Here is a 40,779-nt window from a genome sequence, read left to right on the forward strand (position 1 = left end):
GAAATCCACTAATAAATACCTCCTTCAGTCTCCTCTAACAAGGAGCGATTATTGTTATAAGTGAGCATTAAAAAGCAAGGGTAAAGCACTTCATCTCTACAGCACAGGTCTTAAGCGAGAACCTGTGGACCGGGTGTTCAGAGAGGGCTGCTTTCCGAACAGAGCTGGAAGGCAATATCGCTTCCATAGATTTTGTTCTATCAAGATTTAAATCTCTATGTGTTTAAGTATATCCTGAAAGGCACAGATTTTTGCGCTTTTTAATGTGGATTTGAAACACAATGTCAAATTCAAATTATAAGTTTTTCTTAATATTTATTTGGCAATCCCCGGCTCTGGTTAATGTAATGTTTACAATGCCGGTTTTTCAGTAGCCCTGGAAATTCTGCATGATATTGGGACACCAACCAATCCTCCCCAATGTCGCGGTTATTCTGCTGGACGAACGGAGGGTATGATTCAAACAAAAAGAACTCGTCACTAGGTGATTAAAAAAGCGAAACAGCTAGAATCTGCTTCACTGATTACGGTTTAATCAGGCTCATCATTGAGAAAAAATTCGCGAGTGCCAATCGCGAATCATTTTGCTGCTTGTCCAAAGTCCAACAGGATTAGGATCTCCGAGTTTAGTTTGAGTTTGAGGTCAAATTAATAGTGACTGCCCGATTTGCGGTATTGAATTGCCGTCATGCCTTGGTTTTCTAAAACTTCTCCCCGATCAACCGTGGCATACAATAAAATATGATCGCTGCTGCCTTGAGCGAGTGTTTCAGCAAAGGCTAAACGATTTTGAACGGTACATTCTAAATACGCCAAACCCTCTTCAATGATTAGGCAGCCATTACTTGCGCTTTGGGTGGTGACGGAGTCAAAGGAATGACTGATTTGCTCTGAAAAAAGTCTTCTGATAGTTCGCCCTTCCTTGAGAATATTTAACACGAATTGATCCCCCGGTTGAGCGATTAAGTGATGACTTTGTTCTTGAGAAATGGCAAGCATGATACCAGGAGGATTAAAGGTTGCTTGCGATACCCAAGAAATTAAAACACCGCGATGCTGATTATCCTGGCAAGTGGTGAGAACACATAACGACCCGACAATTCTTCCCACAGCTTGTTCAGTGCGATCAATTTTGGTTTCGGTAATCCCTTGGCGAGGAGTCCGCAGTTTTTTTGTCTTTTTCAGGGTTTGGGTAAATGTTTTTCCGGCAAGTTTCCCCTGTTCTAACATGGCAGCAGTGGGACTAAAGCGAACGCGGATTGGTTCAAAGCCAAAGCTGTAATGGGCATCCCGCAGTTTATTTTCTAAGATATCAATGGCTTCTCCACTCCAGCCGTAAGAACCAAACACCCCTGCTAATTTAGTTTTTGTCGCATTGGCGAGAATAATCCCTAACGCGGTTTGAATTTGGGTGGGGGGATGACCGCCTAAAGTTGGAGAACCGATAATAAAGCCATCACAGGTTTGAATCGCTTCGGTAATTTCTTCAGAAGAGGCAAATTCACAATTGATTGATTCTACTGCAACTTGTGACTGAATCAAACCATCCGCGATCGCGTTGGCAATCGCTGCTGTGCTACCATACGCTGAAGCATAGAGTAGGGCAACTTTCAGTTCTTGCTGGCTTTGTTCTTGGCACCACTGCTGATAGTCATAGCGAAACCGACTGAGACTATATTTAATTAAAGGACCGTGGGCGGGAGCATAAATTTTGCTGGGAAGGGGCGTAAACTTAGCGATCGCGGTTTCTAATTGTTTGCTTTGGGCGGCATGAAGACAATCAAAATAGAAACGACGGTCTTGATCCAATTGTTTCCAATTCTCATCAAAAATCGCTTCGCCACAACAATGCGCCCCAAAAAATTTGTCAGTATAAAGGATTTGGGTTTGCGGATCGTAAGTGCATAATCCATCCACCCAACGCGGTGTGGGAACACTCAGAAATTTTAACTGATGTCCTTGTCCTAAATCTAAAGTATCTTGATCTTTAATGATTTGAATTTGAGTGGTTTCTAAGGTATCTTTGAGGGCATTGAGCGCCGGTTTAGAACAAACAATTTTCGCTTGTGGGGCTTTTTCAACTAATGCTTTTAAGGTTGCCAAGCGATTGGGATTGACGTGCTGTAAGATAATGTAATCTAACTGTCGCCAATCCAAATTCTGTTCTAAGGTTGCTAAATAAATTTCGGTAAACGATTGTCCAGGGGGATCAATAAGAGCAATTTTTTCGGCTTGAATGAGATAAGAATTGGAGGTAGTTCCTTTTTGCCGAGAATACTCTACTTCAAATTTTAATTGTTCCCAAGCGCGCGATCGCAGCACTTTTGTCTTCGTTCCAATGTCTGCAACTTGCACATCTCTCGGCTTGACAGGGGTAGCAGTTTGTACCATGATTAATGACTCCTAAATTCTACTATTTGCAGTGTTCTCTTACCAATGACCAATAACTAATGACTAATGACTAATGACTAATGACTAATGACCAATGACTAATGACCATTTTCATTTGTCACATTGACAGATCTTTGTTTGTGTCGTTCCGATATTTTTTGTTCTGGATCAACCCCTTCAAACGTGGGAGGTAGCCAAACTCGAACCACTAACAAAACGGATAAAACTAATAAGAAAGAACAAGTAGCTAAAACCTGACTCCAAGGAATATCGAGAATTCCTTTAACAATGATTTCTCTTAAAACTGAGACAATGGAAACTTCGACAGCAACGCCAATGGAAACGCGTCGTTCCTGCAAGTAAATAATTAGAAGGCGAAACAGTTCGACTAAGATGAGGACAAATAAAATATCAGAGGTAACTCTTGGAAAGTTTAAAGGCGGTAGCAAGGAGACAAACATCTCCCGCAACTGAATTGCCATAAAGCTAAATAAGCCAATACACAGAGAGATAATAATCAAGTCTTGGACAAATTCTAAAACTTGAATGACGCCACTGTTATTAAGCGATTTATGCCAGGGAATTTGGGAAGAGTTAATCATTTTTTGCATTGGCTTTCGTTGTTCGTAGTTTGTTATTGGGGATTGACGTTTGAACGTTTGGCTTAATAATAATTACCCACTTTGCGATGATGGACTGCCGTTAATCCCTCGAATTTTGAGACTCTTCCCCCTTCGACTTTGCTATAAATAATCCAGTGATCACTGCATTCTAAACGTCTGGTGACTTGACATTCTATATACGCTAAAGACTCAGCAATAATCGGGGAACCATTATTTGCCGGAACGGTTTTAATCCCTTCAAAGCGATCCGCGCCAGGGGGAAATCGTTTCAGAAAATGTTTAATTAAATGTTGATAATTCCCTTCTTCTAGAACGTTCAAGACAAAGCGATCGCTGCTTTGTAAAAAAGATTCAATGGCGCGATCTTTTGCCACCGCAATGGCGACGCCCAACGGATTCAAACTGGCTTGCATCACCCATGAGGCAATCATCGCACTGTTAATTTCCCCTTTTTGAGCAGTAATAATATATAAACCGTTACTGATGCGACCAAGGGCTTTCTGTAAACTATTGTCAATCGCTTTAATTTCTTTCACGTTTCGATCGCGCGTTAGCCATTGTCCTAAATCCGTTCCTGCTTCCTCGCAAACTTGATGGAGGGCACGATCCGGTGCGGCTTTCACTAAAATTGGGGCAAAGGCTTCGGTGAGTCCAATTTCTTGAAACTGATTCCGTAACGGATAAATCGGTTCATCTTCACCCCCACCGGCTTCAAAAAGACCAATGGTCTGTTTGCCGTGGACTGCTGCTAAAACAGTGTTTAGGATTTGATGGGCTTCTGGATCTGATTGCGCGGGCATCCCCAGCACTAAGCCCCTAGCCTGTTCCACTAACTCTCGCACTTCTTGCGGTTCGGTATCGTTCCAATTCACCAGTTCTACCGCAACGCCGGTTTTGGTAATTCCCTGCGCGATCGCGCGCGCGAGATCATCACTATACCCATATTCAGAATAAAACAGAGCGACTAACGTATCCGTTTTCGTTTGCGCTTTACTCCAGTCGTGATAGCGATTGACTAATTCTGAACGATGGTATTGTAATAGGGGGCCATGTCCCGTGGCAATTTGACCGACATCCAGTTTGCCCATCCGTTTGATCGCTGCTAACACTGAACGGGCATTGGGCTTCATCAAGCAATCGTAATAATATTGAAAGTCCGCCTCAATCAGTTCCAAGTTCTCGTCATACGTTGGTTCGTCGCAATAGTGCATCCCAAACGCATCGCAGGTGTAAAGAACTTGGGTTTTGGAATCATAGGTGAAAATAGTATCGGGCCAATGTAAGTTCGGTGCAGAGACAAATTCCAACTCGTGTCCGTTTCCGAGATCAACGCGATCGCCGTTTTTCACAATTTGCGATTGAAATGGCTGATGCACCATATTTTCCAGAAACTGAATTGCCACCTTCGCCCCAATAACAGTGACCTGGGGAGCCATTGCTAAAATATCTTGGACTAAACCGCTATGATCGGGTTCGGTATGACTAATAATTAGATAATCCAGTTCTGCGGGATCAATTAAATTACGGATTAAATCCAAATAAAGTTGGCGAAACTTGACATGAGAGGTGTCAACTAAAGCCAGTTTTTCCCCTCGAATAATAAAAGAATTGTAAGTGGTTCCATTTTCTAAGGGAAATTCAATATCAAAGCGTTCACGATCCCAATCTAGACAACGAATTGCAGTCGTTTCTGCGGCAATTTCCGTAGTTTGTAACGTCAGTCTCTGAGTCGATGCAGAAGATTGCTGAGAATTAATAAGTCCAACCATAGATCACTCCTTGTTCAAGTCTTAAACGCTGTATTGATCCAGTTGTTATTTAGCAATAGCAACTGACATCTTGTCCGCATTCATCCGCTAAGTAGCACAAAGCGCGAAATCTTAACCCGATTAACTCTTCGTAGAGGGGATTAAGTTTACACAGGGGGGGAATATGACCAATTTTGCGTCCAAACAGATAAATATCCTGTTCAAAAGGACATTGCATTGGGATTAATCGACAGATGAAATGCGCTGTTGATTCCTGGCGAATTTGTAGCCGATTCAACTGTTGGCGCAGGGGAAAAAGCCAATCTCTGGCGGGGTGGGTTGCTTGTTGCTGATTGAGTAGAAAATAAACCATAGTTAACGTTTTCAGAAAATCTATAACTACAGTTTATCTATAGAGATTTTAATATGGCAATCTATTTCAATATCAAAATTATTGATGATTAATAACTTTTGCTTAACTCTTGAAGACCTTTAAAATAAAAAATCCCATCCTCACTAAAGTTCCGGACCTTGAGGCGTGGGATTAACATTCAGGGAACGCTTTTTTTAAACTGACGTGAGCGAGAACTCCCCCATCTAGAGATGGGGGATGAAAGCGAACTTACAACGAAGTCCAATTTAGTATTATGATAATATTGGTTGCGACCCACCCGAACGTATGGACTATCAGACAGCCTAACTTCAAAGTAAAGCAAGCATTAGCTTTCGGCGCAGAAACATCGTCAGATCGGGAAAAGAAGCATGACCGCTGGTCTGTAGGTTACACCCTACTGTAAAAGAAGCTCCAAGTAATGCTTGTCGAAAAGAAATATACTCCTTGGGAAGCAGGGAGTCTGCCTGTGGACGCGGTGTAAGACCAATACCAGCTTGGCACGGTGGAGGCGACGGCGGATGAAGCGGGAAATCCCGAAGACGAATAAAACCGTCCTTGACTCAAGAAGTTGGAAGCCCCAACTTCAGCGAAGCAAGTTGGGCTACTTCACTCGTTAATGTCTCGCATCGGCTAAAACCGCATAAAAGGGGTCGCTTCCTCCCATCCCCAACATTTGGAAAATAGCAGGAACAGACGGTTGCTTTTGAATCACTTCCGGTTCGCTAAAGCCACCCGCCACTTTGAAATATCGCTTCACTAACTCCACTCGCATCGCTTCACTACTATCGCGCCAAGCAGAAATCGCTTTTTGATAAAACATCCGATTGGAAAAACTAATGATCGCGATCCCACCGGGTTTTAAGACGCGATGAATCTCTTGAAAAATTTCTTCAGGATATTGGAGATACTGCACCGAAACGGCATTTAAAACGGCATCAAATTCTTGATCGGGGAAGGGAAAGGTGCGATTTTCATTCAAATTTTGGACAAAGTAATGATCTAGGCGGGGGTTACGGGCGAGTTCTTCCTCGTTCATCCCATGTCCTTCCACATGAGCAAATTTTATGTCATCGGGAAGATGAGACACCCAACTACTCATCATGTCAAGAATGCGAGTATTGGGCTGGAGTCGTTCCCGATAGAGTTGACTTAATTGATCAATAAACGGTTCATCCACATGAGTCACTAAGCGTGGGATGGCATAGAAGTCATTATCACTATTAGGATCAAGTTTTTGGCGTTGTTCAGGTTGCAGTAACATGAGCAAGGGCTTAACATTCCTTTACACTTGTATTGTATCCAGTTTCAGAAGCGGTTAATCCACTAAACCCAAAACACTCGCCAGTAAGGCTTTTTGCGCATGCATCCGATTTTCTGCTTGTTGCCAAACGCGCGATCGCGCTGACTCTAAAACATCTTCTGTAATTTCTTCTCCTCGATGAGCCGGTAAACAATGTAAGATAATTGCTTCGGGAGAGGCTAAATTGACCAATTCTTCATTCACTTGAAACGGTTGAAACACCGGTAACCGTTCCGCTGCTAAATCTTCTTGTCCCATACTTGCCCAAACATCAGTGTAGATGACTTCGACACCTTCCACTGCGGCTTTCGCATCATCGGTGAGGGTAATTTCCGTTCCAGGTTGGGCAAGGCGTTTCGCTTGTTCCACAATTGCAGGATCGGGTTGATAAGTTACTGGGGTGGCAATGCGAATATTCACCCCAGCTAACGCACAGCCTAACAACAGGGAATGCGCTACATTATTCCCATCTCCGAGATAGCTCAACGTTAATCCCTCTAGCTTCTGAAACTGTTCTTGCATCGTCAGTAAATCCGCTAAAATTTGGCAGGGATGGGACAAATCACTTAAGGCATTAATCACTGGGATATCGGCGTACTCCGCAAACTGTTCGATATCTTGTTGGGCAAAGGTCCGAATCGCGATCGCGTCTAAATAACCCGCTAAAACCCTGGCGGTATCTTGAATCGGTTCCCCTCGTCCCACTTGCATCGCTTGCGGGTTCAAATCAATCACCTGACCGCCCAAATGATACATCGCCACACTAAAAGAAACTCGCGTCCGTGTCGAAGCCTTATAAAATAACAGCCCTAAAACTTGATTGGCAGCAGAACGCGGACAATATCCAGTTTTCAACTTGTGGGCTAAGTTTAAAAGTGTTTCTAATTCGTGAGCGGTTAGGTCGGCAAGGCTAAGTAAATTTCGTCCCTTCATTCTGACTTTAAGTTGTTGTTAAATGGATGTTGTCTCTTCTACCCTTGCCAAGGGGGAGAGCGGTAAAGGTTTGAACCTCATCCCGTCAAATCAAAGATTATGACGGGAGATTCCCATTTAGACTCTTATCTAGGCTATTGCCCCCGACAGACCGCCATGACTGGGCTGTTTCACCACGGGCGCACCGACCGCAGTTAATGCTTCGACAAGCTCAGCAACACCACGTTTCATTACCACTTCAGCAGCAGCGACATCACGATCTTGCTCATATCCGCATTCAGAACAGATGTGGAGACGTTGGCTCAAATCTTTCTTGCCTGTGTTGACTCCGCAGTTGGGACAAACTTGGGAAGTGTAATCTTTGTTTACCTTGGCGAAATATGTATCTGTTTTGGCGCAGATCTGCTCCAGAATCGTGAAGAACTGACCCAATCCCATATCGAGAGACTGCTTACCAAACATCCCTCTGCTCCAAGCAGTGAAGTTGATCTCTTCGACAAATATCATTCCTGAGCTAGTACAGAGTTGATGAGCAAGTTTGAAGTGGTAATCTTTACGCTTGTTGGCTACCTTTTCGTGAAGTCGTGCAATCCTCTTCTGTAGCTTAAGGTATTTGTTAGAACCTCGTTTCTTGTTCCGTCGTCTTCTTTGCAGTAATTCAATCTGGCGTAGAACGTGATCAAGGAACTTGGGTCGCTTTACCCTTAAGCCGTCCGAGGTTGCTATCATGCTTTTTATTCCCACGTCGATCCCGATGGCGTGACCATGAGGTTGGGGCGTTGGAAGATCTACATCAAGTTCAAGAGCTAAGTTGACGTAGTAGCCAGACCCTTTCTTCACAATTTGAACTTGTTTAATCTTGAACCCGTCTGGAATATTCCTAGATTTAACGAACCTTACCTCTTTAAGCAAAGGCATCTTAATCTTGTTGCCTTGAACTTCAATCTTGTTGCTAATCAGGTTAAAAGACTTCATCCGCTTCTTAAAACGCGGAAACCCTTTCCCTTTAGCTCTCATGTCATTAAAAGCACGGTCAAGTTTCCTTAACGTCTGTTGCATTGCTTGAGCATTTCCAGATTTCAGAAACGGGTTCGTCTTCTTAGCTTGAGTTAGATTAGCCGATTGAGTGTGATAGGTGGGATATTCAAACGGTGGTACGATATACTCAGACTGGATTGAACACGCATTAATCTGACAACTACGGCTGTTAGACCAGAGCTTGCGCTCGGCTAACGCATGATTCCAGACCGACTTACAGACACAGAGGTTAAGTTCAATCTTCTCGATCTGTTCTTTGGTTGGAATGATTTTGTAGTTGTACCTCAGATTCAGCATTCTACCTAGTTTGAGTAATTAGCCTCATTGTCGCACAGAATTTTACAAACTGCAAAGGCTACTTGTAAATGTCCTGATTCATGAGGGGCTGGGTGCGGAATGCGATTCCGTCCTCACCTTCGCTCCGGCTTGAACGCCCCATCTACCCATCAAATCAAAGATTATGATGGGAGTCTTCTTCAGGACGCTAGATAATTATAGACTTCAATTTCAAACTTCAGCATCCAATCAATTGAGTGATTCTACTCACGATACAGAGTTTCGATGCCAAAATTTGCTAATCTGTGGGAATAGCTTTGGGAACGGGTAGTTAGCGTATGAGTGTAGATATTCAAATTGGTCAAGGAAAAACCGCGCGTCGCGCCTATGGAATTGATGAAATTGCACTAGTTCCGGGACGACGCACACTAGATCCCAGTTTACCGGACACGACCTGGCAACTGGGCAATCTAACACGAGAAATTCCCATCATCGCCAGTGCAATGGATGGCGTGGTGGATGTGAAAATGGCAGTTTTGCTTTCAGAATTGGGAGCCTTGGGCGTATTAAATCTGGAGGGGATTCAAACCCGCTACGAAGACCCAAAGCCGATTTTGGACCGCATTGCTTCTGTTGGGAAAACCGAATTTGTGGGCTTAATGCAAGAATTGTATGCTGCCCCCATTCAACCGGAATTAATTAAAAAGCGCATCAGTGAAATTAAATCTCAAGGTGGCATTGCTGCAGTCAGTGCAACGCCGGCAGGTGCTGCTAAATATGGCGATGCGGTTGCTGAAATTGGAGCCGATGTCTTTTTTGTCCAAGCGACGGTGGTCTCAACGGCGCATTTATCGCCGGATGCCGTGATTCCCCTCGATTTAGCCCAATTCTGCGAAAGAATGCCAATGCCAGTAATTCTGGGCAACTGTGTGACAGAAGCCGTGGCTTACGACTTAATGAAAGCCGGAGCTTCTGGCGTCCTGGTTGGAATTGGTCCCGGTGCTGCTTGCACCTCTCGGGGTGTGTTGGGTGTGGGTGTCCCGCAAGCGACGGCAGTAGCAGATTGTGCCGCAGCCAGAGAGCAATATTACCAAGAAACGGGACGCTACGTGCCGATTATTGCCGATGGCGGTCTGGTGACCGGTGGTGATATTTGTAAATGTATTGCTTGTGGTGCTGATGCTGTGATGATTGGTTCGCCTTTTGCTCGTGCGGCAGAAGCCCCTGGACAAGGCTTTCACTGGGGCATGGCAACCCCCAGTCCAGTTTTACCCCGTGGCACACGTATTAGCGTGGGAACAACCGGCAGTGTGAAAGAAATTTTAACTGGACCCGCTCGTCTCGATGATGGGACTCATAACCTGTTAGGCGCATTAAAAACCAGTATGGGAACCTTAGGAGCGAAAAACCTCAAAGAGATGCAACAAGTAGAAGTGGTCATTGCGCCTTCTCTTTTAACCGAAGGCAAGGTTTACCAGAAGGCGCAACAGTTAGGAATGGGTAAATAATTCTGTAACGGTAACACTCCTAATCAAAAACCGAATCCCCCAAAGCTTAACACTGAGGGGGATTTTTCTAATGGAACGACTTGGTCGAATCCTAAGATTCGGAACTGCGTGGTATTTCTCCACTTTGGCTACTCATGGAGACACTACGACCACCGCTCAAGACATCAGCTTCTTTCACAAATCCACTGTAAGCTTCCATGGAGTGTTCCCCAATATCTAAGCCCTGCATTTCTTCTTCCAGACCAACGCGAACGCCCAGAGTTGCTCTCAAAATCCCCCAAACAATGGCGCTAAAGAGCACGGTAAAGCCACCAATGGTTAAAATACCAATAATTTGAGCAACAAAGTTGGCCCCGCCAAAAAGGGCAACGGCTATGGTTCCCCAAATCCCACAGACTAGGTGAACTGAAGTGGCACCGACTGGATCATCAATGTGAATCGCATCAAAGAAGGCGACAGAGAAAACAACAATAATTCCTGCAATTCCCCCGGTGAGGACGGCCCAGGGATAGGGAATCGCATCGCAACCTGCCGTAATTCCGACTAAGCCTGCTAGGATCCCATTGACAATCATGGACAAATCAGGATTCCCGTCTTTAAACCAAGAGGTAAAGGTAGCCGTAATTCCGCCTGCTGCTGCCGCCAGAGTGGTGGTCATTGCAATATAGGTAACATTGGGCGTTGCTGCCAACTCAGAACCGGGATTAAAGCCGTACCAACCGATCCAGAGAATTAAACAGCCTAAGGTCGCTAAACTCATGTTATGACCCGGAATTGCACTAGTCCCCCCATCTTCGCGATATTTACCAGTCCGAGGACCAACGAAAGCTGCTCCCATCAGCGCTGCCCAGCCACCAACAGAGTGAACGACCGTTGAACCGGCAAAATCATGGAAGCCAGCCCCACCGAGAAAGGGAATTTCTGCGAGTAAACCGCCTCCCCAAACCCAGTGTCCGGTAATGGGATAGGAGATCGCTGTTAAGAGCAAGGCAAAGATCAAGAAATCCACAAACTTAATCCGTTCTGCCACTGCCCCAGAAACAATGGTTGCAGCAGTTGCGGCAAAGGCAACTTGGAATAAGAAAGACACTGAAATCGGTAAACCTTCAGGGAAGGGGCTTAACCCGTAAGTCGCGGGGTCACTACTGGAAAGGAAAAACCCTGTAAAGCCCATAAAGCTGGTTCCTGTGCCATACATGAAGGCAAAGCCAAGGGCCCAGTATCCAATTACTGCAATTCCAAAGACGATTAAGTTCTTGGACAGAATGTTGACGGCATTTTTCTGACGACAGAAGCCAGTTTCTAACATGCCAAAACCAGCATTCATAAAAATAACCAGTACGGCACAGAAAAATACAAAAACGGTATCAAGGATGCCTTTGATGACGGCAGGATCGCTCATGTCAACGGTTTCGAGATCAAAGGCGTGCTGAGCTTGAGCGGCACTTTGGGTGACGATCACAATCAAGGCAGCTAAAGGAATACAAGCCAGCCAATAGGGAGAAAAAGAACGAGTAATAAATCGTATGGGTTGTAATAAAGGTGAGTTCCAAAGGGAATACTGATGAGTAATATTTTCTTTCTTTTTTCGTTTCGTTTGAGACATCATTACTGAATTATGTTCCTGATTGAGCAATTAGCAAATCTAGACTTATGCAACAAGGGTTTGAAAAAAGGAGCCAAGTAGGCACTTAACTGTATTTATTCAATTTAATCATCGGAATCGCTCAAATTCTGTATTTTTTGCGTCATCTTTTCTGTATCAAGAAATACATTTCGTCAAACCAAGATAGCAAGAGCATTTCATGGTACAGTATGTTTTCTATTAGTTTTTATATTTACTTTAAACATATTAAATTATTGATTTAAATCAAGTATCATCGAATTTAACCTCGTAAAATTACTGATTTTTTGTAAATTTTTATAAAAGCTTCTGTTGCGTTTTGCTAAGCGAAATCACTAAGCAGTGTGTCAACAACGGCAGCCTGGGCTAACAAGGCAAGGCTAAATTGCTTTAATGTCATCGATTTCAAAATATTGGTAGAACTTATCAGTCACTTCTAGCCAATAAGACCGTCCTTCACGGCGTTTTTGCACTAAGCCCAATTCCACCAATTCTTGCACTTGTTGGTAGGCGGTACTACCTCGCAATTCAATTAAGTCCGTCTGTAAAATCGGGTTTTTGAGCGCGATCGCGGCGAGGGTTCTTAAGGCACCTACGCCTAATTCAGCGGGGACTAAATGATGCAGCAGTTTCTGGTGGTTGGATCGCAATTGTAAGCTATAGCCATTGGGCATTTCTACCACTTCTAAGGCGCTATCGCGATGGGCATAATCCGACATTAATTCTAAGATGGCATCTTCAATTTCAGCGCGATTGCGATGGGCATACTCACTAATGTCTTTAATCGAAAGGGGTTGTCCTTTTAGGTATAAAATGGCTTCAATTTGTGTTGCTAAACGAGGCTCGTTCATTCAATTTTTCAAACTTTATCACTTATAATTGTTGCAAGGGTTTCCAACCGGGTTGCCACAAATCTCGATCTTGTAATTGTTGCGCATTAATCCAAAATCTCACATTCCCATCACAAGAAGCAACCATTTCCGCAAATACCCATTTCCCTTGATTTTTACGGTTCACCACTTCAAAATGTCGCCACCCCCAAGTTTGTTGTTGGGCAGTCCATTTAGAGCCAACTAGGTAGGGAAAATTCTGTTTCTTTGCCATACTTGATCTTGATTAGGTCTAACGTTTTCGATAGATATCTTTTCGATGACCAACTTTAATAATTTCGATGACTAAAACTTTAGAGAAATTTTTAGCTCTTTTTTTGCAGATTGTTTCCATTCAATCTGCTAGGAAGCCATCCTGTTTTAATTCCTTGACCAACGGTCAAAGATTACGCCTTCCTAAACGGAAGGCGTAATCTTTGACTAAATCATCATGAGAAATAGTTGCTTCTTCTTTTCTTTCTGCAATGGTGGCTAAATCTTCTATATCTTCCAGCAATTCTTCAAACTCAGCAATCGGAAGAATAATCGACTTTTTTTCTCCTGTTTGATCAGTAATATATTCTGGATGAAGATCGTTTAAGTTAATCATTTTGGCTTTTGATATTATTTTTTTTAGTCAGACGATCATATAGCAATTCTTATTCTCATGAAGTACATCCTTTATTCCCTGTTCCCTGTTCCCTATTCCCTAAACCGATAATTTTGTACCTCACCCGCTTAGGAAGTGCTATAGATAGAAATAGTAAAAGTATAAGGTGAGAAATGCCCACCTTACACTTGAAGGATTGCTTCTATTTTTGAGCTAACAATTGCGCTACCTGTTTCGCAAAGTAGGTCAGAATTAAATCAGCACCTGCCCGTTTCATGCTGGTCAGGGTTTCCATGACAATTTTTTCCTCATCAATCCAGCCTTTTTCCGCAGCAGCTTTAATCATGGCATATTCTCCGCTGACGTTATAAGCAGCCACAGGCAGATTCGTATTTTGACGAACTAAATGAATAATATCGAGGTAGGCGAGGGCAGGTTTAACCATCACCATATCTGCCCCTTCTTGCACATCGAGTTCTACTTCTGTGATGGCTTCGCGGGCATTTGCCGCATCCATTTGATAGGTTTTCTTATCGCCAAATTTCGGGGCAGAATCCAGGGCATCCCGGAAAGGACCATAATAGGCAGAGGCGTATTTGGCCGAGTAAGCCAGAATGCCCACATTCGTATAACCCGCGTTATCTAAGCCTTGGCGAATGGCACCGACCCGACCATCCATCATATCGGAGGGGGCAACCATATCTGCACCCGCAGCCGCTTGAGAAACAGCCATTTTCACGAGCACTTCTACGGTTTCATCATTAAGAATTTCTCCGGTTTCACTGACAATGCCATCATGTCCTTGATCCGAGAAAGGATCGAGGGCAACATCGGTAATGACAATCATTTCCGGAACCGTTTCTTTAATCGCACGGATGGTTCGTTGGATTAATCCATTGGGATTATAGCTTTCGGTACCCGTGGCATCTTTTTTAGATTCCGGTAGCGCAGGAAAGAGCGCGATCGCGCAAATCCCTAATTTTGACGCTTCTTTGACTTCAGCCAGTAATAAATCCAGGGTGTAGCGATAGCTGCCGGGCATAGAAGGCACTTCGACGCGGCTATTTTCCCCTTCCATGACAAACAGCGGATAAATTAAATCTTCCACATACAAATGGGCTTCCTGCACCATTTTCCGTAAGGCAGCGTTACGGCGTAAGCGACGGGGGCGACGAGGAAGCGAAAGCGATTGGTTCGTTTTGATATCGGGTGTTAAAGAAGAGGTCATAGTCTATTGTCTTAAATCATCTTGTTAGCCTATTGTTGCACTCATCCTGAGCAAATGGATTGGATTATTACAGAGACGAAATGACAGCAGATGTGTTGGTTTGTTCTAAAACCCGATTCAGCTTGCCACTTTGATAACCTTCTAAATCTAAGGTGACAAAAAGAAAGCCTAATTCCTGAAACTTTTGGGTTAATTGCGGCAAGTCCATTTGCATGACAAAGTCTTGAATTTGGTCAGGAGGCAGTTCAATTCGGGCAGTATCGCCAGCGGATCGCACGCGAATCTGATTCCAACCTTGTTGACGTAAATAAACCTCTGCTCTTCCCACTCGTTGCAGTTTGGCGACTGTAATTTCTTCACCATAGGGAAAGCGAGAACTTAAACAGGGTTGTGAGGGCTTATCCCACCACGGTAGCCCTAGCTCTTGCGTTAATCGTCTTACGTCTGCTTTCGTAATGCCAACTTCCGCCAGCGGCGATCGCGCCCCCCGTTCTTTGGCTGCTTGAATACCGGGGCGATAGTCTTGTAAATCGTCGGCATTGACCCCATCCACTACATAAGGATATCCTCTAGCAAGGGCGAGGGGCTTGAGGGTATCGTGCAGTTCACTTTTACAAAAGTAGCAGCGGTTCACCGGATTCGAGGTATAGTTAGGATTTTCCATTTCCTGGGTTTCCACTAACTCATGGGGAATCCCAATCGTTTGGGCTTGGCTTTGAGCGTCGTCTAATTCCTCTGGCAGCAGGGAAGGGGAAACGGCAGTCACGGCTAGTGCCTTGTCGCCCAGCACATCATAAGCGACTTTTGCCACCAACGTGCTATCAATCCCTCCCGAATAAGCGATTAATGCCTGTTCCATCTCTTGGAATAAGCCTTGCAGTTGCTTGAGTTGATCCATCGTTCCATCTTCTTCATCTTTCCTTTCTCCCTACGTTAAACCGCAGCTCTAGAATTGACGACGCGAGAAAATGAGGGTTGCCACTGCCAGCAACAAAATGGTGTACAAAATCCCATAAAGGGCATTACTAAGTAAATCTCCCACATTGGGCAATAAGCCATATACCGCTTCATTCCGAAAGTTGAGACGAGATAAATCCGGGAGAATTAAATACAGTGTCTGGGTAAAGGTTTTCACACTGGCATTATCGCTCAGGTTGCCTAATTCAAGTAAGTCACGGCTAAAATGTCCCACCAGGTAAACACCAAAGGAGAGGAGAGTGGCAAGAATTGAACTGGTGAAAACCCCAAACAGCAGAGCAACTGCCACCAGCAGTGAGAGTTCAATGATCAGATAAAGCAAAGACAGCGCGATCGCGCCGGGAGGATAACTGATACCATTTAAGCTCAGTAAACCAAAGCCAATCACTCCCATCACCGCCACTAAAACCACCAGTACAGCGGATAAGCCCAGATGCTTGCCAATCATTAATTCTGCCCGAGTAATCGGTTTCGGAATTAAAACCAGTACTGTCCGTTTTTCAATTTCCTTATTAATTAAGCCAGTTCCCACAAAAATGGCGACCACTGCACTGAGTAAACCAATCCCTCCTAAACTCAAATCAAGGAGGATTTTTTCATCAGCGCCCACCGAAATTTGGGGGAGTAAACGCAGGGCGATGACCATTAATAAGGCGAAGAAACCAATAAAGTATAAAATCCGATCGCGAATCACTTCCCGAAATCCATTGGCAGCGATCGCGCCCACTCGACCTAAAAACATAGTGATTTTTCCTTGACTCAATTAGCTGCACGAACCCTTGCTACTAACTCTTCAGGTTACCCCAAAACATCGGATGACATTGCACAGCCCCCAATCAATGCGAATAGCTTTTGTCCTGAGCCCGCATTAACAGATTCTTTTCTGAGGGAATCTTTAACTTTGATGCTAAGTTGAAGCATTCGAGCAATTTAATGAAGCGAAAAGTCGGATCAACCAAATAAATCACTTTCCCCTCACGAATCGTGATTCCCTGGCGACTAGAAGCTTGAAACGCATGATGGAGATTGTGCCAGCCTTCACCGAGGGTCAAAAAAGCGACAAAGCCATTATTGCGACTGCAATCATCCGTGAGAAAAGGTTGGTTGCCGACTAGATGGCAGAGGGAGTTAGTGGTTTGTACGCCGTGAAAGAGTAAAGTAGTGCTCAGAAAAAACGCCCCGAGATATTCCATCCCTCCGATTCCGTAAGAAATCCCTGCTAGGGCAAGTACAGGGATAAAATGCCAACGATCAATTAACTTTAAAACTAAATCTCCTTCCACATCTTGCGGTAACTTTTCTGGGAAGAACCGGGGAGATAATAGCCAACCCCATTGCGACCAACAAAATCCAGCGAATCCTTGATTTGGGGTATGAGGGGAATGGGGGTCAAAATCGCGATCAACGTATTGATGATGAGCAAGATGGTGAGCTTTCCACCAACTGGGACCCATTTGCCCTGCCGCCGCAGCAATTATACTACCGAACCAAAGAATAGGCGCTGGAGCATGATAACTTTTGTGCGTGAGTAAGCGATGATAAATGCTCGTGGTTGCCAACATCCGAATGAGATATAACAGGACTATCCAGAGGAGTGCCCCCCACGATAAGCCAGTGCTGAACACCAGCAAAGCTCCAATATGATTAACAATAATCAGTATGGGACCGAGTACATAAGAAATAATGGTGAGTCGGGAATATTGCTGCATTGATTTTAATTTATTTTTTAGATATAGCTGTTCTCTGAATAAATATAATTTAAATTAGCTTTAAGTTAACCTTCTCATTTCGTGATTTGATAACGCCAATCAAGTTTAGCAAACTGTTTTCCCACGGAGATATTTGCTGATTTTATTCTCCAGAACTTAACTTCATGAAAGTGAAAATTGCTAGATCTTGATTAATTCAAACCTCCGTACTTTTCGCACAGAAGTGCGTTCACGACTTGAGCTGGCCATCGAGCATTTTTTCCAATTGAGAACCATCAAGCCATGAACACTAATTCCTAGATATGAATTGTCAGACTTATTTGTTGCAACTGCTTTCTCGTCGTGAATATACTCAGGAAGAACTCCGTAAAAAAGCCTTGACAAAAGGGTTTGAGGAAACAGAAATTACAGAAACGCTGCAACATTTACAGGAAATTAGTGTCCAATCGGATGCTGGCGTTGCTGAAAATTTAATCTTGGGATATCAAGGAAAGTACGGAAAACGAAAAATCAAGCAGAAATCTCAAGAGAAAGGAATTCGTGACGATTTGTTTGAACGAATGTGGGAACAGTTAGCGGATCAGCGAGAGACAGAAGATTTATCAAATCTGAAAGCAAAGGTCATGCGAAAATATCAGCTCAACCAATTTTCTGATCTCGATCCCAAAACCAAGCGCAAAGTCTGTAATTTTCTGCAATATCGGGGGTTTAATCCATTTCAGTTGCTTCAGCAGTGGCAAACCGAAGAAGGGTAAACTCGCACTAATATTAAAATAGATGGACAAGTGTTTAGTTTAGTATAGTTGGTTAGAAAATTATGTCAGTTTTGGCAGCGATCGCGGTTTTGGCGGTTTTAATTATCGTCCACGAACTGGGGCACTTTACCGCAGCCCGAGTGCAAGGGATTCATGTTAACCGATTTTCCATCGGGTTTGGTCCGATTTTATGGAAATATCAAGGGTCCGAAGTGGAATATGGCATCCGTGCCTTTCCCTTAGGCGGATTTGTGGGCTTTCCCGATGATGATCCCGATAGCGAAATTCCCCAAGATGATCCGAATTTATTAAAAAATCGTCCCCTCGGCGATCGCGCCATTGTGATTAGTGCTGGGGTGATTGCAAACTTTATTTTTGCTTATTTCCTCCTCGTCACCCAATCGGCTTTTGTAGGGATTCCCGAACCCCAATTTGAACCCGGCATTAAAGTTCCTGAAATTGTTAATCAAGAAAATTCTCCAGCCAAAGAAGCTGGATTAAAAGCGGGAGATTTGATTCTCGCGGTGGATTCCCAATCCCTTGGCGAAGGGCAACCGGCTATCCAAACCTTACAAACAGAAATTCAAAATTCTGTTAACGAACCGTTAAGTTTAACCGTTAAACGAGAAGGCGAAACCCTAGACTTATTGGTCACCCCTCAAGCTGGAGATGATGGAAAAGGAAAAATTGGTGTTTTACTCTCTCCCAATGGGGAAGTGATTCGCAAACGCCCGGATAATCTGATTGAACCGTTTACTCAAGGGGCACAAGAATATCAACGGATTTTTAGCCTCACCTTCCAAGGCTTAGGACAACTGATTAGTAACTTCCAAGAATCTGCTGAACAAGTGGCTGGTCCGGTCGCGATCGTTGCGGTTGGTGCTGATATTGCCAGTTCCGACGCGAGCAGTCTCTATCAATTTGCAGCGTTAATCAGCATCAACTTAGGCATTATTAACATCCTACCCTTACCGGTTTTAGATGGCGGTCAATTGGTCTTCTTGCTTTTAGAAGGAGTTCGCGGGAAACCCTTACCCAGCAAAGTGCAAGATGGCATCATGCAAACCGGTGTCGTCGTTTTACTCGGTTTAGCAATTTTCCTTGTTATTCGTGATACCGCCAACTTAGCTGTGGTTCAGGAACTGTTCCAATAATGGGATTGTCGCAGCAGGAACGGGCGTTAGCATTACTCGCCCGTCTCACACAGTTGTATCCGGATGCAACTTGTACCCTTGATTATGAAACGCCAGTGCAGTTGCTAGTGGCAACTATCTTATCGGCGCAGTGTACGGATGAACGGGTGAATAAAGTGACGCCAGAGTTGTTTGCCCGTTTTCCCGATGCCCGCGCGATCGCGCAAGCCCCTCGCAGCGAAATTGAAAGTCTGATTCGTTCGACTGGCTTCTATCGCAATAAAGCGAAAAATATTCAAGCGGCTTGTGAAATGATTGTCTCTGACTTCGGGGGGAACGTTCCAGACACAATGGAAGAGATTCTCAAGCTACCGGGAGTCGCTAGAAAAACAGGGAATGTGGTGTTAGCCCATGTTTATGGGGTGAATGCGGGCGTGACTGTTGATACCCATGTTAAACGGCTTTCTTTGCGGTTGGGATTAACCGAACATACTGATCCCAAACGGATTGAGAAAGATTTGATGGCATTACTACCGCAACCGGACTGGGAAAATTGGTCAATTCGCTTAATTTATCATGGTCGCGCTGTGTGCAAAGCCAGACAACCTTTATGTGAATCGTGTTCTCTGGCTGATCTTTGTCCATTTCCCAGTGGCAATAGCAATTAAATTCGATAAGATAGTGAAGCAGTATTTTTAAGGCATAAATTTTTTATGGCAAAAAAAGGAATGATTGAGCGTGAAAAAAAGCGCCAAAAATTAGTGGATAAGTACGCTGAAAAACGAGCGGAATTAAAAGAGAAAATTAGAACAGCTGAGTCTCCTAGAGAACGATTTCAACTGCAACGCGAACTGCAACGTCTTCCTCGTAGCAGTTCCCGCACTCGTCTCCATAATCGTTGTAATGTAACCGGTCGTCCGCGCGGTTATTATCGTGATTTTGGACTCTCTCGCAATGTTTTCCGGGAATGGGCGCACAAAGGCTATTTGCCCGGTGTGGTTAAATCAAGCTGGTAATAGAATTTTAACGAATTGACCCCCTCCAAACAGAGGGGAAGTAAAGCATTTCACTCTAAGTCAATCGAAAGCTGATAAATTTCTTGACGAGATAAAGGCGTGATTGCAGCTAATTGCCGACTCGCTTGCGATCGCGTCACTCCTTGGGCTAAAAGTTGCTTTAATTCCGTTCTAATTTCCTCCACAGACAGATTCATTTCCGCTGTTTCTTCTTTACCCGCAATCACAAGCGTATATTCTCCTTTTGGAACTTGCTTGGTATAGAAGTCAAGCGCCTCTTCTAGCGTTGCATACTGAACATCTTCATAGAATTTCGTTAACTCCCGCCCCAGCATAATAGCGCGATCGCGCCCCAAAGATTGAGCTAAATCTTGCAAGGTTTGTTTCAGTTTATGGGGGGATTCATATAAAACAATCGTTCGCGTTTCCTGCTGAAGCCTACTGAGACCCTCTTGTCTGGCTTTCCCTTTTACCGGCAGAAATCCCTCAAACACAAAACGGTTCGTTGGCAGTCCCGAAACAGCAAGGGCAGTAATGGCAGCAGTTACGCCAGGAATGGGAACAACTGCAATCTTTGCTTCCACACAGGCTCTCACTAAATCATATCCTGGATCAGAAATGCCTGGCATTCCCGCATCGGTGACAAGCGCAATGCTGGTTCCTTTTTCTAGCTGCTGGATCAGTTCTGGTTCTCGTTGCTTGCGATTATGTTCGTGATAGCTAATTTGTGGCGTTACAATGTCATAGTATTGTAACAATCTTCCCGTATGGCGGGTATCTTCAGCCGCAATCAAATCAACTGTTTTCAGGGTATTGATTGCTCGGAAGGTCATATCTTCTAAGTTACCAATTGGTGTTCCGACTAAATAAAGCGTCCCTGCCATTGCATTAACCCTACATCTTAAATAACAAAAATATCCCCCTCATGGATGGTCATGAAGGGGATTGTCGTGGAAAACGAAACGAGAAGCAAAAATCACTGATCTAACGGATAAAAGAGCTTGGTTTCATCGGAGTATTGCCAGCGAATGTTTTCTGGATCGCGGTTTTGTGTCCACTCGGCAAAATCAGGGTCAGATTTTCTTCTGCCAAGGGTACTGGAATGAACACCCAGTCGTTTGGCAAGTTCGGCTTGAATCAGAGAAATTTCTTCTTCGGCTGTTGCAGATTGCGGTGGTGCAGTTGCAACAGCGTGAGCATTTTTTTCAGTTTGAGAAGAAACCGTTGATTTTTGAGTTGCAGTCGAAGACGAAGCCGTTGCAATTCCGTTGCCTTCCTCTTCTTCTTCTTCACCTTCTAAGGTTGCCAAAGATTCCGGTTCTTCAAAAAAGTTTTCCACCGCACTAGCGGTTAGGAAGTAGTAAACATGCCCTTGATTTTCTAGTTCTCGACGTTTTGCACTAAATTCTGTTGCTTTATATTCTAAAAATTTACTGGCTTTGTTGCCTTCAATATTAGCTTTCATGGCAAGATCGACAGGAGTAACGCATCCATGATTTTCTCGAATCAGTCGATTGAAGGCAGGATTGACTTTGCCAACAAATTTTTGCCATTGCCATTGTTGAACAACTTGCCAAACGATAATGATTAAAAGTAGCCCCAGCAAGACAGGCCAGGCAGTTGCAACAATCACTGCAACAAGCGCGATCGGGATAATCAGAACTAAAAAGCCAGTTGCACCACTGTCAATTACTTTTCCAGTCATGGGTTTTCGTGTTGAGTTGTCGGCAATTGCAGAAACGATTTTTGGGTGGTAGAACTAAGATTTTTCTACACCAAGAGTGGTTTCAATTTACTCTTTTTCTCTATTATCTACGATTTCACAGATTTTGTTGCGTAAATTTAAATCAATTGCGCAATTATTTTTAATTACGATTTATAGCTAATCTAAAATGGATAAACTTACTAATCTCAGCAATAAAGTTAGCCAGAATGTCCGACTCATTGCCACGGATTTTGATGGCACCGTTACGGAAAAGGGTCAGTTGACAGGGAATGCAATTGAGGCATTCTCCCAGTTACAGCAAGTAGGTATCGCTGTGGTGATTGTTACCGGACGGTCTGCCGGTTGGGTTAATGGGTTGCGCCACTATTTGCCCGTTGCCGGCGCGATCGCGGAAAATGGTGGGGTCTATCATTCTCAACCCGATACCCCCCCTGATTTTCTGGTTTCTCTGCCATCTCTAACACAACATCGCCAGAATCTCGCCCAAGTCTTCCAAACCTTACAGATGAGTTTTCCTGATCTGCAAGAAGCAACAGACAATCCATTTCGTTTTACTGACTGGACATTTGATGTCGCGGGATTATCAGATGCTGATTTAATGCAACTGAAACAACAATGTCAGAAACAGGGATATAGCTTTACTTATAGCAGTGTGCAGTGTCATATCAAACCCCAAGGGCAAGATAAAGCAACCGGCTTAAAAACGGTGATCGCCAAATATTTCCCCAATTTAACTCCAGCCGAAATTTTAACGATTGGTGACAGTCCCAATGATGAGTCTTTATTTAATCGAGATCTCTTTCCGCTTTCTGTCGGGGTGGCTAATATTGAACATTACACCGAACAATTAATGCATACGCCCCAATACCTTACAGAAGCAGCCGAAGGAAAAGGCTTCTGCGAATTGGTAAATTATCTGATTAATCATTAGTCATTGGTTACTGATTGATGATGCTTGCCGGGAGAAAGACCGTTAACACTTCTCCCATTTCAGCACGTTGACGAACGGTTAATTTTCCACCGAGGGCTTCAAACAGATTTTTCGTCACATTTAAATTCAAACTCAGACTGCCAGTTTCCGGTTGTAAGGTTAGTAGCTGACCAATCGATTTCCCTTGCGATTGAACAATATCTTGACCGATATTTTGGGCGTTTGAAGTTTGAGACAACAATTGGAGTTTAATTTGACTGCCAGCAGTAGTCACTTGCACTTTCATTTTCCCACCGCTCGGTAAGCGCGAGGTAAAGTTTTCCATTAATCCAGTCAAAACTTGCGTTAGCAATTCTGGACTGCTAATGACCGTTGGCAATTGTTCAGGAAGGATGACATCTAATTCCACATTGCGCCGTTTTGCCTGTTGTTTCCAGTAGGGAATGCTTTTAGCAAATAAATCTTCTAAAGGAATTGGGCTCAAATTGACCCCTTGCTTGGCTTTCCCTTCTAGTTCTGTCGCTTGGAAAATAAGTTCCATGCGGTTAATTTGTTCGGTACATTCTTGATCAATGACCCGTAACCGCTTCAAAACATCTGCCCCTAAATCTTTGCGTTTGAGGAGTAACCGCGTCAACATTCGGATCGTTGTTAAGGGCGTTCTCACTTCATGGGTGAGGGCTTGCAATAATTCCACATCCGGTGTATGCCCTTGATGGACACTGTTGTGTTGAGTAATGTGTTTTTCTGCTGGCAGATGATTTAATAATTGTCGGCTGAAATCGCTGACTAAGCGATAATGAGGGGCACAGAAAGGAAACTGTTCTCGTTTGTTTTCAATAGAGGCAAGTTGTTCAGGAGAATGACTGTGCAAGCGCGATCGCAGCGTCAACCAAGCCCGTTGCGTCACTTCCGGATCAAATGAAAAATCAAAGCGAGAGTTACCTTCTCGATCCAGAGTGAGTACCAGTAAAAGAGAAAATTCCGGCGTAAACACTAAGCAAAACTGCTCATTTTGTAGCGGATCATCAGCGGCTAAAGGCACAGCTTGAATGGCAGAAGAAGATGGTGCAGTTTGTTCACCGCGAACCGGTGCAAAGGTTAGTAAGCGTGAGGAATTTACCCCCGGAAACGCAATTTCAGGGGTAAACACAACAGTGGTTAAGTCTTGTTCCGGTGCATTGGCTTTCGTCACGGGTGCTGGGCTAGACAAAATTAACCCTTGCGCGATCGGTTCGAGTAAAGACTCTAATGCCGCGATCGCGCCGTACCATTGTCGCCATCCTTGCAACTGATCCGTTGATTTCGGAACTGATGACTGTTGGGTTTCCATCATTTGGCTCAATGCTGGCAACTGCTGAACACTCACCACTTGCCCCCTTCTACTACTAAACTTTTACCTGCTAACCCTGATCATAACTAGCCCTAGCCTTTTAACCGTAGCCGTAGAACCGAACGAATCAGTCGCAATTTCCCCTCGTGTTTTTCTTTCATCTATCTTGAGATAGGTTAAAAATAAATTTTTATTAAGATTATTTTTTTTTGTCGCTCCCCCCTAGACAGAAATACAAATAAACGATTCAATATAAGGGGTTGCTAAAATAGCTAAATTCTAAAATGACATTTGTATTTTGGGGGAATAGTGTAAATTAATAAAAACCGCTCACAATCATCTCAATCAAAATTGCCCCAAAACCTGATCAGAAGGGAAATAGAGCTCTTGCTTGATAGTTTTCCATGCCTCATCTACAGGACTAAAAATGCAAACCCAATTAATCTTGTACTGATCATTCGGAAATTTCCCCAAAATATATTATCTGCACCCCTGAGTTAGATTCTGGGGCGAGCAGAGTGTGGCTGGTGAAACTGGATCCAAAATCTTGATTGAAGTAAGAGCGGTTGAGTCCATGAAGAAAGCTGTGAAGTAAGACTCAAAAACAATCACTCTAAAAACGAATAGCAGTTGAATAACTTATGACTATCAAAGAAAGACAACAAGTTCAAGACTACGGTGAAAACCCCATTGAAGTCCGTGATAGTGACCACTATCAAAACGAATACATCGAAGGCTTTGTTGAAAAGTGGGATGAACTGATCAATTGGCATGCTCGCTCTAGCAGTGAAGGGGAATTTTTCATTAAAACCCTAAAAGAACATGGTGCGAAGCGAGTACTTGATGCGGCAACAGGAACGGGTTTCCACTCGATCCGTCTCATTGAAGCCGGGTTTGATGTAGCCAGTGTGGACGGTAGTGTTGAAATGCTCGTCAAGGCATTTGAAAACGCAACCCGTAAAGACCAAATTTTACAAACGGTTCACTCTGATTGGCGTCAACTCACCCGGCATATTCAAGAACGGTTTGATGCAGTGATTTGTTTAGGTAACTCCTTTACTCATCTGTTTTCTGAAGAAGATCGTCGCAAAACCCTCGCTGAATTCTATTCCGTCTTAAAACATGACGGAATTTTAATTTTAGACCAACGGAATTATGACTTAATTCTCGATGAAGGCTTCAAAAGTAAGCATACCTACTACTACTGCGGCGACAACGTAAAAGCTGAACCCGAATATGTAGATGATGGGTTAGCCCGTTTCCGTTACGAATTCCCCGATGAGTGTGTCTATCACCTTAATATGTTCCCGCTACGGAAAGATTATGTGCGTCGTTTACTCCATGAAGTAGGCTTCCAAGAGGTTACCACCTACGGTGATTTCCAAGAAACCTATCACCAAGACGATCCTGACTTTTACATTCACGTTGCCAGAAAAGACTAGAGATTAAAACAAAAACGTGAAAATGCTGTTGGGCGGACGCTCCTGAACAGAAGAGATCTAGCTGGGTAAGAGAGACTCACTCAAGGAATCGAACCTTGCTCATGACAAAAAAATGTCATAAGGTGGGTCGATGATCCGAGCTCTTCTCACTTTTGAACTGGGAAAGCGTCAAGAATCTAAAGAGGTGAATTGGTATGACGAAAGCAGACGCAGTCGCAAAACAAGCACAAGATTACTACGACAGTGGTAGTGCCGACGGCTTCTACTATCGGATTTGGGGTGGAGAAGACCTCCACATCGGCATTTACAATACGCCCGATGAATCCATTTATGATGCCAGTGTCCGCACTGTCGAACGAATCTGCAGTAAAATCAGTCAGTGGCCAGCAGGAACCAAGGTCCTTGACCTTGGTGCAGGTTATGGTGGCTCCGCTCGTTATATGGCAAAGCATCATGGCTTTGACGTCGATTGCTTAAATATCAGTTTGGTGCAGAACGAGCGCAATCGCCAGATGAACCAAGAGCAGGGACTTGCCGATAAAATTCGCGTTTTTGACGGCAGTTTTGAAGAGTTACCCTTTGAAAACAATAGTTACGATGTCCTCTGGTCACAAGATTCGATTTTGCATAGCGGCAACCGCCGTCAAGTGATGGAAGAAGCCGATCGCGTCCTAAAATCAGGAGGCGATTTTGTTTTTACTGATCCGATGCAAACGGATGACTGTCCAGAAGGTGTTTTAGAGCCAGTTTTAGCTCGAATTCATCTTGATAGTTTAGGTTCAGTTGGGTTCTATCGCCAAGTTGCGGAAGAACTCGGTTGGCAGTTTGTAGAGTTCGATGAACAAACTCACCAGTTAGTGAACCACTACAGTAGAGTTTTACAGGAACTGGAAGCTCATTATGACCAATTACAACCGGAATGCTCGAAAGAGTACTTAGACCGGATGAAGGTGGGCTTAAACCACTGGATTAATGCCGGTAAGAGTGGTTATATGGCTTGGGGCATTCTCAAGTTCCACAAACCATAATCGATTGTTGGATTGATTGACCAACGGTCAGCCTAGGCATCGGACTTTGAGTCCGGTGTACTGCTGACTTGGAAATGAGTTCCCCCTCCTTTCCTTAGGAAGGGGATTTATTTTAAAAGACACCTTTGGATCGAAACCAACTGGGATCAGTTGAAGATCAAACGTCGGGAACATTTGAGGAAGCGGAACATTCCAGTTACACTAAAGGATAGAAAGAGAGTTGGCGAGGTGGTTGCAATTCTTTTGTGTCTTAGGACACAGAATTGAGGAAAGTCCGGGCTTCCAAAGACCAAACTGCTGGGTAACGCCCAGTGCGGGTGACCGTGAGGAAAGTGCCACAGAAACATACCGCCTTTGAAGGTTTCACCTTCTTCGGTAAGGGTGCAAAGGTGCGGTAAGAGCGCACCAGCAGCATCGAGAGGTGCTGGCTCGGTAAACCCCAGTTGGAAGCAAGGTCGAGGGAAGCTATGGTTGGTCTTTTACCGGCTTCCGCCTTTAGGTGTACCGCTTGAGGCTTTTGGCAACAAAAGTCCCAGATAGATAACTACCCTCAAGTTTCTCTTGAGAACAGAACCCGGCTTATGTCCAACTCTCTTTCTATTTGGTTTTTTTCTGCTCGGAAAAAATAACCTGTTCTGTAAGCACACGGTCATTAAATAACTGTCATAGGAAGGAAATGAGGGCAAAGCGCTCTTTTGGATTGGCGACAGATACTCATCGGTCAAAAACCGAGTCAAAAACACAACGCTCTGGACATCGACAAGGGGGATTGCGCCGGAGCCGAGAACTAGAAAAATTGGTCGAACGGTTAGGATTAACAGATACTACCGCCGTTGATTGGAAATTATTGGATTTAGCATTAACTCATCCCAGCGCCTCTAGTGTTGCCAATTATCAGCAACTAGAGTTTGTCGGAGATGCTGTCGTCCGTTTAGCCGCGTCAGAGTTACTCTTAGAAACTTATCCGGAAGCGCCAGTGGGAGATTTTGCTGCGATTCGCTCAATCTTAGTCAGCGATCGCGTCTTAGCAGAATTTGCTGAAAGCTACGGGATGGATGGATTTTTGCTCATGGCGGGGAGTGCCGCCAAAAACAAAGCCGGGGCGCGATCGCGCCTTGCTGATACCTTTGAAGCGGTTTTGGGCGCACTTTACTTAAGCACCAACTCTATGAATTTAATTCGCCCTTGGCTTGATCCCATCTTAAAGGAAAAAGCAGATCAAATTCGACAAGATCCTGCCCGCCAGAATTATAAGGATGCGCTCCAAGAATGGACGCAAGCCCATTATAAAGTTCTTCCTCACTACCAAGTAGAAGAAACGGGACACGGCTATGATGATCCAGAACGGTTCACCGCTTATGTCTGGTTACAAGAACGCTACTTAGGTCAAGGGAAAGGGCGCTCAAAAAAAGCAGCTCAACAAGCAGCAGCTCAATCTGCCTACCAACAATTAACACAATCATGAATCGTCCTCACACCACTGTTGTCTTAGCAATGAGTGCTGACGGCAAAATTGCAGATACAGCGCGATCGGCAGCAGAGTTTTCTTCTCGTATTGATCGCGCTCATTTAGAAAGACAGGTCGCCCAGGCAGATGCAATTTTATTTGGTGCAGGGACACTCCGCGCTCATGGCAGTGCCATGTCCCTGCGCAATTCCGAATTAATTTCGTTGCGTCGTCAGCAACAAAAACCAGAGCAACCGATTCAAATTGTCTGTACGCGATCCGGTAAGATTCCGACAGATATTCGGTTTTTTCAGCAAAAAATTCCGCGTTGGCTCTTGACGACTCAAAAGGGTGCAGCATTCTGGCAGGGTCAACCCACTCAGTATTTTGAGGAAATGATTACTCCTGATGCCAGTGAAGATGAAATTAACTGGCGACAAGCGCTAACAACTTTCACTAGAAAGGGCATTGAAAACTTAGCAATTTTAGGAGGAGGAGAACTGGTTGCTGCACTCTTTGCTGAACAACTTCTCGATGAATTATGGTTAACGGTTTGCCCAGTTTTGCTAGGAGGAAAAGATGCACCCACGCCAATTGAAGGGATCGGTTTGCACTCAGAAAATAAGCAAAACTTAAAACTACTGTCTGTGGAAACGATTGATCAAGAAATTTTTTTACATTACCAGGTCATCCCAAACTAAAAAATAATTTATGCTCATATTTAAAAGTAAAATATAGTAAGCAGTAAGTAAGTAATTTATTCCTTCTCGTATGCTACAGCATAGGCTTGTAAAAGAATACTAATTTGTTTGACGACATCCTGTTCTGTATCTGTTTCTAAAGCCGGCTTTTTTCCTAATACTTTATCACTTTTAATATGATGAGTAATCGCTTCTTGTACCCGTTGCGTAATTAATTCTTGAAGCTCATTTTGCGCCCGTTGTTTTTGATAATTAGCTCCTTCTTTAGTTGTGGCATAAAGCGGTGGTAAACGATTCAAAGCATAAGCTGTAATATTGCCAATATCAATGGATTGGTTACTTGCTACTTCAATTTCAGTTACTAAAGTTAAGGCTTTGCTTAAGACTAACTCCTCCATAACATTAATAAATTGTTTACGATAACTGGCGACAACTGTTCCATTGAGTAAGGCTGTCATGAGTTCATCTAAAGCACTATATTCTTCTGTAGAAAGCTCAGTTGAAGCTTCACAAATTTGAGTAATTTCTCCCTCCATAAGGGGAGTTAGATATCCTTGCTTGAGAGCTTGCTCGACAATGGTTTTAAGTTGCATTACTTTAATTTATTCAATTCCCTTAAAGCGCCAAGGAGAAGGATCAATTGCCTGACCATTCACATATAATCCCCAATGGAGGTGAGGACCTGTAGACGCTCCCGTTGAACCAACTGTACCAATTTTTTGTCCGGCAGTGACTCGCTCTCCTTCTTGCACATTAATATTATTCAGATGAAGGAAAATGCTAAGAACACCTTGACCGTGGTCAATACCAATGGTGTTACCGTGAACATGAAAGCCTTCACTTTCTTTCCCAACAAGGGCGACAGTTCCGTTGGCAGGTGCAACAACAGGTGATCCAGTACCAGCAGCATAATCAACGCCTTTATGGTAATAATCCTCGGCAAACTCTCCATTGTAGTAGCGACGAACGCCAAATACAGTTGAAACCGAACCCCGATTCGGACGAACAAAGGCTCCATTCCAGTATTGTTCTGGAGTAACCAGTTTTTTGAAATCGGCCACTCGATTCAATTCTAATTCCGTTGCCGGGCGATTATTACTACCGGATAACCAAATCCGTTGCGTGGGAAAAGCGCGATCGCGCAACCAAACTAAAAAATTTCTCACCGTCTCTTCGCCACGAATGGTTAACGGCACTTTTCCCGACTGATCGAGAGGAGTCGTTGGAATCAAAGCTCGATATTGATTCTCTCCTACTGCAAATACGGGATAACTTTGATCACCCCAAGTTACTTTTGGCTTGTCTTCATTGGGAGCCGTTTCCATCGTTACAGAAACCGTATCTCCGAGTTGAGGATTATCCGGATTAATTTTGACTTCCAAGGCTTCTGCGGGAAGGCTAAGTGTAAACAAACTGAGTAAGACACCATACCCTTTCATTTGCCAACTCATGATCAGAATTTCTCCTCACTAAAAATAAATATCTGCTTATAAGATAAAGGATTGATCGAAGTATCAATCGCCCCCCTGATTAGAAAGGAGGGCAGACTTGTTTTATGATTTGGGTTTGAGATAAGCTACCGCTTGTCGCCAAACTAGGGTAGATTGGTCATAATGATCGACTAAACATAAACAATATTGGTCTTGCCAAAGCACTTTACCCACAATTAGATCTTCACTGAGGAGTTTGATCTCCACATCTTTCTCTTCTTTAATTAAGTTTTGCACCATCCGGGTACTGGGTAAGCCGGTATCAAATTCTGTCATCGTAACCCCTCATTGAATGCACTATGAAAATCAACTTTACCAAATATCATGGACTTGGGAATGATTTTATTTTGATTGACAATCGTCATGAGCCAACACCCTGTCTCACCTCTGAACAAGCGATGAAACTCTGCGATCGGCATTTCGGAATTGGAGGAGATGGAGTGATTTTTGCCCTTCCTCCCCAAGGGAGGAGTGATTACACCATGCGAATTTATAATTCGGACGGTTCTGAACCAGAAATGTGCGGCAATGGCATTCGTTGCTTAGCTCGTTTTGTGGCGGATTTGGATGGTAAAACAGATACCAAGGAAATTTATAATATTCATACCTTAGCGGGTATCATTCGTCCCCAATTACAAGAAGGGGATAAGGTAAAAGTCAATATGGGTGAACCCTATTTACTGGCTGGAGAAATCCCAACCACTTTAGTTGATCCTCAAGAAAAAGTGATCAATCAATCGTTGGCGGTTGCCGAACAAACTTGGCAAGTGACTTGTGTGAGTATGGGGAATCCGCATTGCATTACTTTTGTTGAGAATGCTGATCAAATTGATTTAGAAAAAATTGGTCCCCAGTTTGAAAATCATTCAGTTTTTCCAAAACGGATTAATACAGAATTTATTGAAGTCCTTCGTCAGGATTATATTAAAATGCGTGTCTGGGAACGCGGTGCTGGCATTACCTTAGCCTGTGGAACGGGTGCTTGTGCATCTGTTGTGGCTGGGGTTTTAACCAATAACTGCGATCGCGCTTCCACTGTCGAACTCCCGGGTGGTTGCTTAGATATTGAATGGTCAGCACAAGATAATCATGTTTATATGACAGGTCCAGCAACAAAAGTTTTTACGGGGGAATTAGAAGTTTGATGATTTGATTTTTCTGGATCAGTCGGTTGAAAATCTGTTCCCTGTTCCCTAATTCCACCGATCAGTTGCTAAATATGCAAATTTTCAAGAATTTCATTCACGATTAAATAACTTTTCTAGCTGACGTTGTACCCAAAGAATCGGGTTTTTATCCAATTCTTGATAATTTAATAATCCTAATTCCCGCAATTGTTGTTGTTGCTGTGATAATTCTTCTTGTGCTTTTCCTAACTCCACAACAATTAACTCATAGAGTTGGGGTTGCTCTTTCAGTAAAGTTGCAAATCCTTCTTTATTAATCGCAAAGAGCGTCGTTTCTGCTCTTGCTCTAACAGTAACGGTTCGCCGTAAGCCCAACATGAGAGAAAGCTCGCCGATAAACTCTCCAGGGGTTAAAACAGTGGGCGCTTGATTCAATTTTTCCACATAATACTCAACTGAACCGGATAAAACAATATAAAACGTATCACCTGGATCCCCTTCTCGATAGAGGATATCCCCCGCTTTAATTCGTTTACGATAGCCAATGTCAATCAGCTTTTTCAGCTCAAATTCGGAACAATTTTGAAAATAACTGACTTTCCTTAATAAATCTCGTAACGCCAGAGGACGAGAGGGGGTTACCGTCTTACCAAGGCGAGGAAAATCAGTGGTCTGGGCTTGGTCTTCTTCTCTTGTCTCTTGAGATGGAGGTTGAAGTTGTTCGGGAACCGAACTCATCTCTTGAGGAAAATAAGTTTGATACCAAACCCCAAGCCGAGGCGTTGCTAATTTAATGCCATACTGCCGTAAATTATATTCAATAATAAAGCGTAAAGAGCTTTCAGTGATGTATTTTTTATCAACTTCTTCCACCCAAACCCAAAGTCGAAAATTGAGAGAATTATCCCCAAAACCGGTAAAATAAACGGAAGCTGGTTTTTCATAAGAAACCGTTTCTTCCATATAAGCAGAATCTAATAAAATCTCTACCACCAAAACCGTATCACTTTCGTGAGCAACACTCACGTCTACCATGGTCCAACCTTTCGATTGTTGATAGGTCCAGTTAATTACTTGATTTTCGACTAAAAAGCGATTGGGAATAATAACATAGCGACCAACAAGCGTGCGAATGACAGTAGAACGCAGGGAAACTTCATCAATATAGCCGGTCATATTGCTCCATTCGATAAAATCACCGGCTTTAATTTTTTGTTCAAAAAGTAAGGTTAAGCCACTGGTAAAATTTTTAGCCACTTCCTGCAAGCCAAAGCCAATGCCAATGCCAATGCCACCGGCCAAAACCGTAAATGAGGAAAGATTAACCCCTATTGCCTGCAAAATGCTGACAAAAACAAACGCGCCGCTACTATAACTAATAATAATAGAAATCGCTTCTCGAGTTCCCAGAGCAATCCCAAGTTTGGGGAGTAAATCATTCCGCAAAAACCGTTTCAGGAGAATCGTCACGCCTAAACTAGCAGCGATCACTAAAAGAATTTTGCCAATGAGTAAAAAAGGAATCGTATCCATTTGACGAAAAAAAAGAGAGAAGAAATGAGCGCCAAATAACATCCCGCCAAAACAATGTATTTTTGGCGGGAAGGTTGTTTAATTTTAATTTAATTGAATGATCTAGATTTGACGAGATGCCATTTTTTCAACATCAGCTTGTGTTTCTTGTAAGAGTTGCTCACGGCTGTCTCTGGCTTGAGTGAGACTTGGGACTAAGTTACGGGCTTGTAAAGCCATATGAAGCTGAAGCTGTGCCACGTAATCACGAACTTGCTCTTGTGTAGAATTTTTTGCTTGTTCCAGTTCCCAGTTCAAGATTTTCTCCTCTCTTTAATCGCAACGGCTAGACTAAGTTCACCGCAAACTGTGTACTCACCTTCTAGAGGTTAGCATCTCCTCCTCAAGATAGGTCATCGAGTTTCACAAAGTGTAATTTTTCGTAAAGTGATGGCAATCTACCGAATTTACAAATCTTGTTGTTTACGTCGTTGATAAGCTTGATAAGAAACATAAGCCTTTTCTGGATCATAAAGATTACACTGATCCACAATTTCTTTCATCATGGCCCAAGAAAACCGTCGTACTTTGAGATATTCCCCCCAGTTTTGTGTCAAACTTTGATGCGCAAGGCGCAAATTATAGGCGGGGATGCCAACCGCAAGATGGTGGGGGATATGGACATTGATATCATGACAGAGTAACTCCACCCAACGAGGATAGCTACAGTGAATCGTTCCACAGAGTTGGGCTTCTACTTCATTCCAAGTGTTCTCAGGACGAAACTGAATCTCTTGGTCAGTATGATGGACTAAGGTAAAGGTGCTCATCCAAAAGTGATAAACCAGCCAAGGCATGAGCCAAAATTTAACGATCCCCCAGACGCCTGCAGTTAAAAATAGAGTGGGAAAGAAAACCAGCGCAAAACTGACAGTGATCACAATTGATGATCTGACTTTTTTCCGTTCGCGAGGCACAACCAGAGAAGGATTAAAGTGAAATCGTCCCCAATGTAAGATAGAGCCGAGCCACCAAAAACGTCCATAGACCAGCTTAATCAACGAACGCACTAATTTAGGCGCTGCTTCATACTCCTCAATCAACCAAGGATGCCAAGCATTATCTACCATCAATTTGTTGGTGTGTTGGTGATGGAGATTGTGCAGAACGCGCCAGCTATGAAAAGGGTAAATCAGAGGCAGTAAGAAAATATGACCGACGATATCATTCACCAAAGGTTTTTTGGCAAAGGAACGATGTCCGCAATCATGGGCAATCACAAACCATCCCGTTAACGCCGTTCCGGTAAAAATCCAGGCAAAGGGGAGAAGAAACCAAGGTGAATAAATAATTGTTCCATACCCGATTCCTGCAGCAATGACACTCATTAAAGCAGATAACCAAGCCTGGCGAGGATTTTTTTGAAAACATTCTTTGGGAATCGTATTGATAATGTCTCGTACTCGGATCTCAGGATGCAGTGCTTGCTGTGTCCTCTGCTTTGGTGCTTCCGATATCGTTTTGGTCATGAAAATATTTTGTAATCTCCGTTGAGTTAATTAATGAACACGATGATAGCGGTTCAATCGCTAAAGATCATCCTAAACTTTAAATTAAAATCACTAAAAAATAATAACTTTGATTAATTAACCGAGTTTAGATGAGTTTTCTTAACGAACCTTTACATTTATAACATGGCAGGGATTGTTCTGTGTGGAAAGCTACAATTTTTTTGAGCGCAAGGAGTCGCAATTTATGGTGGATAAACAAAGACTACGCAAAGAATTATTGAAGACCCGACAAGCCCTCTCCCACGCAGAATGGCACGCCAAAAGCGAGGCGTTATGCGATCAGATTCGTTTTTACTTGGAAAGTACCTCTTCGATTCCTGCAGGAGGAACAATTCTTAGTTACTTTCATTTTCGTCAAGAACCCAATTTAGATCCTCTATTTCAGCTCAATGATTACCGTTGGGGGGTTCCTCGTTGTGTAGACAAAGAACTGAGTTGGCATTTTTGGCAATGGGGAGATCCACTAGTTAAAGGGACATTCGGAATTCGTGAGCCTTCGGAAGAGGCACCACTCTGTCCCCCAGAAAATGTAGATTTAATTTTAGTCCCGGCGGTCGCTTGCGATGCTCAGGGTTATCGTTTGGGTTACGGAGGAGGATTTTATGACCGGTTATTTGAACAACCACAATGGCGACAAATCCCAAAAGTGGGGATTGTCTTCGATGATTTGCTTGTTTCAGAAGTTCCTGCCGATCCGTGGGATATTGCGTTGGATGGTGTATGTACGGACTGGGGATGGCGGGTTAAGCCTCTTGCCCCTTAACTTGCAGAACAACAAGCGTCATATCGTCAATAGAACCTCTTTTCTCGCCAATAAAGGCTTGTACGCTGTCAAAAAGATGCTGGACAATCTGTTCTGGGCTGTAGTGCTGGGTAGCCGTATCATGAAAAGCTTGAATTAAGTTTTCTTCTTCAAAACGTTGTCCTTTGGCATTTACGGCATCAGTGAAACCATCAGTATAGTAAAGGACAGTATCTCCTTCCTCAAGTTGCACCCCTGCTTCGTCGTATTGCGAGTCAGTTTCAAGTCCTACCAACATTCCGAGCGTATCTAAACGGTGAACTGTGTTGGTTTTAGCCTCCCACCTGAGCGGGGGATTATGGGCAGCGTTACTGTAGGATAAATATCGGGTTTTGGGATCATATTGGGAGTAAAACAGGGTGACAAAGCGATGAGAACTTTCTAAATCTTCGTACATGACGCGATTGAGATGTTCAAGGATTTTCGCGGGAGAGTGATGGTTAAGCACTTCGGCGCGCAGCATTCCCCGCGTCATGGTCATGATCAGCCCAGCCGGGACCCCTTTTCCCATCACATCACCAATCACAATACTCCAAGGAACGGTACTCCCCCCATTATCTTCTGCACCTGTGTCAGTTTGGGGTTGGTCGTAGTTAGCGGGAATAAAGTCATAATAGTCGCCGCCAACCCGATTTGCGGTTCGACAATCGGCGGCAATGTCCAGTCCTTGGATTTTGGGGTATTTACGAGGCAAAAGGTGAAATTGAATATCGGTGGCGACTTCTAGCTCGCGATCGAGCTTTTCTTTTTGTCTAACTTCGACGGCAAGATCATTATTAGCAATGGCAACGGCTGCTTGATCGGCAACCAGTTGCACTAATTTTTGACGGTTTAATGTCCACTCATAAGCGCGATCGCGCGTAAAAATATAAACTTTGCCCCGCTCTTTTCCTTTGACTAAAATGGGCGTCCCAAATAATTGAATGTCTTCGGGGAATGCCTTTTGCATCCGTTGATCCAAAGATTGTTTTTCCTCTTGAGATAGGATGACTTTTTTTCCCAGTTCACGAGTAACTTGTGAGAGGCGATAACGAATATCTTTACAGGCTAATCCGCCTTGACAATGAACTTGCTCAACACTGATTTTTCCTTCTCCTTTATACAGTAAAATAGCACTGCCATCGGCATCAGCAACCCGGGCTGCCATTAAGGGGATAATTTCTAAAAATTGATTCAGGTTATTAAAACTGCGGAGAGCAAACCCAAGAGAACTCAAAAGATTTTGAACTTTATTTTGTTCACGCCTCAAATTCGCCACTAATTCTTTCAGTGTAGACACAGGAGTATCTTGCCTGGCAAGTTTGGGTTCAAAGCCATTATTTTGTGAAGAAGGTTGTGGCGCTGGTAAAGCAGTCATAAAATTAGACATTTAATAATGAGCAATTAAAAATTAATAATCGATAATAACTGATTATTATTTATTGTTATCCCGCAACTCCTCATCATCCCCTCATGATCTTTCCCCAATTGTCAGTTATCAAGAGTCAATTGTCAATTATTGACCGCGGCTGGGCTGACCAAAAGACAAATCTGTGATCCCCAAACGTGATCCCCAAAGCTACTTTTTCATCTAATTGAGCGATTCTAAACTCAAAAATAATTAATTATTATTTTTTATTGGTTTAGATGAAAGTAGCCGTTACTCTACCGCTAAATGTTTCTGTCGTCAATCTGAGTTGACGTGAGAGAAGCCTGGCATATGTTGCTAACCCTTAGAAACTTAGCGTTCTATTCAAGAAAGCACTGGTTCTCACCTGGGTTCCGTGACCGTTGGTGAATTAAGCTAAGATGCAATCAGCACTCCCTTAATTTGAATGCTTGTTCTCTCATGCTAGAAAACCTAGAACTGTTTTTCTATCAACTCCAACAATTTGCGGATCAATTAGTTTCTCAGCAGTTAAATCAGCTCAGTCCAATCAGTATCGGTCTGATTTTTATGGCCGGCTTACTCACGAGTCTGACCCCTTGTATGCTGTCTATGTTACCCATAACTATCGGTTATATTGGCAGTGCCGAGACAGAGGGACGTCAAGATGCATTATGGAAGTCAAGTTGGTTTGCGCTAGGATTAGCCACTACTTTAGCAGGATTAGGGATCTTTGCAGCAGCCTTTGGACAAGTTTATGGACAAATTGGGGTCGGTTTACCCCTTTTGGTCAGCGCGATCGCGATTTTGATGGGGTTAAATCTCTTGGAGATTGTTCCGCTACGCTTTCCGTCTCTTGGCGGTACCGAATGGATCAAAGAAGATTTTCCCCCCTCGCTTCGGTCCTACTTACTGGGATTAACCTTTGGCTTAGTCGCTTCCCCTTGCAGTACCCCGGTTCTGGCTAGCCTCTTGGCCTGGGTCGCCAATACTCAAGATTTAGTGTTAGGGGCAGGATTATTGTTATCCTATACAGGAGGCTATGTAATGCCCTTAATCATCGCAGGAACCTTTACCGCTTCAATTAAAAAGTTTCTGGAGTTTCGTCGCTGGGGAAGCTGGATTACCCCCATTAGCGGTGCATTACTGCTGGGCTTTGGTGTCTTTTCTTTATTACTCCGTTTACCCATTGATCGCTTTTAATTTCAATCCCGCATGACCTATCAACAAACAAAACCTAGATTTTCTTGGCTAACACAAGGATGGCGCAAAATCATTTATTTCTTAGCCGATTTGCGTCTTGCGATTATTTTACTGCTCGCGATCGCGCTGTTTAGTATTTCCGGTACGATCATTGAACAAGGACAAACTGTTGAATTCTACCAGAATAACTATCCGGAATCACCAGCCGTCCTCGGATTTTTATCTTGGCAAGTCATCCTCACCCTCGGCTTAGACCATGTTTATACCACCTGGTGGTTTGTTAGCCTCTTAATTATCTTTGGCAGCAGCCTCACCGCCTGTACGTTTACCCGGCAACTCCCCACCTTAAAATCAGCCCGACGTTGGCAATACTATAAACGTCCCGCTCAATTTGAAAAACTTGCCTTAAGTACGGAACTCCCCCACAATACCCTCGATCAAATCATTTCAGAACTCAAAAAACATCGTTACCAAGTGTTTCAAGAGGGCAACCAACTTTACGCCCGCAAAGGTCTCATGGGACGTATTGGTCCCATTGTTGTTCATGCCAGTATGTTAATTATCCTCCTTGGCGCGATTTGGGGAGCGTTTACTGGCTTTATGGCACAAGAAATGGTTGCCAGTGGCGAAACCTTCCAAGTGAAAAATATCGTTGAAGCCGGAAAACTATCTCAAGCAAAAATTCCTAAAGATTGGGCAGTGCGAGTCAACGATTTTTGGATTGATTATACGGCCGAAGGCGAGATTGATCAGTTTTACTCTGATTTATCCGTGGTTGACCGCGAAGGGAAAGAACTCAAACAAGAAACGATTCATGTCAATCAACCGCTACGTTATGACGGTGTAACCTTTTACCAAACGGATTGGGGAATTGCTGCGGTACAAGTGCAAATGAACAATAGTCCAGTTTTTCAAATCCCCATGGCGAAACTGAATAAAGAAGGAGAAGGGAATTTATGGGGAACTTGGGTACCCATTAAACCCGATTTAAGTGAAGGCGTTTCGCTACTAACCCGTGACTTAAAAGGAACATTGCTCGTTTATGATACCGCCGGAAAATTAACCGGTGTTGTCCGTCCGGGAATGGGAATTGAAGTGGAAGGAATGACCTTAAAAGTCAAAGATTTAATCGGTGCAACTGGCTTGCAAATCAAAGCTGATCCAGGAATTCCCATTGTTTATACGGGCTTTGGTTTACTCATGATTGGAGTTGTCATGAGTTACATTTCTCATTCACAAATATGGGCTTTACAAACTGAAAATTCAGTGTATCTAGGAGGTCAAACAAATCGTGCTCAAGTCAGCTTTGAACAAGAGTTTCTAGAGATGTTAACCACATTAGAACAAGAACAACCTCAACTGATGAGTACATCCTCAACTTGAGGCATTTCAGTGCCATTTCATAAGATTAAGACCAAGTTAAGCCCAAAAAATATAAAACAAGCTAATTAATCCTTCAAGGATTCGGATGTTCCGTTTAATATGGGGAGCAGAACAAAACCATTTATTGTGATCTCTCATGAAAAATTTTGAGTGACACAGTAGAATATCTATTTCAACCGATATCTCAATTAGAAAAATTATGATCAGCATTGATCTAGTCTTTTAATTGATTTTAATCACAATTTTGTCCTTACAATCTGATACTTAGTTATGAAAATCAATCGCAAATCTCTAACGACCTTAACGGCAAGTGCGGCCCTTCTTTTGGGAGCGGTGGGTTGTCAACAAGCTCAACAGCCGACAGGAGAAGAAGGAACCTCTGAACAACCTGGCACTGGTGTAGAAGTTATACCCGCTTATAGTGTATTAGAAGAAAAATTCCAAACTGAAATTGTCAACATGGCTTTGGAAGAGCTTGGTTATGAGGTGCAAAACGCTAAGGAATTAGAATATGCCACAATGCACACTGACATTGCCAATGGCGGCATTCAGTTTACGACAGTTCACTGGGAGAAATTACACAGTGACTTTTATACCAACAGCGGTGGTGATGAAAAATTAGAACGGATGGGAATTTTTGTTGATAATGTCCTCCAAGGATACTCCATTGATCAAGCCACAGCAGAAGAGTATGACATTACTAACTTAGAACAGCTTCAAGACCCTGAAATTGCTCAATTATTTGATACTGATGGTAATGGTAAAGCCAACTTAACCGGCTGTAACCCCGGCTGGGGCTGTGAATTAGTGATTGAACACCATCTTGATGAATACGGTTTACGAGATACGGTTGAGCATGATCAGGGGCAATATTTTGCTCTGATGGCAGATACTATTACTCGTTATGAGCAGGGAGAACCGATTTTATACTATACTTGGACGCCTTTATGGGTGGGTGGTGTCTTAGAAGCCGGAGAAGATGTAAATTGGCTAGAAGTCCCTTATACTTCTCTGCCTGAAGCCCAGGGTGAAGCCTCTGAAGAAACAACCACTGCTGAAATCGACGGGCAAAATCTCAATCTTGGGTTTGCTGTGGATCAGATGCGAATCTTAGCCAATCAAGAGTTTGTGGATCAAAATCCTGCGGCAGCAAAATTATTTGAAGTGATTCAGGTTCCCAGAACAGATATCAGTGCTCAAAACCGAAAAATGCGTGATGGAGAAGACTCTCCAGAAGATATCATGGGTCATGCCAGGACTTGGGTAGAAGAAAACCAAGATCAATTTGATCAATGGGTCTCGACCGCTCGTGAAGCCGCACAAGAACAAGCAGAAAACTAATCAATCCCTTATCCGTTAGTTAGAGGGGGAACCCACGAATGAGTTCTTCGTCAATTTCCCCCTTACGCTTGGTTCATTGTTCATTCAAGAACAACCTCTTGCTTTCAGCGAAAGGGTTTCTCGTGAACTACCGAACGCTGAATCAGAGATTACAGCGTCGGCTTCCTACCCAGAAACAAGCGAAGTAGTCGATTTCTTACGTCCTCGATTACTTCGTCTTACAGTTTGGCGATAGGCTTCATC

Annotated in this window: 40 protein-coding genes and 1 other RNA gene; 16 read left to right on the forward strand and 25 right to left on the reverse strand. The window is 43.5% G+C overall.

Features of this window, described 5'->3' with window-relative positions:
• Window positions 1-648: 648 nt before the first annotated feature.
• The 7 genes from GVY04_09990 to GVY04_10020 form a co-directional block, all read right to left on the reverse strand.
• Window positions 649-2,391, reverse strand: coding sequence for a flavin oxidoreductase (locus GVY04_09990; protein ID NBD16445.1), 1,743 nt, complete (start codon window positions 2,389-2,391; stop codon window positions 649-651).
• A gap of 98 nt (window positions 2,392-2,489) precedes the next feature.
• Complete coding sequence (locus GVY04_09995) at window positions 2,490-3,002, reverse strand: hypothetical protein (GenBank protein ID NBD16446.1); 513 nt, start codon at window positions 3,000-3,002, stop codon at window positions 2,490-2,492.
• A 53-nt stretch (window positions 3,003-3,055) separates the two neighbouring features.
• A complete protein-coding gene (locus GVY04_10000; protein NBD16447.1) occupies window positions 3,056-4,783 on the reverse strand; it encodes an MBL fold metallo-hydrolase in 1,728 nt (575 codons plus the stop codon).
• Window positions 4,784-4,832: 49 nt separating this feature from the next.
• Entirely contained in the window at window positions 4,833-5,135 is a 303-nt protein-coding gene (locus GVY04_10005; protein ID NBD16448.1) for a nitrogenase, read from the reverse strand.
• Between the two features lie 634 nt (window positions 5,136-5,769).
• Complete coding sequence (locus GVY04_10010; GenBank protein NBD16449.1) at window positions 5,770-6,417, reverse strand: methyltransferase domain-containing protein; 648 nt, start codon at window positions 6,415-6,417, stop codon at window positions 5,770-5,772.
• A gap of 54 nt (window positions 6,418-6,471) precedes the next feature.
• Window positions 6,472-7,389 (reverse strand): ornithine carbamoyltransferase, encoded by a 918-nt coding sequence (gene argF / locus GVY04_10015; protein ID NBD16450.1) that lies wholly within the window; start codon window positions 7,387-7,389, stop codon window positions 6,472-6,474.
• 129 nt (window positions 7,390-7,518) lie between these two features.
• On the reverse strand, window positions 7,519-8,724 hold the full coding sequence (locus GVY04_10020; GenBank protein NBD16451.1) for a transposase: 1,206 nt from the start codon (window positions 8,722-8,724) through the stop codon (window positions 7,519-7,521).
• A 317-nt stretch (window positions 8,725-9,041) separates the two neighbouring features.
• Here GVY04_10020 and GVY04_10025 point away from each other — a divergent pair, with 317 nt between their 5' ends.
• Complete coding sequence (locus tag GVY04_10025) at window positions 9,042-10,211, forward strand: GuaB3 family IMP dehydrogenase-related protein (protein NBD16452.1); 1,170 nt, start codon at window positions 9,042-9,044, stop codon at window positions 10,209-10,211.
• A gap of 91 nt (window positions 10,212-10,302) precedes the next feature.
• On the opposite strand, the gene amt is transcribed toward GVY04_10025, so the two are convergent.
• The 8 genes from amt to GVY04_10065 all read right to left on the reverse strand — a co-directional run bounded on the left by amt (window position 10,303) and on the right by GVY04_10065 (window position 17,229).
• Window positions 10,303-11,820, reverse strand: a complete 1,518-nt coding sequence (amt, locus tag GVY04_10030) for an ammonium transporter (GenBank protein ID NBD16453.1) — start codon at window positions 11,818-11,820, stop codon at window positions 10,303-10,305.
• 395 nt (window positions 11,821-12,215) lie between these two features.
• Window positions 12,216-12,686, reverse strand: a complete 471-nt coding sequence (gene scpB / locus GVY04_10035; GenBank protein ID NBD16454.1) for an SMC-Scp complex subunit ScpB — start codon at window positions 12,684-12,686, stop codon at window positions 12,216-12,218.
• 22 nt (window positions 12,687-12,708) lie between these two features.
• Window positions 12,709-12,939 carry a TIGR02450 family Trp-rich protein gene (locus tag GVY04_10040; GenBank protein NBD16455.1) on the reverse strand — a complete coding sequence of 77 codons (231 nt, stop codon included), beginning with the start codon at window positions 12,937-12,939 and terminating at the stop codon, window positions 12,709-12,711.
• A 165-nt stretch (window positions 12,940-13,104) separates the two neighbouring features.
• Window positions 13,105-13,314, reverse strand: coding sequence for a hypothetical protein (locus GVY04_10045; protein ID NBD16456.1), 210 nt, complete (start codon window positions 13,312-13,314; stop codon window positions 13,105-13,107).
• Window positions 13,315-13,516: 202 nt separating this feature from the next.
• Window positions 13,517-14,542, reverse strand: a complete 1,026-nt coding sequence (gene hemB / locus GVY04_10050) for a porphobilinogen synthase (GenBank protein ID NBD16457.1) — start codon at window positions 14,540-14,542, stop codon at window positions 13,517-13,519.
• Between the two features lie 67 nt (window positions 14,543-14,609).
• Window positions 14,610-15,440, reverse strand: coding sequence for an ATP-dependent sacrificial sulfur transferase LarE (gene larE, locus GVY04_10055; protein NBD16458.1), 831 nt, complete (start codon window positions 15,438-15,440; stop codon window positions 14,610-14,612).
• A 48-nt stretch (window positions 15,441-15,488) separates the two neighbouring features.
• Entirely contained in the window at window positions 15,489-16,262 is a 774-nt protein-coding gene (locus tag GVY04_10060; protein ID NBD16459.1) for an ABC transporter permease subunit, read from the reverse strand.
• Between the two features lie 94 nt (window positions 16,263-16,356).
• The gene (locus GVY04_10065) at window positions 16,357-17,229 is read right to left on the reverse strand and encodes an acyl-CoA desaturase (GenBank protein NBD16460.1); all 873 of its coding nucleotides are present in this window, start codon (window positions 17,227-17,229) and stop codon (window positions 16,357-16,359) included.
• A gap of 302 nt (window positions 17,230-17,531) precedes the next feature.
• Between GVY04_10065 and GVY04_10070 the strand changes: the two genes are divergently transcribed.
• The 4 genes from GVY04_10070 to rpsN all read left to right on the forward strand — a co-directional run bounded on the left by GVY04_10070 (window position 17,532) and on the right by rpsN (window position 20,133).
• Window positions 17,532-17,984 (forward strand): regulatory protein RecX, encoded by a 453-nt coding sequence (locus GVY04_10070; GenBank protein ID NBD16461.1) that lies wholly within the window; start codon window positions 17,532-17,534, stop codon window positions 17,982-17,984.
• A gap of 62 nt (window positions 17,985-18,046) precedes the next feature.
• Window positions 18,047-19,138 carry an RIP metalloprotease RseP gene (gene rseP, locus GVY04_10075; protein ID NBD16462.1) on the forward strand — a complete coding sequence of 364 codons (1,092 nt, stop codon included), beginning with the start codon at window positions 18,047-18,049 and terminating at the stop codon, window positions 19,136-19,138.
• Window positions 19,138-19,785 carry an endonuclease III gene (gene nth, locus GVY04_10080; GenBank protein ID NBD16463.1) on the forward strand — a complete coding sequence of 216 codons (648 nt, stop codon included), beginning with the start codon at window positions 19,138-19,140 and terminating at the stop codon, window positions 19,783-19,785. The genes rseP and nth overlap by 1 nt, the downstream gene beginning before the upstream one ends.
• Before the next feature lie 45 nt (window positions 19,786-19,830).
• Window positions 19,831-20,133 (forward strand): 30S ribosomal protein S14, encoded by a 303-nt coding sequence (gene rpsN / locus GVY04_10085; protein ID NBD16464.1) that lies wholly within the window; start codon window positions 19,831-19,833, stop codon window positions 20,131-20,133.
• Between the two features lie 50 nt (window positions 20,134-20,183).
• On the opposite strand, the gene rsmI is transcribed toward rpsN, so the two are convergent.
• Window positions 20,184-21,017 (reverse strand): 16S rRNA (cytidine(1402)-2'-O)-methyltransferase, encoded by an 834-nt coding sequence (rsmI, locus tag GVY04_10090; protein ID NBD16465.1) that lies wholly within the window; start codon window positions 21,015-21,017, stop codon window positions 20,184-20,186.
• A 92-nt stretch (window positions 21,018-21,109) separates the two neighbouring features.
• Entirely contained in the window at window positions 21,110-21,838 is a 729-nt protein-coding gene (locus GVY04_10095) for a hypothetical protein (protein ID NBD16466.1), read from the reverse strand.
• A 187-nt stretch (window positions 21,839-22,025) separates the two neighbouring features.
• Between GVY04_10095 and GVY04_10100 the strand changes: the two genes are divergently transcribed.
• Window positions 22,026-22,790 carry an HAD hydrolase family protein gene (locus GVY04_10100; GenBank protein NBD16467.1) on the forward strand — a complete coding sequence of 255 codons (765 nt, stop codon included), beginning with the start codon at window positions 22,026-22,028 and terminating at the stop codon, window positions 22,788-22,790.
• A gap of 7 nt (window positions 22,791-22,797) precedes the next feature.
• Here GVY04_10100 and GVY04_10105 read toward each other — a convergent pair whose 3' ends face one another.
• The gene (locus GVY04_10105; protein ID NBD16468.1) at window positions 22,798-24,159 is read right to left on the reverse strand and encodes a sensor histidine kinase; all 1,362 of its coding nucleotides are present in this window, start codon (window positions 24,157-24,159) and stop codon (window positions 22,798-22,800) included.
• A 605-nt stretch (window positions 24,160-24,764) separates the two neighbouring features.
• Here GVY04_10105 and GVY04_10110 point away from each other — a divergent pair.
• The 5 genes from GVY04_10110 (at window position 24,765) to GVY04_10130 (ending at window position 28,741) form a co-directional block, all read left to right on the forward strand.
• Window positions 24,765-25,565, forward strand: coding sequence for a methyltransferase domain-containing protein (locus GVY04_10110; protein ID NBD16469.1), 801 nt, complete (start codon window positions 24,765-24,767; stop codon window positions 25,563-25,565).
• 194 nt (window positions 25,566-25,759) lie between these two features.
• Window positions 25,760-26,593, forward strand: coding sequence for a methyltransferase domain-containing protein (locus tag GVY04_10115; protein ID NBD16470.1), 834 nt, complete (start codon window positions 25,760-25,762; stop codon window positions 26,591-26,593).
• A gap of 216 nt (window positions 26,594-26,809) precedes the next feature.
• Window positions 26,810-27,190, forward strand: an RNA gene (gene rnpB / locus GVY04_10120) — RNase P RNA component class A.
• A gap of 172 nt (window positions 27,191-27,362) precedes the next feature.
• Window positions 27,363-28,058, forward strand: a complete 696-nt coding sequence (rnc, locus tag GVY04_10125; protein ID NBD16471.1) for a ribonuclease III — start codon at window positions 27,363-27,365, stop codon at window positions 28,056-28,058.
• A complete protein-coding gene (locus tag GVY04_10130; protein NBD16472.1) occupies window positions 28,055-28,741 on the forward strand; it encodes a riboflavin deaminase in 687 nt (228 codons plus the stop codon). The genes rnc and GVY04_10130 overlap by 4 nt, the downstream gene beginning before the upstream one ends.
• Window positions 28,742-28,797: 56 nt before the next feature.
• On the opposite strand, the gene GVY04_10135 is transcribed toward GVY04_10130, so the two are convergent.
• From GVY04_10135 to GVY04_10145, 3 genes are all read right to left on the reverse strand, one after another.
• Window positions 28,798-29,334 (reverse strand): competence protein ComFB, encoded by a 537-nt coding sequence (locus tag GVY04_10135; protein NBD16473.1) that lies wholly within the window; start codon window positions 29,332-29,334, stop codon window positions 28,798-28,800.
• Window positions 29,335-29,343: 9 nt separating this feature from the next.
• Window positions 29,344-30,192 (reverse strand): peptidoglycan DD-metalloendopeptidase family protein, encoded by an 849-nt coding sequence (locus GVY04_10140; GenBank protein ID NBD16474.1) that lies wholly within the window; start codon window positions 30,190-30,192, stop codon window positions 29,344-29,346.
• 102 nt (window positions 30,193-30,294) lie between these two features.
• Window positions 30,295-30,507, reverse strand: a complete 213-nt coding sequence (locus GVY04_10145; GenBank protein ID NBD16475.1) for an RNA-binding protein hfq — start codon at window positions 30,505-30,507, stop codon at window positions 30,295-30,297.
• Window positions 30,508-30,530: 23 nt separating this feature from the next.
• Here GVY04_10145 and GVY04_10150 point away from each other — a divergent pair, with 23 nt between their 5' ends.
• Window positions 30,531-31,376: a diaminopimelate epimerase gene (locus GVY04_10150; protein ID NBD16476.1), complete on the forward strand. Its 846-nt coding sequence runs from the start codon at window positions 30,531-30,533 to the stop codon at window positions 31,374-31,376.
• Window positions 31,377-31,469: 93 nt separating this feature from the next.
• Here the strand turns inward: GVY04_10150 and GVY04_10155 are convergent, their stop codons facing one another.
• From GVY04_10155 to GVY04_10165, 3 genes are all read right to left on the reverse strand, one after another.
• Entirely contained in the window at window positions 31,470-32,891 is a 1,422-nt protein-coding gene (locus tag GVY04_10155) for a mechanosensitive ion channel (protein ID NBD16477.1), read from the reverse strand.
• Between the two features lie 102 nt (window positions 32,892-32,993).
• Window positions 32,994-33,188, reverse strand: a complete 195-nt coding sequence (locus GVY04_10160; GenBank protein NBD16478.1) for a hypothetical protein — start codon at window positions 33,186-33,188, stop codon at window positions 32,994-32,996.
• A 149-nt stretch (window positions 33,189-33,337) separates the two neighbouring features.
• The gene (locus GVY04_10165; GenBank protein ID NBD16479.1) at window positions 33,338-34,399 is read right to left on the reverse strand and encodes a fatty acid desaturase; all 1,062 of its coding nucleotides are present in this window, start codon (window positions 34,397-34,399) and stop codon (window positions 33,338-33,340) included.
• A gap of 226 nt (window positions 34,400-34,625) precedes the next feature.
• On the opposite strand from GVY04_10165, the gene GVY04_10170 reads away from it, so the two are divergent.
• Entirely contained in the window at window positions 34,626-35,204 is a 579-nt protein-coding gene (locus GVY04_10170; GenBank protein NBD16480.1) for a 5-formyltetrahydrofolate cyclo-ligase, read from the forward strand.
• Here GVY04_10170 and GVY04_10175 read toward each other — a convergent pair.
• Window positions 35,185-36,600 carry a SpoIIE family protein phosphatase gene (locus GVY04_10175; protein ID NBD16481.1) on the reverse strand — a complete coding sequence of 472 codons (1,416 nt, stop codon included), beginning with the start codon at window positions 36,598-36,600 and terminating at the stop codon, window positions 35,185-35,187. The two genes, GVY04_10170 and GVY04_10175, sit on opposite strands and share 20 nt — an antisense overlap.
• 471 nt (window positions 36,601-37,071) lie before the next feature.
• On the opposite strand from GVY04_10175, the gene GVY04_10180 reads away from it, so the two are divergent.
• From GVY04_10180 to proX, 3 genes are all read left to right on the forward strand, one after another.
• Window positions 37,072-37,812, forward strand: a complete 741-nt coding sequence (locus tag GVY04_10180) for a cytochrome c biogenesis protein CcdA (GenBank protein NBD16482.1) — start codon at window positions 37,072-37,074, stop codon at window positions 37,810-37,812.
• 12 nt (window positions 37,813-37,824) lie between these two features.
• On the forward strand, window positions 37,825-39,195 hold the full coding sequence (locus tag GVY04_10185; GenBank protein NBD16483.1) for a cytochrome c biogenesis protein: 1,371 nt from the start codon (window positions 37,825-37,827) through the stop codon (window positions 39,193-39,195).
• A gap of 270 nt (window positions 39,196-39,465) precedes the next feature.
• The gene (proX, locus tag GVY04_10190) at window positions 39,466-40,536 is read left to right on the forward strand and encodes a glycine betaine/L-proline ABC transporter substrate-binding protein ProX (protein NBD16484.1); all 1,071 of its coding nucleotides are present in this window, start codon (window positions 39,466-39,468) and stop codon (window positions 40,534-40,536) included.
• The last annotated feature ends 243 nt before the right edge of the window (window positions 40,537-40,779 follow it).

The sequence above is a fragment of the Cyanobacteria bacterium GSL.Bin1 genome (assembly GCA_009909085.1).
In the GTDB taxonomy this organism is placed as follows: Bacteria; Cyanobacteriota; Cyanobacteriia; order Cyanobacteriales; family Rubidibacteraceae; genus Halothece.

Bases quoted from the DNA above. Each gene is read 5' to 3' on its own strand.
- GVY04_10175 (NBD16481.1), bottom strand. From the start codon at position 36,600: ATGACTGCTTTACCAGCGCCACAACCTTCTTCACAAAATAATGGCTTT.
- larE (NBD16458.1), bottom strand. From the start codon at position 15,440: ATGGATCAACTCAAGCAACTGCAAGGCTTATTCCAAGAGATGGAACAG.
- GVY04_10130 (NBD16472.1), top strand. From the start codon at position 28,055: ATGAATCGTCCTCACACCACTGTTGTCTTAGCAATGAGTGCTGACGGC.
- GVY04_10155 (NBD16477.1), bottom strand. From the start codon at position 32,891: ATGGATACGATTCCTTTTTTACTCATTGGCAAAATTCTTTTAGTGATC.
- GVY04_10070 (NBD16461.1), top strand. From the start codon at position 17,532: ATGAATTGTCAGACTTATTTGTTGCAACTGCTTTCTCGTCGTGAATAT.
- GVY04_10140 (NBD16474.1), bottom strand. From the start codon at position 30,192: ATGAGTTGGCAAATGAAAGGGTATGGTGTCTTACTCAGTTTGTTTACA.
- GVY04_10135 (NBD16473.1), bottom strand. From the start codon at position 29,334: ATGCAACTTAAAACCATTGTCGAGCAAGCTCTCAAGCAAGGATATCTA.
- rpsN (NBD16464.1), top strand. From the start codon at position 19,831: ATGGCAAAAAAAGGAATGATTGAGCGTGAAAAAAAGCGCCAAAAATTA.
- argF (NBD16450.1), bottom strand. From the start codon at position 7,389: ATGAAGGGACGAAATTTACTTAGCCTTGCCGACCTAACCGCTCACGAA.
- GVY04_10000 (NBD16447.1), bottom strand. From the start codon at position 4,783: ATGGTTGGACTTATTAATTCTCAGCAATCTTCTGCATCGACTCAGAGA.
- GVY04_10170 (NBD16480.1), top strand. From the start codon at position 34,626: ATGGTGGATAAACAAAGACTACGCAAAGAATTATTGAAGACCCGACAA.
- GVY04_09995 (NBD16446.1), bottom strand. From the start codon at position 3,002: ATGCAAAAAATGATTAACTCTTCCCAAATTCCCTGGCATAAATCGCTT.
- GVY04_10045 (NBD16456.1), bottom strand. From the start codon at position 13,314: ATGATTAACTTAAACGATCTTCATCCAGAATATATTACTGATCAAACA.
- GVY04_10010 (NBD16449.1), bottom strand. From the start codon at position 6,417: ATGTTACTGCAACCTGAACAACGCCAAAAACTTGATCCTAATAGTGAT.
- GVY04_10165 (NBD16479.1), bottom strand. From the start codon at position 34,399: ATGACCAAAACGATATCGGAAGCACCAAAGCAGAGGACACAGCAAGCA.
- amt (NBD16453.1), bottom strand. From the start codon at position 11,820: ATGATGTCTCAAACGAAACGAAAAAAGAAAGAAAATATTACTCATCAG.
- GVY04_10185 (NBD16483.1), top strand. From the start codon at position 37,825: ATGACCTATCAACAAACAAAACCTAGATTTTCTTGGCTAACACAAGGA.
- rseP (NBD16462.1), top strand. From the start codon at position 18,047: ATGTCAGTTTTGGCAGCGATCGCGGTTTTGGCGGTTTTAATTATCGTC.
- GVY04_10025 (NBD16452.1), top strand. From the start codon at position 9,042: ATGAGTGTAGATATTCAAATTGGTCAAGGAAAAACCGCGCGTCGCGCC.
- proX (NBD16484.1), top strand. From the start codon at position 39,466: ATGAAAATCAATCGCAAATCTCTAACGACCTTAACGGCAAGTGCGGCC.
- GVY04_10115 (NBD16470.1), top strand. From the start codon at position 25,760: ATGACGAAAGCAGACGCAGTCGCAAAACAAGCACAAGATTACTACGAC.
- GVY04_10100 (NBD16467.1), top strand. From the start codon at position 22,026: ATGGATAAACTTACTAATCTCAGCAATAAAGTTAGCCAGAATGTCCGA.
- GVY04_10110 (NBD16469.1), top strand. From the start codon at position 24,765: ATGACTATCAAAGAAAGACAACAAGTTCAAGACTACGGTGAAAACCCC.
- GVY04_10065 (NBD16460.1), bottom strand. From the start codon at position 17,229: ATGCAGCAATATTCCCGACTCACCATTATTTCTTATGTACTCGGTCCC.
- GVY04_10060 (NBD16459.1), bottom strand. From the start codon at position 16,262: ATGTTTTTAGGTCGAGTGGGCGCGATCGCTGCCAATGGATTTCGGGAA.
- GVY04_10020 (NBD16451.1), bottom strand. From the start codon at position 8,724: ATGCTGAATCTGAGGTACAACTACAAAATCATTCCAACCAAAGAACAG.
- GVY04_09990 (NBD16445.1), bottom strand. From the start codon at position 2,391: ATGGTACAAACTGCTACCCCTGTCAAGCCGAGAGATGTGCAAGTTGCA.
- GVY04_10180 (NBD16482.1), top strand. From the start codon at position 37,072: ATGCTAGAAAACCTAGAACTGTTTTTCTATCAACTCCAACAATTTGCG.
- GVY04_10095 (NBD16466.1), bottom strand. From the start codon at position 21,838: ATGACTGGAAAAGTAATTGACAGTGGTGCAACTGGCTTTTTAGTTCTG.
- GVY04_10145 (NBD16475.1), bottom strand. From the start codon at position 30,507: ATGACAGAATTTGATACCGGCTTACCCAGTACCCGGATGGTGCAAAAC.
- nth (NBD16463.1), top strand. From the start codon at position 19,138: ATGGGATTGTCGCAGCAGGAACGGGCGTTAGCATTACTCGCCCGTCTC.
- rsmI (NBD16465.1), bottom strand. From the start codon at position 21,017: ATGGCAGGGACGCTTTATTTAGTCGGAACACCAATTGGTAACTTAGAA.
- hemB (NBD16457.1), bottom strand. From the start codon at position 14,542: ATGACCTCTTCTTTAACACCCGATATCAAAACGAACCAATCGCTTTCG.
- scpB (NBD16454.1), bottom strand. From the start codon at position 12,686: ATGAACGAGCCTCGTTTAGCAACACAAATTGAAGCCATTTTATACCTA.
- GVY04_10150 (NBD16476.1), top strand. From the start codon at position 30,531: ATGAAAATCAACTTTACCAAATATCATGGACTTGGGAATGATTTTATT.
- GVY04_10040 (NBD16455.1), bottom strand. From the start codon at position 12,939: ATGGCAAAGAAACAGAATTTTCCCTACCTAGTTGGCTCTAAATGGACT.
- GVY04_10005 (NBD16448.1), bottom strand. From the start codon at position 5,135: ATGGTTTATTTTCTACTCAATCAGCAACAAGCAACCCACCCCGCCAGA.